Source organism: Micromonospora sp. IBHARD004, from assembly GCF_052814115.1.
Genome location: NZ_CP199934.1, coordinates 1,675,798 through 1,731,434, shown reverse-complemented (window position 1 = coordinate 1,731,434; position 55,637 = coordinate 1,675,798). Strand labels below are relative to the sequence as shown.

The window sequence follows — 55,637 nt, the reverse complement described above, 5'->3', positions numbered from 1 at the left end:
AGGTGCTCTTCGCGGCCGACCCGACCGTGCCGATGGGCACCCCGGCCGACGGCACCCAGCTCTGGCGGATCGTCGGCGACGCCCCACAGACCCATCCGGTGCACGTGGAGGGCTGCGACGTGCAGCTGGTCAACCGGGTCGGCTGGGACGGCACGGTCCGCCCGCCGGACGCCAACGAGCTGGGCTGGAAGGAGACCGTGCGGGTCAACCCGCGGGAGGACGTGATCGTGGCGCTGCGCCCGGTGCCGCCCACCCTGCCCTTCAAGATCAGCGACAGCGTGCGGCTGCTCGACCCGACCCGGCCGGCCGGCGCCCGGCTCGACGCCTCCCCGGTCAGCCCGCTCGACGGGCGGCCCGCGACGGTGGTGAACCAGCTGGTGAACCTGGGCTGGGAGTACCGCTGGCACACCCGGGCCGCGGGCCTGCGGGACCAGGGCATGAGCCGGCCGCTGGTGCTGCGGGTCTCCCCCAAGGCGCCGACCGGGCTGACCGCCACCCCGGCGCCCGGCTCGGCGACCGCGCTGCCGGCGATCGCGCTGGCCTGGACCGGCAACGGCAGCCGGCCGCCAGCCACCAGCCACCTGCTGCAACGGGCCACCGACGCCACCTTCACCGCGGGGCTGACCGGGATCACCGTGGCCGCCACCGCCACCCGGTACACCGACGCCACGGTCACCCCGGGGGTGACCTACCACTACCGGATCCGGGCGGAGAACGCGGTGAGCTGCTCGGCCTGGTCGAACAGCGTCCCGGCGTCGGTGCAGCTCACCGCACCGGCCCGGCTGACCGCGGCGGTGCCGCCGGCCGCGCCGCTGCGGGTGGCGCTGCGCTGGGCCAACCGCTCGTTCGCCACCGGGGTCGACGTGCAGCGGGCCACCAACCCGACCTTCACCAGCGGGCCGGGCACCACCGCCATCGCGGTCGGCGACAACCACGTCGACCCGGCCGTCGCCCCGGACACCACGTACTACTACCGGGTCCGCACCACCTATCTCGGCGCGTCGTCACCCTGGTCCACAGTCGCCACCGTGACCACCCCGCCCCGGCCCGGGACACCGGGTACGGTGTGCGCCACCGCCACCGCCCCCGCACCGGACACCGCGGCGGTGATCCTGAGCTGGTCGGCCAGCACGCCCGCCGGGCCGGGGTCCGGGTTCGTGGTGCAGCGGGCGCTGGACGCGGCGTTCGGCCAGGAGCTGGCCACCTTCACCGTCACCGGTCGGGGCTTCACCAACACCGGGCTGGCCCGGGGCGTCACCTACCACTACCGGATCCGGTCGTTCAACGTCGTGGGCACCTCCGCCTGGACCGGCCCGGTCCCGGTCACCACCCCGGCGTGAGCCGCCTCCGGGCACGCCTCAGGGGGTGCGCAGGGGCATGCCGGCGGTCCGCAGCTCGGCGAGCGCCGCGGCCACCCCGTGCAGCAGGTCGGTCGCCTCGGTGAGCCGGGCGGCGGCCGGGTGCTCGGTGGTCGGGCGGGCGTCCTCGGCGACGTAGCCGGCCGCCGCCACCACCAGCCGCTCGTACGCGGACACCCCGGCGTCCAACTGGGCGACCAGGGTGCCGTGCGCCTCGGCCAGCGACGCCCGGGCCTCGGCCGGGGCGAGCCGCAGCGCGCGTTCCACGCTCGCCACCCGCTCGGCCAGGTCCCGCAGCGAGCGGTCGGCGGCGGTCGCCTCCCGCACCGCCGGCTCGGCCAGCCCGGTCAACCGGCCGGCCATCCCGGCCAGGGTCAGCGCGGCCCGGTCCAGCCGGGTCCACGCCTCGGCCGCCGTGGTGCCGCGCAGCGCCAGCCGGGAGCGCACCCGGCGCACCTCGGCCAGCACGCCGGGGCCGACGGGCAGCCGCTCGACGGCGGCGACCAGCCGGGCCCGGGAGCGGGCGGCGGCCTCGGCCGGGTCGAGCGCCGGCGGCGCCGGCACGGCGGCGAGCGCCCGCAGGTCGATCCAGCGCCAGGCCGCGACCGCGATCGCGCTGCCGGCGGCGCCCGCCCAGGCCGCGTCCGGCAGGCCGAGCCCCGCGTACGGGGTCAGCACGGCGGCGGCGCCGCCGAGCCCGCCGGCCAGTACGCTCCACCGCCGGGCGGAGCGTCGCAACCGACGCAGCCGGCGGAAGTGTCGCGCTCGCTCGTCTGCCATCCCCGCCTCCTCGCCCCGCCCGGTCAGCCCGCTGCGGTGCTGTCCCCGGTGCCGCGTTCCCGGCTCATGCTGGCCCGGATCTCGTCGAGCCGGGCGGCGGCCGCCGGGTCGGTGGCCGGCGCGCTGTCGCCGCCCTGCGCCACCGCGGGCCGCTCCTGCCGGCCGGTGAGCTGCTCGCCGGCCATGCTCGACCGGATCTGCTCCAGTCTGGCCGACCCGGCCGAGTCGAGGGTCGCCTTCTGGATCTCGAGCATCCGACCCTCGACCGAGTTGCCGGCCAGCTCGGCCCGGCCCATCGCGGTGGCGTACCGGCGCTCGATCCGGTCCCGCACCTCGTTGAGCGAGGGGGTGCTGCCGGGGGCGGTCAGCGAGGACATCGACTCCAGCGAGCGGGCCACGCTCTCCTGCATCTTGGCCTGCTCGAGCTGGCTGAGCAGCTTGGTCCGCTCGGCCAGCTTCTGCTGGAGGATCATCGAGTTGTTCTCCACCGCCTTGCGGGCCTGGGCGGCCGCGCCGAGCGCCTGGTCGTGCAGCGTCTTCAGGTCCTCGGTGGCCTGCTCGGCGGAGACCAGCTGGGTGGCCAGCAGCTGGGCGGACTGCTCGTACCGGCCGGCCTCGGACTCCTCGCCCCGGGCCCGGGCCTGGTCGGCGAGGACGAGGGCCTGCCGGGCGTTGGCCTGGAGCTGCTCGACCTCGGTCATCTGCCGGGAGAGCTTCATCTCGAGCTGGCGCTGGTTGCCGATCACGGCGGCCGCCTGCTGGACCAGCGCCTGGTGCTGCCGCTGGGCCTCCTCGATGGCCTGCTGGATCTGCACCTTCGGGTCGGCGTGCTCGTCGATCTTCGCGCCGAAGAGCGCCATCAGGTACTTCCAACCCTTGGCGAACGGGTTAGCCATCTCCGCGTTGTCCCCTCAGTAGCGTCGCTCCGCCTCGACCTGCCGGACGGGGCCGACCGGCGGGCCGCGCGGCGTGTCTCCATCGTCCCAGCCCGACGCCAGCCCGGCATCCGTACGACGAGGGGGCGGTCACGCAACCCTGATCAACCCTACGCGGCGGGGGCCACCCCCGGCCACGGCGCGCGGCGCGCGGATCAGGCGGCGCAGACCACGTCCCGCTCCTTGGGGCGGACCCGGGTGCTGCGCAGCGTGGCCTTGAGCGGCGAATCCTGGCGCACCTGGACGGCGACCGCGCCGTCGGAGGTGACCTGACGGACCCCCCGGTTGGTGGCCTTGCGGACGGCGGCCGCCGGAACGGGCGTCGGCTCGGCCGGCTGCTCGACCACCGGGACCAGCACCCCCGGCATCTGCTCGGCCAGGGCGACGTGATCGCTGACCTCGCGGAGCAGCTCGGAGAGGCGGGCGCCGAGCGCGTCGCAGATGGCGGCCAGCAGCTCGCTGGAGGGCTCCTTCTGGCCGCGCTCGATCTCGGAGAGGTAGCCCAGGCTCACGTTGGCGGCGGAGGAGACCTCGCGCAGGGTGCGGTGCTGCCCCTGCCGGCGCGCTCGCAGTGCGTCACCGATCACACGGCGTAGCAGGACCATCGCACCTCCCCCTGACGGGACACCATCTCCAACCGGGCGTGCCGCGCCGGACGCGGCCGGCCGCCCCGGCGCCGACGTCGACCGTCGGAGCCTTCCCGCAACCGTACCCGTTGGCCGGCCCGGCGACATCCCACCCCGCCCCTCCAATCCCGGCGATCCGCCCGCGTCGGTCCCCGGCGGCCGGGTCGGCGGCGGGCACGCCGTCGGGCGGGTCGGGATCCGTGCCGGGGCCGGAGTCACCAGCGACCCGCGCCGGCCGGGTCGGCGTCCCGCGCCCCGTCGACCTGGTCGGCGTCGCGGATCCGCTCGGCCAGCAGCCGCAGCGCCTCGATCACCGCGGCCGAGCGGATGTGGTCCCGGCCGCCGTCCAGGTCGAGCCGCTGCACGTCCGTGCCGAGCGGGCCGGCCACGGCGACGTAGACCAGGCCGACCGGCTTGCCGTCCTGCGGCTCCGGCCCGGCCACGCCGGTGGTGGCCAGCCCCCAGTCGGCCCCGCAGCGGCGGCGTCCGCCCTCGGCGAGCGCGACCGCCACGTCCGGGTCGACCGGCCCGCGCTCGGCGAGCAGCTCGGCCGGCACGCCGGCCAGCTCGGACTTCAGCTCGGTGGCGTAGACCACCAGGCCGCCCCGGTAGACGCCGCTCACCCCGGCGATCTCCACGACCGAGGCGGAGAGCAGGCCGCCGGTGAGGGATTCGACGGTGGCCAGCGTCTCGTGCCGCTCGTGCAGGCTGTGCACCACGCCCGCCGCCGGACTACCGGCGGTGCGCTCGTGCCTCGCATCCGTCCCCATGCCCCGCTCTCCTTCCCTCACCGGCCCGCCCCCATTCATCCTCCGCCCCGATCCGTTGATCATGAAGTTGTCGCCACGACACGCCGGTCCGGCGGACAACAACTTCATGATCGCCGGCGCGACGGCGGAGGCGGGGGAAGGGGTCAGGGGGTGGGGCGGCGGAGGCGGAGAGCCTGGGCGATGTAGTCGAAGCCGGTCAGGACCGTGACGAGGACGGCGGCGCCCATGATCCACGGGCCGACGGGGACCAGGGCGTCAGGCATCGGCCACAGGTACCAGGTGATGGCCAGGATCTGCAGCGCGGTCTTGATCTTGCCGCCCCGGCTGGCCGCGATCACCCCGTGCCGGATCACCCAGAAGCGCAGCGCCGTGATCCCCACCTCGCGGGCGAGGATCACCGCGGTCACCCACCAGGGCAGCAGGTCGTACCAGGAGAGCAGCACCAGGGCCGCCCCGGTGAGCGCCTTGTCGGCGATCGGGTCGGCGACCTTGCCGACCGAGGTGACGAGCTTGAACCGGCGGGCGATCCAGCCGTCCACCAGGTCGGTCGCCGAGGCGACGACGAAGATCAGGCAGGCGGCCATCCGCCAACCGGCGTGCGTCATGGCCGAGACGACCACGGTCGCCGCGAAGACCGGGACCAGCACCAGCCGCAGGGCGGTCAACGCGTTCGCCGCGTTCAGCACCGGCACCCGGGCCACCACCGTGGACTCCGCTCCGGTCATCCCCACACCCCGCTCCGGCCGCCGTGGCGTTCCTGACACCGCACCACGTGGCTCCCCCGCTCCGTCCGGACCCGACGTCACCGTGCCGCGCCGGGCGCCGCCGAGATCATCTCATCCGGCACGGCGACCAGGTCGACACCCTCGGTCGCGGTGACCGTGGCCCGGACCAGATCACCGGGGCGCAGCGCGGCCAGGTCCACCCCGCCGCCGTCCGGCGCGACCAGGGTGGTCGAGCCGTCGACCTCGGGGGCCTGGTGGGCCGCCCGCCCCTCCACCACGCCGTCGGCGACCGAGTCGACCAGCACCTCGACCGTCGAGCCGACCCGGTCCTCGGCCCGCTGCGAGCAGAGCTCGTCGGCGAGCGCGCTGAGCTTGTCGTACCGGCGCTTGATGGTGGCGGCGGAAACCTTGCCGGGCAGCCCGGCGGCCTCGGTGCCGTCCTCGTCGCTGTAGTCGAACATGCCGATCGCGTCGAGCCGCGCCTCGGTCAGGAACCGGACCAGCTCGTCCACGTCGGCCCGGGTCTCCCCTGGGAAGCCGACGATGAAGTTGCTCCGGGCGCCCGCCTCCGGGGCCAGCGCGCGGGCGGAGGCCAGCAGCTCCAGGAACCGGTCGGTGGAGCCGAAACGGCGCATCCGGCGCAGCACCGGCTCGCTGGAGTGCTGGAACGACAGGTCGAAGTAGGGCGCGACACCGGGCGTGGTGGCGAGCACCTCGACCAGGCCGGGCCGGGTCTCGGCGGGCTGGAGGTAGCTGGCCCGCACCCGGACGATGCCGTCGATCGCGGCGAGCTGCGGGAGCAGCTTCTCGAGCGCCCGCGGGTCGCCCAGGTCCTTGCCGTACGACGTCGAGTTCTCGCTGACCAGCACCAGCTCCCGGACGCCGGTCTTGGCCAGCCACTCCGCCTCGGCGAGCAGCTCGTCCGGGGTACGCGAGACGAAGGCGCCGCGGAAGGCGGGGATGGCGCAGAACGCGCAGCGCCGGTCGCAGCCGCTGGCCAGCTTGAGCGAGGCGACCGGGCCGGTGTCCAGCCGGTGCCGCAGCACCTGCCGCAGGTGGGCCGGGGTGTGCTCGTCGGTCTCGGTGACCGCCCGGGTGGGGGTGCCGTGGCCGGGCAGCGAGACCGCCGCCCCGCGCCGCTTGACCGGGGTGAGCGGCAGCAGCTCGCGCCGGTCGCGCGGGGTGTGCGCGTCGATCGACTCGCCGGCCACCACGGCGTTCAGCCGGGCGGAGATGTCCGGGTAGTCGTCGAAGCTCAGCACCGCCTGCGCCTCGGGCAGGCTGTCGGCCAGCTCCCGGCCGTACCGCTCGGCCATGCAGCCGGCGGCGACCACCTTGGCCCCGGTGTCGGCGGCGGCGAGCAGCGTCTGGATCGAGTCCTGCTTGGCCTTCTCCACGAATCCGCAGGTGTTGACGACCACCACGTCGGCGCCCTCGCCGTCGGTGGTCACCTGCCAGCCGTCGGCGTGCAGCCGGGCGGCCAGCTCCTCCGAGTCGACCTCGTTACGGGCACAGCCCAGGGTCAGCAGGGCGACGCGGCGGCCGTCGGCGGCGGCGGAGGGGGAGGTGGCAGACACCATCCGAGGGTACCGGGCCGCGTCCGGGTCTCCACCAACGGCGGGCCGCCGGCATCGGCCGGCTCACATCCGCCCCCGGGCGCGCGCCGCGCCGACCGCCGCCGCGCCGACCCGGTCAGACCGTCGCCGCGCCGATCCGGACCAGCCGGTCGAGCAGGAAGACCTCGGTGCCGGCCAGGCCGGTCGAGCAGAAGACCGAGATCTGGTCCGCGCCGGTCCGGCCCGGGACCGCCCCCGCCAGCACCGCGCCCAGGTCGCGCAGCCGCCCGGCGTACGGCTCGACGGCGGCGAGCATCGGCGGGGCGTACGCGGCGGCCTGCGAAGGCGAGTCGGTGACCAGGACGTCGGCGACGTCGAGCAGGTCGGTGCCGAACTCGTGCCGGTTCGCCTGTTTGAAGCCGACGGTGTTGACGTGGGTGCCCGGGGCGAGGTCGGCGGCGTCGAGCACCGGGGTGGTGCTGGTGGTGGCGAGCACCACCACGTCGCGGCCGGCCACCGCCTCGCGGGCGGACCCCACGGCCCGCGCCGGGACGCCCAGCTCCGCCCGGACCCGGGCGGCGAACGCCTCCCGCCGGGCCGCCGAGCGGCTGTGCACGGTCACCTCGCGCAGCGGGCGCACCGCGGCGGCGGCCCACACCTGCGTCCACGCCTGCCGGCCGGAGCCGACCACGCCGAGGGTGGCCGCGTCCGGGCGGGCGAGGGCGTCCACGGCCACGCCGCCCAGTCCCCCGGTCCGCCGGGAGCCCAGCTCCTCGCCAACCGCGATCGCCCGCACCGCCCCGGTCCGCCCGTCCTGCAGCACGACCAGCTGCCCGCTCTCCGGGTGCCCGAACGTGTCGAACGACCGGAAGCCGTACCACTCCCCGGTCAGGTGGCCCGCGGTGAGCACCATCCGGCCGCCGCCGAGCGGCGCGCTCGCCCGGGGCGGGGCGACCAGCCGACCGTCGTACGCGGCCAGCAGGGCTTCCCGCATCGCGGCGACGGTGACCGGGGCGTCCAGGGTGGCGGCGACGTCCTCGTCGGAGAAGAGCAGCGTCATGACGCCATCCTGCAACCTGAAGTGAGGTTGAGATCCACCGGTGGTGGGGTTCGTCGCCGCACCGCCCGCCCGCGCGCCCGGCCGGTGCTAGCGTCGGCTTCGGCGGCACCCGCCGGCGCAGCAGCGGCCGGGCCGCCCCGGACGAGTCGTGGGCGTACCCGGTCAGGCCAAGACGCCCCGCACGACGACCGACTCGTCCCGGCCCCGGTGGCCGGGCCACGCGCAAAGGGTGACCGCCATGGCCTGGATCGTGCTGGTGCTCTCCGGACTCCTCGAGACGGCGTGGGCGATCGCCCTCGACCGCAGCGCCGGGTTCAGCCGCCCCCTCCCCTCCGCCGTCTTCGCGGTCACCCTGGTGCTGAGCATGGCCGGCCTGGCGTACGCGCTGCGGGACATCCCGGTCGGCACCGGCTACGCGGTCTGGGTGGGCATCGGTGCGGTGGGCACCGCGCTGGTCGGCATGCTCGCCCTGCACGAGTCGGCCAGCCTGCCCCGGATCGTCTGCCTGCTCCTGGTGGTGGCCGGCGTCGTGGGCCTGAAGTTCTTCCACTGACCGGTACCGCCCCCACCGGGCTGTATCGCACCGGATGCGTAGCGCGAGCGCCAACTGGGTAGAGACCCGTCCACCCACCGAAGGGCCTACTCACGGAGGACACCATGGCCGACATCCACGCCACCGCCCGCCCGCGCAGCAGCGCCGCGCGGATCTGCACCATCCTGGGTTTCGTCTTCGCCGTCATCGCGGTCTTCTTCCTGCCGCCGCTGTTCGGCCTGGCCGGTCTGATCCTCGGCATCGTCGGCGCGGTCCTCGGCGACAAGCCGCTCGGCTGGTACGCCGCCGGCGCCAGCGTGATCGGCGCGATCCTCGGCATGGTCATCGGCGCCGCGCTGATGAACTCCTGACCCACCGCGCCACGATCGAGGCCCGCCGGATCCCGGCGGGCCTTTGTCGCGTCGGCGTCCACCGGGCGGGCCTACTCCTCGCCGCCGCGCAGGCCGGCCAGGACCTCCTCCATCTCGTCCGGCTTGACCAGCACGTCGCGCGCCTTGGAGCCCTCGGACGGGCCGACCACGCCCCGGGTCTCCATCAGGTCCATCAGCCGGCCCGCCTTGGCGAAGCCGACCCGCAGCTTGCGCTGGAGCATCGAGGTCGAGCCGAACTGTGAGGTGACCACCAGCTCGACCGCCTGCACCAGCAGGTCCAGGTCGTCGCCGATGTCCTCGTCGATCTTCTTCTTGCTGTCCTGCGCCGGGGCGAGCACGTCCGGGCGGAACTCCGGCTCGCGCTGGTCCTTGCAGAACTTCACCACGTCGGCGATCTCGCGCTCGGTCACCCAGGCGCCCTGGATCCGGACCGGCTTCGAGGCGCCCATCGGCAGGAAGAGCCCGTCGCCGCGGCCGAGCAGCTTCTCCGCGCCGGGCTGGTCGAGGATGACCCGCGAGTCGGCCAGCGAGGAGGTGGCGAACGCCAGTCGGGACGGCACGTTCGCCTTGATCAGGCCGGTGACCACGTCGACCGAGGGGCGCTGGGTGGCGAGCACCAGGTGGATGCCGGCGGCCCGGGCGAGCTGGGTGATCCGGACGACCGAGTCCTCCACGTCGCGTGGGGCGACCATCATCAGGTCGGCCAGCTCGTCCACTATCACCAGCAGGTACGGGTACGGCCGCAGCTCCCGCTCGCTGCCCGGCGGGGCCTTGATCTCGCCGTTGCGCACCTTGCGGTTGAAATCGTCGATGTGCCGGACCCCGTTGGCGGCGAGGTCGTCGTAGCGCATGTCCATCTCGCGGACGACCCAGTCCAGCGAGTCGGCCGCCTTCTTGGCGTTGGTCACGATCGGGGTGACCAGGTGCGGGATGCCCTCGTAGCCGGTCATCTCGACCCGCTTCGGGTCGATCAGCAGCAGCCGCACCTCGTCCGGGGTGGCCCGGGTCAGGATCGAGACGAGCAAGGTATTGAGGCAGCTCGATTTCCCAGCACCCGTGGCCCCCGCAATGAGGATGTGGGGCATCTTCGCGAGGTTGGCCACCACGTAGCCGCCCTCGATGTCCTTGCCGAGCGCCACCACCATCGGGTGGTGGTCGCTCTTCGCGACCCGCGACCGGAGCACGTCGCCGAGCGCGACGTTCTCCGGGTCGGTGTTCGGGATCTCCACGCCGACCGCGCTCTTGCCCGGGATCGGGCTGAGGATCCGCACGTCCGGCGACTTCACCGCGTACGCGATGTTGCGGGAGAGCTGGGTGATCCGCTCGACCTTGACGCCGTGGCCCAGCTCGACCTCGTACCGGGTGACCGTCGGGCCCCGGGTGAAGCCGGTGACGGCGGCGTCCACGTCGAACTGTTCGAAGACGCCGGTCAGCGCCGCGATCACCTCGTCGTTGGCCTTGCTCCGGGTCTTCGGGGCGGCACCGCTGCTGAGCATGTTGGCCGGCGGCAGGGTGTAGTCGCCGGCCAGCCCGGTGAGCGCGAGCTGCTCGGCCCGGGTGGGCAGCGGCGAGTGCTCCGGCGGCTCGACCGGCTTACGGGAGCCGGGCACCTTCGCCCGGGGCTTGCGGGGCAGCACCACGGTGTCCTGGAGGTCGACGCCGTCGTAGTCGCCGTCCGGGTCGTCCGGGTCCAGCGGCGGCGGCAGCCGCTTGGCAGGCCCCTTGCGGGCCGGCTTCTCCACCACCTCGGTCTCGTCGGTGGCCGGGGGCGCGACCAGGGTGCCGGCGAGCAGCCCGAGCCGCTCCGGGATCTTGTTGATCGGGGTCGCGGTGACCACCAGCAGCCCGAAGAGCAGCAGCAGGATCAGCAGCGGCACCGCCACCCAGGCGGTGATCGCCGTCTCCAGCAGGTCACCGACGCCCGCGCCGAGCAGACCGCCCGCGTAGTCCCGCTGGACGGAGTCGACCGGGTCCTGGCCGATGTGCAGCATCGCCGCGGTGGCGATCAGCATGGAGCCCCAGCCCACCAGGCCGCGGCCCCGGTGCTCGGGGTCGGCCGGCGTGCGCATCAGCCGCCAGGCGCCGATCATCAGCAGCACCGGCACCACGATCGCGATCGCGCCGAGGAAGAGCCGCACGGTGTCGGCCAGCCGGGCGCCGACCGGCCCGGCCCCGCCGAACCAGATGGCCACCGCGGCGAGGATGGCGAAGCCGAAGAGCAGCAGCCCGCCCCCGTCGCGGCGGTGCTCCGGATCCAGGTCGCGGGCCGACGCGGCCTGCCGGCCGGCCGCCCGGACCGCCCAGCCCACCCCGTGCGCCAGCCCCATCCAGACCGCGCCGAGCCCGCGTCCGACGTAGACCGCGAGGCCGGGCCGGGCCGCGGATCGCCGCCGGGTCGCCGCCCGGGTGGTCTTCTTCGCCGGCTGGCGGGCACGACTGTTCGTGGTGCCGCGCGGCGACGCGCCGCGCCGCCGGCTCGCCTGAGAGGTACGGCCCGCCATACAGTCACCGTAACGGCGTCGCCCGGCAGATCGCCGCTTTTCCGGGTCGTGTCCGCGCGTCGCAACACGGACCGCGCCGTCCGTTGTGTTATTCGCCTCAGAAGGGATGCCCGATGGCGTCGCCGGAGATCGAGGACGGTCCGGACGGCCCCCTGGCCGGACATCCGCAGGCACTACGGCCACTGACCGGCGAACTGATCGCCGCGGTGCTGGCCAACCGGGGCTACACGGTCGCCGCGGACGCCCACGGCGGCCTGGTGGGCCGCTGGGAGGACAATCTGATCTGGTTCTTCCGCCGGGGCGCCGCGGGCGAGCTGTTCCAGGTCCGCACCGTCACCGCCCCCCGCTTCGGCATCGAGCACGTGCCGGACCTGTACGCCTTCTGCAACGCCTGGAACCACGACCGGCTCTGGCCCAAGGCGTTCGTGCACGTCGCCGACGACGGGCTGGCCCAGATCTGCGGCGAGGTGATCACCGACCTGGAACGCGGGGTCACCCCGCACCAGCTCGACCAGCTGATCGACTGCGGCATCTCCACCGGCTGCCAGCTCGCCGCCGCCGTCGGCGACCTCCCCGACGGGTCGGTCCGGTGACCATCTCCCGTGGCCGGGGGCCGGCCGAGGCGCTCGCCGTCGCCCGGGACCTGCCCGACGGCGAGGCCCGCTTCGCCGAGTTGGAGCGGATCGCCGGTCAGGCCGACGCGACCGGCGACCCGGGCACCGCGCTGGCCGCCCGGCTCGCGCTGATCGAGGGGTACCTGCACCACGGGGAGCGGTGGCGGCTGCTCGAACCGGTGCGCCGCTGCCTGGCGGCGGTCGACCGGACGCCCGGGCTGCTGGCCGGCCGCCCCGACGATGCCCAGGCGCTGCGCCGCCACCAGCGGCAGGCGGTGGAGGCGTTCCTCGGCACCCCGCGGGTCGGCCTGGACCAGGCCCGGTCCCTGCTGGACGACCTCGCCGACCGGCTCGGCCCGGACGCCGAGCCGGTCGCCGAGCTGCGCTGCCGGCTCGCCGACCACCTCGGCGACGAGCCGACCGCGCGCCGGGAGCACGACCGGTGGCGCTACGGCTCGGCGCGTCCGACGCCGGGCCGCGACCCGGAACAGTGGGCCGCCGAGCCCGACCCGGCCGGCGGCTGCCCCGGTTGCGCCCCGGCCCGGCGGGCCGAGCTGCTGGCCGGGTGGGGCGAGCACGCGGCGGCGCTCGACGCGCTGCGGGCGGTGCTCGACGGCGAGGTGCGCTGCACCGACCAGCCGGAGCGGGCGCTCGCGGTCGCGCTGCTGCCGTGGCTGCGGACCGGGGCGGCCGACCGGGCGGGGCGGGCGCACCTGCGGGCGTACCGGCGGCACCGGCGGGAACGGACCGCCTTCCCCCAGCTCGCCGCGCACCTGCGGTTCTGCGCGCTGGGCGGGCACCTGGACCGGGGGCTGGACATCCTCGCCGAGCAGCTGCCCCGGCTGGACCACCCGTACGACGATCTGTCCGCGATGGAGTTCGCCGCCGCCGGCGCGCTGCTCTGCGCGCTGGCCGCCGAGGCCGGGCGGGGCGGGCGGCGCCTCCACCGCCCCGGGCACGGCCCCCGGCCGGCGGCCGAGGTGGACGTGGCGACGCTCGGCGCGGACCTGCTCGCGGTGGCGACCGAGCTGGCCGGCAGCTTCGACGCCCGCAACGGCACCGGCCACCAGTCCGGGCGGATCGCCTCCTGGCTGGCCGAACGGCCGCTCGCCGACCCGGTGCCGCTGGCCGCCGAGGACGACCCCGACGAGTGGCCGGCCGACGACCCGGCGACGGAGCGGGCCGAACCGCCGGCGGAGGAGCCGGCCCCGCTGAGCCTGGCCCTGGTGGCCGCCGCCCTGGACCGGCGGGACGACGAGTACGCGGTGGAGCCGGACGGCGCGGTGGTGGGCCGCTGGGGCGAGGCGGTGATCCGGTACCGCCGGCTGGGGCGGCGCGGGGAGATCCTGCACGCCCGGGTGGTCGCCACCCGTCGGCTGCCGGCGGCCCGGCGCGCCGAGGCGTACGCGTTCTGCAACGCCTGGAACCACGACCGGCTGCTGCCCAAGGCGTACGTGCACGAGCTGGACTCCGGTGAGCTGCTGCTGGCCGGGGACGTCACCACCGACCTGGAGCACGGGGTGGCCCCCGTCCAGCTCGACGTGCTGATCGACGCGACGGTGGCCACCGGCGTCGGGTACGCCGCCGCGGTCGCCGCCCTGCCCTGACCGGCCGCCGGACGCGGCGCGGCCCCCGGCCACCGGGCGGTGGCGGGCGGGGGCCGCGGTCCGGTGCGCCGGGCGGAGCGCCCGGCGACGACTCAGCGGGTGGAGAAGGCCAGGGTGTACGCCCCGGCGCCGGCCAGCCCGACGACCCGGTAGCGGTAGACGCCGGCCGGGGTCCCGGCGGTCAGCCGGGCCACGCCGTCGGAGGTGTCGGCGCTGGCCACGGTCTCGAACGAGGCTCCGGTGAAGCGTTGGAGCTGCACCGCCACGAGGGTGCCCTCCGGCGCGTCCAGGCAGGCCTCCTGGCTGCCGGCGGCGGCCGGGAACCAGCGACCGTCCGGCTGGTTCTGCGCCCGGCCGGCGGCGATCTGGCCGGTGCGGCTCAGCTGGCCGGTGCACGCGGTCTGCTCCCCGGCCGGCGGCGCGCTCGGGGCGGCGGTGGCCGGCGGGGCGGTGGCGCCACCACCGGCGGGCGGCGCGGACGGCGCCGACCGGCCGGACGCGGTGACCAGGGTCAAGTTGTTGCGCTGGAGGATCTCGTCGACCGGCTGGAAGAAGGTCACCCCGCCCTGCGTGCAGTCCCCGGACCCGCCGGAGGTCACCCCCTGCGCCTGGTCGCCGGAGAGCCACGCGCCGCCGGAGTCGCCCGGTTCGGCGCAGACGTCCGTCCGGGTCAGCCCGGTGACCGTCCCCTCCGGATAGTTCACCGTGGCGTTCTTCGCCTGGATCACGCCGCAGCGGGTGCCGGTGGTCGAGCCGGAGCGGCAGACCGAGGCGCCGACCGGGGCCTCGGTGGAGCCGTTGACCGGCACCGTGCCGCCGTTGAAGTCGTTCATCACGCCCTGCGGCGTCCACTCGCCGTTGACCTCGACGACCGCCCAGTCGTCCCCGGGGAACGAGGAGGCGGTGAAGGTGCCCTGGGCGATCCGGTTCGCGCCGGTGGTCCGGTCGCCCGGCTGGCCGCAGTGTCCGGCGGTGACGAAGCCGCCCACCACCGAGAAGCCGACCGAGCAGCGGCCGGCGTTGTTGATGAAGAAGGCGTCGCCGCCGCGCACGTCGAAGAGCGGGCGGGGCGCCTCCGCGGCGGCCCGCACCCGGACCGACCCGGCGGGCACCCCGCTGGCCTCGGCGAACCGTCGGCCGGCCGCCTCCGCGCCCGGCCGGGCGAGCACCACCACCGAGTTGGTGGTGACGTCGACGTACCAGCCGGAGACGTCCGGGCTGGCCTTGCCGCCGGCCGAGTCGAGCCGGCTCTTCACCGCGTCCAGCTCGCGGACACCCCGGTCGACCTGCTTCGGCACCGCGCCGGCGGCCTTCACCCGCGCCGCCCGCGTCGGATCGGCCACCGCCACGGTGAGCGTCGCGCCGTCGGCGCTGAGCCAGCTGCCGCCGTAGTCCTCACCCAGCTCGGTGCGGAGCCGGGCGACGGTGCCCGCCGCCCAGCGCTCGGTTTCAGCCGCGTCGCGGCCTGTTCCCGGCTCAGCGAGAGGTCGCGGCTCAGCGCGTCGACCACCTCCGGCGCGACGCCGTCGGACGCCGCGGCCGCACCGCCGCGGGGCGCCGCGCCCTCCCCGGCGAACGACGGCAGGGTCACCGCCGCCGCCGCTCCCGCCGCCACCACCAGTACGCCGATGGCTGTGATCCGTCTGCGGTCCATCCGCCACGCTCCTCCCGGCCGGCGCGGGGTACGCCTGCCGGAGCGGAGTACGGAGACGGACGCCGATCGGTTGAAGTGACCGTCGACGATCGACCGAGCGTGGCCGGACGGCGTCGGGCGTACCCGGAGAGTGACGACGCCGGCCCACCGCGGACGGTGGACCGGCGTGCGGAGCGGGTGGGGTCAGACCTCGACCACGGTCGGGACGATCATCGGCCGACGCCGGTACGCGTCGTTGACCCACCGCCCGACGGTGCGCCGGACGATCTGCTGGAGCTGGTGCGGGTCGGTGATGCCGTCCGCGGCGGCCCGGTTGAGCGCCTCGGTGACCAGCGGGATCACCGGGTTGAACGCCTCCGGGTCCTCCGAGAAGCCCTTCGCCGACAGCGTCGGGCCGGCAACCACCTTGCCGGTCACCGAGTCGACCACCACAGTGGTGGCGATGAAGCCGCCGTCGCCGAGGATCCGCCGCTCGGTCAGCAGCGACTCGCTGACGTCGCCGACGGCGAGCCCGTCGACGTAGACGTACCGGCTCTTCACGTGCCCGACCAGGCTGGCGCGGCCCTCGACCAGGTCGACCACGTCGCCGTCCTCGCAGAGCACGACCCGGTCCGCGGCGACCCCGGACTCGATGCCGAGGCGGGCGTGGGCGCGCAGGTGCCGCCACTCGCCGTGCACCGGCATCAGGTTGCTCGGCCGGACCACGTTGAGCAGGTAGAGCAGCTCCCCGGCGGGGGCGTGGCCGGAGACGTGCACCTTGGCGACGTCCTTGTGCACGACCACCGCGCCGGCCCGGGCCAGCCGGTTGATCACCCGGTAGACGGAGGTCTCGTTGCCGGGCACCAGCGAGGAGGCCAGCACCACCGTGTCGCCGGGGGCGATGGTGATGTGCCGGTGGTCGCCGCTGGCCATCCGGCCGAGGGCGCTCATCGGCTCGCCCTGCGAGCCGGTGGACATCAGCACGATCTGCTCGGGCGGCAGGGTGGTGGCCTCCTCGATCCCGATCACCAGGCCCGGCGGGATGTTGAGCAGGCCGAGGTCGCGGGCGATGCCCATGTTGCGCACCATCGACCGGCCGATCAGCGCCACCTTGCGGCCGTGCTCGATCGCCGAGTCGAAGACCTGCTGCACCCGGTGCACGTGCGAGGCGAACGAGGCGACGATGATCCGCCCCTTGGCCTTCGCGAAGATCGAGTCGAGGACCGGCCCGATCTCCCGCTCGGGGGTGACGAAGCCGGGGATCTCCGCGTTCGTGGAGTCCGACAGCAGCAGGTCGACGCCCTCGGCGCCGAGCCGGGCGAAGCCGGCCAGGTCGGTGATCCGGCCGTCCAGCGGGAGCTGGTCCATCTTGAAGTCGCCGGTGTGCAGGACGAGGCCGGCCGGGGTGCGGATGGCCACCGCGAGGGCGTCCGGGATCGAGTGGTTCACCGCGAAGAACTCGCACTCGAACGGGCCGAGCCGCTCCCGGCCGCCCTCCTTGACGGTCAGCGTGTACGGCTGGATCCGCCGCTCGGCCAGCTTCGCCTCGACCAGCGCGAGAGTGAACTGGGAGCCGACCAGCGGGATGTCCGGCTTGTGGGCGAGCAGGTACGGCACCGCGCCGATGTGGTCCTCGTGGCCGTGGGTGAGCACGATCGCCTGCACGTCGGCCAGCCGGTCCAGGATCGGACCGAAGTCCGGCAGGATCAGGTCCACGCCCGGCTGCTCGACGTCGGGGAAGAGCACCCCGCAGTCGACGATCAGCAGCTTGCCGTCGAACTCGAAGACGGTCATGTTCCGGCCGATGGCGCCGAGTCCGCCGAGCGGGATGATCCGCAGGCCGCCCTCCGGCAGCGGCGGGGGCAGTTCACCCTCGAAATGCGCCTCGGTCACGCGTCCACCTCATTCTGCGACACCGTCACCCGGTGTCCGTCGTGTCGTTCGATCATTCGGGCAGTTCCAGGCCCGCCGCCGCGCAGTCCGCGCGCAGCTGGGCCAGTTCGTCGGCGGTGGCGTCCACCAGCGGCGGTCGTACCGGGCCGGCGGGCAGTCCCTTGGCCGCCAGGCCCGCCTTCACCAGGATCACGCCCTGGGTACGGAAGATGCCGGTGAACAGGGGCAGCAGTCGCCGGTGCAGGCTCAGCGCGGTCGCGGTATCCCCCGCGTCGTACGCCTCGATCAGCTGCTTGGCCAGCGCCCCGGTGAAGTGCGTCGAGGTGCCGACCAGGCCGACGCCGCCGACGGCGAGCCCGGGCAGGGTCAGCGAGTCCTCGCCGCTGTAGTAGGCCAGGTCGCAGCGGCTGAGCACCCAGGAGGTGGCGGTGAGGTCGCCCTTGGCGTCCTTGACCGCGACGATCCGGCCGTGCTCGGCCAGCCGCACCAGCGTCTCGGTGTCGATCGGCACCCCGGCGCGGTGCGGGATGTCGTAGAGCATGATCGGCAGCCCGGTGGCGTCGGCGACCGCGGTGAAGTGCCGCAGCAGGCCGCTCTGCGGCGGCTTGTTGTAGTACGGGGTGACCACCAGCAGCCCGTGCGCGCCGGCCTTCTCCGCCGACGCCGCCAGCTCGATGGTGTGCCGGGTGTCGTTGGTGCCGACCCCGGCGACGATCCTGGCCCGATCGCCGACGGCCTCCGCGACGGCGCGGATCAGGGCCTCCTTCTCCGCGTCGCTGGTGGTGGGCGACTCGCCGGTGGTGCCGTTGAGCACCAGCGCGTCGTTGCCCTGCTCGTCGACGAGGTGCTGCGCGAGGCGTACGGCGCCGTCGAGGTCGAGGGACCCGTCCGGGGTGAACGGGGTCACCATGGCCGTGAGCAGCCGCCCGAACGGGCGTGACGCGCCCCGGTCGGGGGCGGCAGGGTGGTCGTGCGTCATGTTCACAACCTAGCGGACGACCACCGGGGCCCCGGCGGGGAAGGGTTCAGGAGTCACTCGGAGTGCGGGCTGGCCGCCACCTCGGTGCCGTCCGGCAGCGTGGCGAGCACGAAGTCGGCGAAGACGTTCGGCGCGACGTCCTTGAGCTGCCGCAGGCACTCCACGGCCAGCTCGCGGATCTCCACGTCGGCGTGCTCGGTGGCGCGCATCTTGATGAAGTGCCGCCAGGCCCGGTAGTTGCCGGTGACCACGATCCGGGTCTCGGTGGCGTTGGGCAGCACCGCGCGGGCCGCCTGCCGGGCCTGCTTGCGGCGCAGCGTCGGGTTCGGCTCGTCGGCGAAGCGCTGCTCCAGGCCCTCCAGCAGCTCGGTGTACGCCCGGACGCTCGCCTCGGCGGCCTCGACGAACATCTTGTGCAGCTCCGGGTCGTCGGCGATCACCGCTGGCTCGACCATCGCGGCGTCCCGCTCCGGGACGTACCGCTGGGACAGTTGGGAGTACGAGAAGTGCCGGTGCCGGATCAGCTCGTGGGTGAACGAGCGGGACACGCCGCTGAAGTAGAAGCTCACCGAGCCGTGCTCCAGCACCGAGAGGTGCCCGACCTCCAGGATGTGCGCCAGGTAGCCGGCGTTGGTCGCGGTGGCCGGGTTCGGCTTCTTCCAGCTCTGGTAGCAGGCCCGACCGGCGAACTCGGCGAGCGCCTGCCCGCCCTCGGCGTCGGTCGACCACGGCACGTCGTCCGGGGCCTGGAACTGGGTCCACGCGATCAGTTTGACCTGGGGCTGCACCATCTCCGGCATTCCTGGGACTGTAGTGGCCGGATGCCCGGTGGCGAAACTTGGGCGCGCGGACGTGAAGGCGCCCACCATCAACGGCCCGGGGGGCCGGTCAGACGTAGAGCGCGGTGAAGGGGGCCCAGGGCAGGTTGCGCAGCACCGAGAAGGCGAGCCAGGCGGCCAGGAAGCCGCCGATCACCTTCGGGCTCAGCCGCAGCTCCGGCAGGCGCCAGCCGAACGCCTGGTTCCCCGCCCAGGAGACGAAGAGGTAGGCGAGGAAGGGCACCGAGAAGATGAAGAGGAGGTGGTGCCGGGCGGCGGCCGGGAGGTCGCCGTGCAGCGCGTACCAGAGGGCGCGGGTGCCGCCGCAGCCCGGGCAGTCCAGGCCGGTGGTGAGCTTGAGCAGGCAGGTCGGCCGGGCGTCCGGGTCGCTGTGGGTGGGGTCGCTGACCAGCGCGTACGCCATGCCCATGCCGACGCAGCCGAGCGCGGCCAGCGGCACCGCCCAGCGCGGGGCGCGCTCGTGCAGGCGGATCACCAGCCGGGTGAACCGGTCCGGCTCGACGGGCTGGTAGGCCACCGGCTGCGGCCCGCCGCCGGCCGGGACCTCGCCGGTGGGCCAGGCCGCCGGCCCGGGCTCCGCGTGCCCGGCGCCGGGGACCGCCGGGGCGGTCGGGGCGACACCGTCGGGGACCTGCTGGCCCGGCTGGGTGGCCGGCCGCTCGACGCTCGTCACGCGATCACCGTACACCGGCGACGCCCGCCAGCGCGGCGGCCAGCGGCACCGCGAGGTCCCCCGCCTCGGGCGGGGCCACCGCGTCCAGGCCGAGCCAGCCGGCCAGCCGGTAGAGCTCGGCGGCCAGGGCCACCGCGGTCTCGCCCGGGTCGGCCCCGGGCTCGACCCAGGCGGCCGGCACGAGCAGCACCCCCGCCCTCCGGTCGGCCTTCAGGTCGACCCGGGCGGTGAGCCGTTCCCCCTGCAGGAACGGCAGCACGTAGTAGCCGTGCACCCGCTGCGGGGCGGGCACGTAGATCTCGATCCGGTAGCTGAAGCCGAAGAGCCGCTCGGTGCGGGCCCGCTCCCAGACCAGTGGGTCGAAGGGGCTGACCAGCGTGTTGCCCCGCACCCACCGGGGCAGCCGGGCCTGCGCGTGCAGGTACGCCGGCTGCCGCCAGCCCTGCACCGTGACCGGCGTCAGCTCCCCCGCCTCGACCAGCTCGGCGACCGCCCGGCGGGCGCCGGCCAGCGGCAGCCGGAAGTAGTCGCGCAGCTCCGGCTCGGCGGCCACGCCCAACGACCGGGCGGCGACCGACACCAGGGCGCGCCAGGCGTCGGCGTCGCTCGGGGTGGGGGCGTCGAGCACGGCGGTCGGCAGCACCCGCTCGGGCAGGTCGTAGCGGCGGGCGAACGAGGTGGTGCGCTCGGCGGCGGTCACCTCACCGGCCCAGAACAGGAACTCCAGCGCCCGCTTCACCGCCGACCAGTTCCAGCCCCAGTTGCCGGTCTCCCGGGGCGCGTCGTGCTCGATCTCGGCGGCGGTCAGCGGCCCGCGGGCGGCCACCTCGTCGCGGACCCAGGCCACCAGCTCGGGCTGCTCCTGCGCGATCCGGCGCATGCCGCCCCAGGCGTCGTCCCGGGCCTTGGCCATCCGCCAGCGCAGCACCGGGTGCAGCCCGACCGGGACCAGCGACGCCTCGTGCCCCCAGTACTCGAAGAGGTCACGGGGGCGGCGGTAGGCGGCGGAGTCGAGCAGCGTGGTCGGGTACGGCCCGAGCCGGCTGTAGAGCGGCAGGTAGTGCGCGCGCTGCAGCACGTTGACCGAATCCATCTGGATCAGCCCGACCCGGTCGAGCACCCGGCGCAGGTGCCGGCGGGTGGGCGCGCCGCCGGGCGCCGGGTCGGCGAAGCCCTGGGCCGCGAGGGCGATGCGCCGGGCCTGGGCGAGCGAGAGCGATTCCGGTACAACCATCGTCGGGCACCCTAATCCACGGGTACGACGCCGCGCGGACGCTGGACCGATCGCCCGCGAGGGAATAGAACGGACGGATGCTCACCATTCGCCGGGAGGAGCCGGACGACGCCGAGGCGATCGCCCGGGTGCACGTGCGGAGCTGGCAGGCCGGCTACGCCGGGATCATGCCGGACGAGGTGCTGCGCCGGCTCAACCCGGCGGCCTGGGCGCAGCGCCGCCGGGACCTCGGCACCGCCGACCCGGAGCACCCGTTCACCACCCTGGTCACCGAGGTCGACGGCGCGGTCACCGGCTTCGCCACCTTCGGGCCGTACCGCAACGACCAGGACCGGGCCGACCTCGATCCGGCGTACGGGGAGATCCTGGGCATGTACGTGGAGCCGGCGCGCTGGGGCGGCGGGACCGGCCGGGAGCTGCTGGCCGCGGCCCGCGCCGGGCTGGCCGAGCGGGGCTGGACCGAGTACCGGCTCTGGGTGCTGGCGGACAACGTGCGGGCCCGACACTTCTACGAGCGGGCCGGGCTGTCACCCGACGGGGTGGAGTCCGTCTACCCGGTGCCGCTCTCCGGCGGCCGCGACCCCCACGGGCTGGTCGAGCTGCGGTACACCGCCCGGCTCGCCGACTGACCCGGCGGGCCCCGGCTCCCCGAGGGACCCGACCGGCCCCGGCGCCCGGCCCGGCCCGCCGTCGGCCGGCACGGCCCAGCGGCGGATCGGCAGGCCGAGCAGCAGCGCCAGGCTGATCCAGACGTAGGTGTTGCTGCCGAGGAAGCCGTCCACCCCGGTGAAGTCCTTCTCCCAGGCCCAGACGATCCGGCTGATCAGGAAGCCGTACCCGATGATCGCGGCGGCCAGCAGGACGCGGCGCCGGCGGCCACGCGCGGGCGCCGCCATGGCGTTGTCCACCAGCAGGATCAGTCCGGGGATCAGCCAGACCAGGTGGTGCACCCAGGTCACCGGGCTGACCAGGCACATCATCGCGCCGGTCAGCGCCAGGCCGGTGGCCTCGTCGCCCGCGGCCACCGCGGCCCGGGACCGCCAGGCCCAGACGGCGAGGGTGGCGAGCACCAGCGCCAGCCAGGCCACCGTGCTCGGCTGCTCCGGATCGAGGCGGGCGACCATCCCGCGGAGCGACTGGTTGGAGACGAACGCCAGCTCACCGACCCGGCCGGTGTTCCACAGCGCCTCGGTCCAGAACTCCCGCGAGGCGTCCGGGAAGAGCGCGGCGGCGAGCAGGGTCGCCCCGGTCGCGGCGGCCATCGCGGTGAACGCGGCCCGCCAGCGCCGGGTGACCAGCAGGTAGACGATGAAGACGCCCGGGGTCAGCTTGATCGCGGTGGCGAGACCGATGCCCACCCCGGCCCACCGGTTGCCGGCTGGCAGCAGCCGCAGCAGGTCCACCGCCACCAGGAAGAGCAGCAGCGTGTTGACCTGCCCGAAGTTGACCGTCTCGCGCATCGGCTCGAACGCGGCGGCCAGGCAGAGCGCCACCGCGAGGGCGAACCAGCGGGTCCAGCCGGCCCGGCGGGCGATCGGGTCGACCAGCCACCAGATGAGCGCCGCGCTGGTCACCGCGCTGGCGACCACGCTCACCGTGATCGCCGCCGGCCAGGGCAGGTACGCCATCGGCAGCATGACCAGCGCGGCGAACGGCGGATAGGTGAAGCCGTACTGGGTGCCGACCTTGAGGAAGTCGTAGATCTCCCCGCCGTCGTGCACCCAGAACGTCAGCGCGCCGTAGTAGACCTTCAGGTCGAAGAAGCCGTGCCGCACGGCCGCGACGGAGAGGAAGGCGGCCACCGCGGCGGCGAGCACCACCACGCCGGCGGCCTGCCCGTAGGTCCGCCTGGCACCCTGCGCCACCGTCGCCTCCCTCGCCCTGCGTAGGCTCTCGTGCCATGGCTCTCGGGTACGTCCGCCCGGCGCGTCCCGAGGACGCCGGCGAGATCGCACGCATTCAGCTCGCGACCTGGCGGGTCGCGTACCGCCGGATCCTGCCCCGGCACGTGCTCGACAACCTGGACGAGGCGTACCTCGCCCGGCGGTGGAGCGCGGCGGTGCAGGAGCCGCCCTCGGGCGCGCACCGCGTGCTGGTCGCCGTCGAACAGGCCGAGCAATCGTATCTGGTGGGTTTCGCCGCATCCGGTCCGGCCGACGCGGAGGCGCTCGCCCCCGGCGAGCCGGCCGACGCGCTCGCCGACGGCGTGGTGGCGGTGACCGACCTGCTGATCGAGCCGCGCTGGGGTCGGCGCGGGCACGGCAGCCGGCTGCTCTCCGCCGCCGTGGACCGCTGGCGGGAGGATGGCTTCACCCGGGCGGTGGCCTGGGCGTTCGACGGGGACGAGGCGACCCGGAAGTTCCTCACCTCGACCGGCTGGGAGCCGGACGGCGCGGCCCGGGCACTGGACGTCGACGACATGCTGGTCCCCCAGCTCCGCCTGCACGTCGCGGTCCCGACCGAGCCGGCCACCGAGGCCTGACCGCCCCGCCGCGCGTCGGCGGTACGCGCTGTCGGAGGGCCGGCCTACGGTGGGCTCCATGACCACGGCGACCGCGAGGACGGCCACCGACCTGGAGGGGTTCCGGGTCGAGCTGACCGGCTACGCGTACCGGATGCTCGGCTCCCCGTTCGACGCGGAGGACGCCGTACAGGAGACCCTGCTGCGGGCCTGGCGCGGCCTCGACCGCTTCGACGGCCGGTCCAGCCTGCGCACCTGGCTCTACCGGATCGTCACCAACGTCTGCCTCGACCAGCTCCGCGGCCGCGGGCGGCGAGCCCTGCCGATGGACCTCGGCGCCCCGTCGGCGCCGGTGGCGGCGTCGCTCGGCGCGCCCGGGCCGGTCGGCGACTGGTTGGAACCGATCCCGGACGCGGCGGTGCTGCCCGGGGATCCGGCGGAGCTGGCGGTGGCCCGCGAGTCGGTCCGGCTGGCGTTCGTGGCCGCGCTGCAGCACCTGCCGCCCCGGCAGCGCGCGGTGCTGATCCTGCGGGACGTGCTGCGCTGGCACGCCGACGAGGTCGCCGGGCTGCTCGACGCCAGCGTGCCGGCGGTCAACAGCGCCCTGCAGCGGGCCCGGGCGACGCTGGCCGACGTCGGCGAGGCGGGCCGACCCACCGGGGCCGACCTCGACGACGAGCACCGCGACCTGCTCGACCGGTACGTCGACACCTTCGCCCGGTACGACATCGACGCCCTGGTCGCGCTGCTGCGGGAGGACGCGGTGCACAGCATGCCGCCGTACCCGATGTGGCTGCGCGGGGCGGCCGACATCGGGCGGTGGATGGTCGGGCCGGGCGCCGGCTGCCGCGGTTCCCGGCTGGTGCCGGTGCCGGCCAACGGCGGCACCGCGCTCGCCCAGTACCGCCCCGACCCGGCCGGCGGCCACCAGGCGTTCTCGATCCAGCTGCTGGAGTTCTCCGGCGACCGGATCACGCGGCTCACCCACTTCCTCCAGCCGCGGCTCTTCCCCCGCTTCGGGCTGCCGCTCCGCCTCGATCCCTGAGCCCCCCGGCGATGAGTTCCGGCCCGCCGGGTCGTCCACCCCTGGTACGCCATGACAAGGGAGTGAGATGACCGCGGACACCACGGCGACCACGCCGCTGACCGGGGCCGGTCGACGCGAGTGGACCGGCCTGGCGGTGCTGGCCCTGCTGCTGATCGGGGCGAGCGCCTTCGCCGTGGTCTCGGTGGCCGCCGCGTACGCGCCGAACCCGCCGCTGCTGATCGTCGCGCGGGCGCTGCCCGGCGTCGCCGCACGGCTGGCGTCCGGTGCCGGCGGTCGATCCGGCCGTACGCGTCGAGGGAGCGGCCAGCCGACGGCAAGGAGCCGACTCGTTGACCCCGGGGAACACCAGGCACGACCGTAGAGGAGAGAACCATGTTCAAGGACACGAAGGCGTTCAGCAGCTTCTCGGTGGACGACGCCGACCGGGCCCGGCAGTTCTACGCCGACACGCTCGGCCTGCGCGTGTCCCGTGACGACGCGATGGGCGGCCTGCTGACGCTGCACCTGGCCGGGGACCGGGAGGTCCTGGTCTACCCGAAGGGCGATCACGTCGCGGCCACCTACACCGTCCTCAACTTCCAGGTGGACGACATCGACCGCGCGGTGGACGAGCTGACGGGGCGAGGCGTACGACTCGAGCGGTACGACGGCATGCCGCAGGACGACAAGGGGATCATGCGGGACAACGGGCCGTCGATCGCGTGGTTCACCGACCCGGCCGGCAACGTGCTGTCGGTCATCGAGCAGAAGTGAACTCCGGTGGGCGGTTTCCGGGCGACCGGGAACCGCCCACCGGTCGGGTCAGCCCTTGTCGGCGCCCTCGTTGGCGCCCCGGACGAAGTACCGCTGGAAGATCACGAAGAGCACCGCCACCGGGATGGTGGCCAGCAGCGCGGCGCCCAGCTTGAGGGGATACTGCGTGCCCTTGCCGGCGAGGCGGCCCGGGTGGACGCCACCGGTGAGCGGACCACCGCGCCCCGGCTGAGCTGGCCCGTCGACCTCGCCCCCGGCGCGACGGTGACCCTGCGCTGGCGGCTCACGGTCGAGGACCCGCACGCCGTGGTGGCCGCCCCCGCCGGCCCGCCGAGCTGGTCCGATCCCGAGGTACGCGCCGACGACCGCCGCCTCACCCGGCTCCTCGACAGGTCGCTGGCCGACCTGCGCGGGCTGCGGCTGGCCGACCCCGCCCGCCCGGCGGACGTCTTCCTCGGCGCCGGCGTGCCCTGGTTCCTCACCCTGTTCGGCCGGGACAGCCTCTGGGCCGCCCGGATGATGCTGCCGCTCGGCACCGAACTGGCCGCCGGCACGCTGCGGGTCCTCGCGCGCCGGCAGGGCACCCGGGTCGACCCGGCCACCGGCGAGGCCCCCGGCAAGATCCTGCACGAGCTGCGCCGGCACGAGTTCGCCACGTTCGACGGGGGGCTGCGGCTGCCGCCGGCCTACTACGGCACCGTCGACGCGACCATGCTCTGGATCAGCCTGCTGCACGACGCCTGGCGCTGGGGGCTCGGCACCGACCAGGTCGAGCCGCTGCTGCCGCACCTGGAGGCCGCGCTGGGCTGGCTCGCCGACCACGCCGACGCCGACGGCGACGGCCTGGTCGAGTACGTCGACACCACCGGCCACGGCCTGTCCAACCAGGGCTGGAAGGACTCCGGCGACGCGGTCCGGTTCCGCGACGGCCGGCTCGCGCAGGCGCCCATCGTGCTGGCCGAGGTGCAGGGGTACGCGTACCGGGCGGCGGTGGACGCGGCGGCCCTGCTCGACGCGTTCGACCGGCCGGGCGCCGACCGCTGGCGCGGGTACGCCGACCGGCTGGCCGAGAAGTTCCGGGCCACCTTCTGGGTGGACGGCCCGCACGGCCCCCAGCCGGCCCTCGCGCTGGACCGGGACAAGCGCCCGGTCGACTCGCTGACCAGCAACATCGGCCACCTGCTCGGTACCGGGCTGCTGTCGGCGGACGAGTCGGCGCAGGTGGCGGCGCTGCTCACCACCGACGCGCTGGCCGGCGGCTTCGGGCTGCGGACCATGTCCACCGACGACGCCGGCTTCAGCCCGCTGTCGTACCACTGCGGGTCGATCTGGACGCACGACACCGCGATCGTCCTCGCCGGGCTGGCCCGGGCCGGCTTCGCCGACGCCGCGCTCCGGCTGGCCGAGGGGCTGCTCACCGCCGCCGAGGCGTTCGACTACCGGCTGCCCGAGCTGTACGGCGGGGACGACCGCGCAATGGTCGGCCGCCCGGTGCCGTACCCGGCGGCCTGCCGGCCCCAGGCCTGGTCGGCGGCGGCCACGGTCATGCTCGTCCAGGCCGGTGTCGGGCTCTACCCCGACGTGCCCGCCGGCCGGGTGACGGTACGGCCGCTGGCCGGCCCGGAGCTGGGCGCGCTCACGGTCGACCGGTTCCGCGTCGCCGGCGCCCCGATCGACGTCCACGTCGACCGCTCCGGCCACCCGACGGTCACCGGCCTCCGGCCGGCCTCACGCTCGACACGACCCCCCGCTCAACCCCGACCATCCCCACCCCCCGCCCCGCCCCGGCCCGCACCTCCCCCACTTCCCGCTGACCACCGCCCCACGCCGTCGATGATGAAGTTGCCGCCACCCGCCCCGGCGGGTCACGGCGACAACTTCATGATCACGAGGGCTGGGAGAGTTCGGCGACGAGTTCGTCGTCCTCCATCCCGCCGGTGGGGGTGAAGCCCAGGGAGGTGTAGAGGCGGGCGGCGGGGACGTTCTCCGGGTGGTACGACAGCCGCACGACGCTGCCGCCGTCCTGGGCGGACAACCAGTCGGCGAGGGTGCGGACGGCCGCCCGCCCCACGCCCCGGTCCTGCTCCGCGGCGTCGATCACCATGCCGCCGATCCAGCGGGAGCCGTCGTCGTCCACGCCCCACATGGCGTGCCCGACCACCGTCTCGTCGGCGACCACGGCCAGCGAGGTCCAGACGTCCGAGCGCATGGTCAACACCAGGTACCGGGCGGCCAGGGCCGGCACCCAGCCGCGCTGGTCGTCGCGGGGCGCGACGTCGGCGACGGCCCGCCAGTTCCCGTCGTCCACCGGCCGCAGGGTGACGTGCCGGCCGGCCCGGTCGCGCAGCCCAGAATCGATCATCACCGGGGAAGCCTAGGCGGTGGCCCGCCCGCCGGCGACCGCTTTCGGCCGCCGCCGCCGGCCGGGTTCAGCCGGCCCGGGCGTCCAGGTACGGCCGGGGGTCGCCCGCGCCCAGGTCGGTGACGCCCGCGGTGTGCAGCGCGCCGATGGCGAGCGTACGGCGGACGGCCGCGAACGTGATCACGTGGCCGACGATGCCGCCGAGGGTGTGGGTGGTCGGCGGTGTGCAGGTGGTGTCGACGAACGTGTCGGCGAGGGTGCCGGCGGCCAGCGTCTGCGCGACGAAGGCCCGGTAGTCCCGGCCGGCCACCGCGTGCCGGGCCGCCAGGCCCCCGATCGACCGGTCGCTCTCGTCGGGCCAGGCGCCGCCACGCAGCGCCGACAGCCAGTGCTCCTCCTGGGTGACCATCGCGTTGATCAACGAGCGGAGGGTGGGCCGGTCGTCGATGGTCTCCACCGAGACGGTGACGGGCCGGTCGAGGGTCTCCTCGTCCAGCCGGGCCGCGCGGTCGATGATCGCGGTCAGGGTCTCGACGTGGTGGTCGACCAGGTGCTGCAGCACGTTCATCGGAGTCTCCTGGTGCGCTGCCGGCAGCCGCAGGCCGCCGGGGGGTTGGAAGTGGACGCCGCTCGGGCAGGGCAACTCCAGCTCGCGGAAGGTGAGCGGCGGATGCCGTCGCACGGCCGTGGGAGTCGCCCCGTACGAGCGGAGGAAGGCGCGGGTGAACGCCTCGTGCGAGCCGTACCCGGCCTCGACCGCGATGTCCAGGATGGTGCGGTCACCGGTGGTGAGCCGGTGGGCCGCCCGCTCGAGCAGCAGGCGGCGCCGCAGGGCGCCGGGGGGTTCCCCGGTCGCCGCGGCGACCAGCCGGTCGAAGTGGAAGCGGGAGAGGTGGGCACGAGCGGCGAGATCGGCCGGGCTGATCGCCGGGTCGTCGAGACCGGTCTGCACCCAGTCGAGGATGCTGGTCAGCCCGTCCGTCGTGGTCATGGCTCCAGCGTGCACCGTGGACCGGGTGTTGTGCTTGATCGCCGTTGCGCACCCGCCGGCGGTCGCGCCCGACAGGCGCCATGCCGGCCCGCCTGCCGCCGACCAGGCCGAGCGGCGGCAGGGCGGTAGCCGGGCGGCGGGCGGTCGCGGCCGGGCGGCGCGGCGTCAGTCGTCGAGCAGGGCGTCCAGGCCGACGGTCAGGCCCGGGCGGTGGCGCACCGCGCGGACTGCCAGCAGCACACCGGGCATGAAGGAGGCGCGGTCGTACGAGTCGTGCCGGATGGTCAGCGTCTCCCCGGTGGTGCCGAAGAGCACCTCCTGGTGGGCGACCAGCCCGGTGGCCCGGACCGCGTGGACGCGAATCCCGTCGATCTCGGCGCCGCGCGCGCCCGGCACCTCGTCCTTGGTGGCGTCCGGCACGGGACCGAGGCCGGCCTCGGCGCGGGCCGCCGCGATCCGCCGCGCGGTGTGCGTCGCCGTGCCGCTCGGGGCGTCCAGCTTGCGCGGGTGGTGCTGCTCGATGATCTCGACCGACTCGAAGTGCCGGGCCGCGCGGGCGGCGAACTGCATCATCAGCACCGCGCCGATGCCGAAGTTGGGGGCGATCACCACGCCCACGCCGGGCTTGCGCTCCAGCCAGCCGCGCACCCGCTCCAGTCGCTGCTCGGTGAAGCCGGTGGTGCCCACCACGACGTTGATGCCCTGGTCGATACACCAGTGCAGGTTGTCCATGACGGCGTCCGGGGTGGTGAAGTCGACGACCACCTCGGCGCCCGCGTCGGAGGCGTTGAACAGCCAGTCGCCCTGGTCGATCATCGCCACCAGGTCCATGTCGGGGGCCGCGTCGACCGCCTTGCAGACCTCCATGCCCATCCGGCCGCGGGCACCCAGCACACCGACCCGGATCGGCTCGGTCGGGCTTTTCTCCTGCTCGTCAGTCACGGGGCACAACCTATCCCAATCGGGACGGCGTCACCCGCCGGGACCAGCCACCGGCCAGGGTCCACCTCCGGTCTGCGCCACGTCGTGGCCGCTGGCGCGGCGGTGACCGCGAGCTGCCGCAACCCACGCCGGGTCACCGGCGGGGCGGGGCTCAGGCGGTGAAGTCGTTCTCGCCGAACGGGCCGACCACGGCGAGCGACATCGGCCGGGCGAGCAGCTCGGCGGCGAGGGCGTTCACGTCGTCCAGGGTGACCGCGTCGACCCGGGCGAGCAGCTCGTCCACCGGCATCAGGTCGCCGTAGAGCAGCTCCCCCTTGGCCAGCCGGCTCATCCGCGAGCCGGTGTCCTCCAGGCCCAGCACGAAGGAGCCCTTCGACATGCCCTTGCCCCGGGCCAGCTCGTCGGCGGTGATCCCGTCGGCGGCCACCCGGGCCAGCTCCGCCCGGGTCAGCTCCAGCACCTCGTCCACCTTGCCCGGCGCACAGCCGGCGTAGACCGCGAAGAGGCCGCTGTCGGCGTACTGGCTGGCGTAGGAGTAGACCGAGTAGGCCAGGCCGCGCCGCTCCCGGATCTCCTGGAACAGCCGGCTGGACATCCCGCCGCCGAGGACGTTGTTCAGCACGCCGAGGGCGAAGCGCCGCTCGTCGATGCGGTCGATGCCGGGGCAGCCGAGGATGACGTGCGCCTGCTCGGTCTCCTTCGGCTCGACCAGGGTGGCGGCCGGCCTGGTGCGTACCGACGGGGTGGCCGGGCGGTGCGGGGCCGGCTCCGCCGGGTCGCCCTCCAGCGGCGTGCCGCGCAGGGCCTGGCGGACCAGCTTGACCACGGTGGCGTGGTCGAGGTTGCCGGCGGCGGCGATGACGATCTGCGGCGGGGTGTAGCGGCGCCGGTAGAAGCTCTGGATCTGCCGGCGGGTCATCGGGGTGACCGTCTCCTCGGTGCCGGAGATCAGCCGGCCGAGGGGGTGGTCGCCGTAGACGGCCCGGGCGAACAGGTCGTGCACCTCGTCGCCGGGCTCGTCGTCGTGCATGGCGATCTCTTCGAGGATGACGCCCCGCTCGGTCTCCACGTCGGCCGGTTCCAGCAGCGAGTCGGCCACCGCGTCGCACATCACGTCGATGGCGAGCGGCAGATCCTCGTCGAGCACCCGCGCGTAGTAGCAGGTGTACTCCTTGGTGGTGAAGGCGTTGGTCTCGCCGCCCACCGCCTCGATCTCGGAGGAGATCTCCAGCGCGGTCCGCTTCTTCGTGCCCTTGAAGAGCAGGTGCTCCAGGAAGTGTGCGGCACCGCCCTGCGGCCCGGTCTCGTCGCGGGACCCGACCGCCACCCAGATGCCGAAGGAGACGCTGCGCATCGCCGGGATCGCCTCGGTCAGCACGCGCAGACCGCTGGGGAGCACGGTACGGCGTACCGTGCCACCCAGCGGGTCGTCACTCAGCGTGCGGGTGACCGCTCGGGCCGACCCACCGGCGCGCCCGGGCTGCGACACGGTGACGTGCCGGACGGCGTCGGACGGCGCCACCCCCCGTCGACCCGCAGGAAAAGACGAACGCTGGGCCCGACTCACGGAAACCTGCTCTCACTTCGACGAGGGGTGGGTGGTGCGGTGTCACGGCGACGGCTCCAGGTCGCGGCGCGGCGCCAGACGCGCCGAGCTGGAGTCGTCGAAGGCCGGGTGGGGACCACGTCCCCACCCGGCCGGTCACTGCTCAGCTGTGCCGGGTGCGGCGGCGCGGACGCTCGCCGCCCTCGCCACCCTCGCCGCCACCCTCGCCGCGCTCGCCACGCTCCGGGCCACGGCTGCCGCGCTCGCGGTCCCGGTCGCCGCGGTCGCGCGGACCCCGGTCGCCGCGGTCCCGGCCGGCCGGACGGTCGCCCTCGGCGGCCCCGCCGGCGGCCGGCGCCTCGGCGCCCTCCGGGCGGACCTTGTCCAGGTAGATCTTGCCGCGGGCGTCGATGTCCGCGATCTCCACCTCTACCCGGTCGCCGACGTTGAGGAAGTCCTCGACCTTCTCGACCCGCTTGCCGTCGCCCACCTTGGAGATGTGCAGCAGGCCGTCACGGCCCGGCAGCAGCGAGATGAAGGCGCCGAACGCGGCGGTCTTCACCACGGTGCCGAGGAACCGGTCGCCGAGCTTCGGCAGCGTCGGGTTGGCGATCGCGTTGATCCGCTCGACCGCGGCCTGGGCCGACGGGCCGTTGGTCGCGCCGACGTAGATCGTGCCGTCGTCCTCGATGGAGATCTCGGCGCCGGTCTCGTCCTGGATGGCGTTGATGGTCTGGCCCTTCGGGCCGATCACCATGCCGATCTTGTCGACCGGGATCTTGACGGTGGTGACCCGCGGCGCGTAGTCCGACATCTCGGCCGGCGCCTCGATCGCCCGCTGCATCACGTCGAGGATGGTCTGCCGGGCCTCGTGCGCCTGCTGGAGCGCGGCGGCCAGCACGTCCGACGGGATGCCGTCGAGCTTGGTGTCGAGCTGCAGCGCGGTGACGAAGTCCCGGGTGCCGGCGACCTTGAAGTCCATGTCGCCGAACGCGTCCTCGGCGCCGAGAATGTCGGTCAGCGTCACGTACTGGGTCTTGCCCTCGACCTCGTCGGAGATGAGGCCCATGGCGATGCCGGCGACCGGCGCCTTCAGCGGCACACCGGCCGACAGCAGGCCCAGCGTCGAGGCGCAGACCGAACCCATCGAGGTGGAGCCGTTGGAGCCGAGCGCCTCGGAGACCTGCCGGATGGCGTACGGGAACTCCTCGCGCGACGGCAGCACCGGGATCAGCGCCCGCTCGGCGAGGGCGCCGTGGCCGATCTCGCGCCGCTTCGGCGAACCGACCCGACCGGTCTCACCGGTCGAGTACGGCGGGAAGTTGTAGTTGTGCATGTAGCGCTTGGACTTCTCCGGGGAGAGGGTGTCCAGCGTCTGCTCCATGCGCAGCATGTTCAGCGTGGTGACGCCCAGGATCTGGGTCTCGCCCCGCTCGAACAGCGCCGAGCCGTGCACCCGCGGCAGCACGCCGACCTCGGCGGTCAGCGGACGGATGTCGCGCGGGCCGCGGCCGTCGATGCGGACCTGCTCGCGCAGCACCCGGCTGCGGACCTCGGACTTGGTCAGCGACCGGAAGGCGGCGTTGAGCTCCTTCTCCCGACCCTCGAAGCGCGGGCCGAGCTCCTCCTGCACGCGGGCCTTGATGGTGTCCAGGGCCTCCTCGCGGACCGCCTTGCCGGCGATCTGAAGGGCCTCGGCGACGTCGGCGCGGGCCAGGTCGGCCACCGCCTGGTACGCGTCGTCCTGGTAGTCCAGGAAGACCGGGAACTCGGCGACCGGCTTGGCGGAAACCTCGGCCAGCTCGCTCTGCGCCCGGCACAGCTCACGGATGGCCGGCTTGGCGGCCTCCAGGCCGCTGGCGACGACCTCCTCGGTCGGGGCGGGGGCGCCGCCGGCGACCAGCGCCACGGTGTGGTCGGTGGCCTCGGCCTCGACCATCATGATCGCGACGTCGCCGTCCGGCAGGGTGCGGCCGGCCACCACCATGTCGAAGGTGGCCCGGGCCAGCTCCTCGTGGGTCGGGAAGGCGACCCACTGGCCGTCGATGTGCGCCATCCGGGTGGCCCCGATCGGGCCGGAGAACGGCAGGCCGGAGAGCTTGGTCGACATCGAGGCGGCGTTGATCGCCACGACGTCGTACGGGTGCTGCGGGTCGAGCGCGAGGATGGTCTCGACGACCTGGACCTCGTTGCGCAGGCCCTTGACGAACGACGGGCGCAGCGGCCGGTCGATCAGCCGGCAGGTGAGGATCGCGTCCTCGCTGGGACGGCCCTCGCGGCGGAAGAACGAACCGGGGATCCGGCCCGCGGCGTACATCCGCTCCTCGACGTCGACGGTCAGCGGGAAGAAGTCGAACTGCTCCTTCGGCTGCTTGCCGGCGGTGGTGGCGGAGAGGACCACCGTCTCGCCCAGCTGGGCGACGACGGACCCGGCGGCCTGGCGGGCCAGCCGGCCGGTGGAGAAGGTGATCTCACGGGTGCCGAAGGACCCGTTGTCGATCACGGCGGTGCGGGATTCGGTGCCGAGGTTGGTCTCGGTCATGTGCTGTAGTGCTCCTTCGCTTCGTGGGTCCCACGACACTGAGGAGCTGCTCAGACGGCCGGTCTTCGATCGAAGCGCCCGGGTGGCCGGCACGATGCCGGGATTCCCGGGGGCCACTACCGGAGACCGGTACGCTGACCGGCTCCCTGTCGGGTGGTCGCGCGGGCCCTGTTCTTCTGTTGGTACCGGAACGGGGGAGCGGCCGAGTGGCCACTCCCCCGTCACGTCATCGGCGCAGGCCGAGCCGCTCGATGAGCGACCGGTAGCGGTTGATGTCCTTCTTCTGGACGTAGTTGAGCAGCCGACGGCGACGGCCGACCAGCAGCAGCAGCCCACGGCGGCTGTGGTGGTCGTGCTTGTGCACCTTCAGGTGCTCGGTGAGCTCGGCGATCCGCTTGGTGAGGACCGCGACCTGCACCTCCGGCGAACCGGTGTCGCCCTCGGCGGTCGCGTACTCCGAGCGGATCTTGGCCCTGGCTTCCTGGTCGAGCGCCATGTTCTCCCTGTTTCGATGGGTTGATCACTGATGTCCGTCGTCGGGGTCCGGAGCACCGGAGACGGACGAACCTCGCACCCGCGGCGTCGTGCAGGCACGCGAGGCCCCACGTCGGTCAGCCGACGTCCCCGCCAGCCTACCAGCCCGAGGCGGTGCCGCCCGGCGAAGGGCTGCGCGGCGGGGTGGCGGGACGCTCAGCCGAGGGCGCGGCGGGTCCGCTCCACGTCCTCGGCGATCTGGGCGACCAGCGGCCCGATCGCGGCGTACGTCCGCTGTTCGCGCAGGTGCGCGACGAAGTCCAGGGCCAGCCGCTCGCCGTACAGGTCGCCGCTGAAGTCCAGCGCGTACGCCTCCACCCGGCGCTCCCGGCCGGAGAAGGTCGGGTTGGTGCCGATCGAGACCGCCGCCGCGAGCGGCTCGCGCTGCCCCCGGCGCACCAGCCGGGCGGCGTACACCCCGTCGGCGGGGATGGCGGCGTACCGGTGGCAGAGCAGGTTGGCGGTGGGGTAACCCAGCTCACGCCCGCGCTGGTCGCCGCGGACCACCACGCCCTCCACCCGGTGCGGGCGGCCCAGCGCGCCGGCCGCCGCCACCACGTCGCCCGCGTCGACGCAGGAGCGGATGTACGTGGAGGAGAAGACGGTGCCCGCCTCGGCGATCAGCGGGGCGTCCTCCACCCCGAAGCCGAAGGTCCGGCCGAGCCGCTCCAGCAGGGCCACGTCACCGGCGGCCCGGTGCCCGAACCGGAAGTTGGCGCCGACCACGACCAGCGCGGCGTGCAGGTGCTCGACCAGGATGTCGTGCACGAACTCCTCGGCCGACAGCCGGGAGAAGTCCGGGGTGAACGGCACCACGCAGAGCACGTCGACGCCGAGCGCCTCGATCAGCTCCGCCTTGCGGGCCGGCTCGGTCAGCACGGCGGGGTGCGAGCCGGGGCGGACCACCTCCGCCGGGTGCGGGTCGAAAGTCACCACCACCGACTTGACGCCCAGCTCGCGGGCGCGCGCCACGGCGTGGCCGATGGTCGCCTGGTGCCCCTTGTGCACGCCGTCGAAGACGCCGATGGTGACGACCGACCGCCCCCAACCACCGGGCGCCGCCTCGTACCCCCGCCACCGCTGCATGCCGCTCCTCCCGTTGCAAGTCATGATGCGTATGTGAGCCCCGTGAGGTCCACTTCGCCGATACCGTAAGACCGTTCGGCGGTCCGCTGGTCCATGACCGTCTTCACCCGGGCCAACGACCAGTTGTAGGCCACCCGCGCCGCCCCCGCATGTGCGAGCACAGCTCGCTCCTGCACCGCAGTCAGGTCCAGGGCGTACCGGTACGCCTGCATGGTCTTCATCACGCCGGATTGGCTTCCGCGGCCCGGCAGGCCCGTTCAGCCGCCCCCCACCATGCGGCCAGAGCGGAGAACTGCTGCCCCTTGGGATTGAATCGCTTCCCGGCATCAGGGCGGTCCGCCCTAGGGCGGGTTCGGTGAGCCGGATCGGCCAGGAAGAGTCGCCCCACCCGGCGGGCCGGGACCGGGGCAGCGGGCTCTCCCGAGGCCACCGGTACGCGCTCACGTGATGCACACCTTCCCGCTCAACTCACCGCTCAAGTTCAATGAGGCATTCATAACGCACCACCCCCCCCGACCCGCACCGGTCGTCAGGCGGGGGCGAGCACGATCTCCGCGCGGGCCCGCCCGTCCCGCTCGCTGACGATAGCGATCAGGCCGCCGTCCGGACCGAAGACGGCGTACGGCCCGGTGATGCCGGCCGGGTCCAGCGGCCCGCCGTGGGACAGGATCCTCGCCTCGTCCGGGGTGGCGTCCCGGCGTGGGAAGTACCGGTCCGCCGCCGCGTCGAGCGGCAGGTTGACCACCTCCGGCGCGCGCTGCTCCAACTCGTCGAGGGTGGCCGCCTCGGCCAGGGTGAAGTCGCCCACCGCGGTCCGCCGCAGCGCCGTCAGGTGGCCACCGACCCCCAGCGCCAGGCCCGCGTCCCGGGCGATGGCCCGGATGTACGTCCCGGACGAGCAGGTCACGTCCACGTCCACGTCCACCACGTCAGTCTGGTCCCGGCCGATCGAGCGGACGTCCAGCCGGGAGATGGTGACCCGGCGGGCCGGCAGCTCGACACTCTCCCCCTCGCGGACCCGCTTGTACGCCCGCTGGCCGTTGATCTTGATAGCGCTGACCGCGCTCGGCACCTGGTCGATCTCCCCGGTCAGCGCGGCGAGTGCGGCGCGCACCGCCTCGTCGGTCACCGTGCCGGCCGGCGTCGTGGCGATCACGTCGCCCTCGGCGTCGTCGGTGATCGTGGACTGGCCGAGCCGGATCGTCGCGGTGTAGCTCTTGCCGGCGCCGATCACGTAGGTGAGCAGCCGGGTGGCCCGACCGACCCCGATCACCAGCACGCCGGTGGCCATCGGGTCGAGCGTGCCCCCGTGCCCCACCCGGCGGGTCCGCGCCAGCCGCCGGATCCGCGCCACCACGTCGTGCGACGTCATGCCGCCGGGCTTGTCGACCACGATCAGTCCGTCTGTGCTCACGACCGTCAAGCCTGCCAGAGCAGGATCCCGACGCCCGCGGGGGATACCACTCCGGCCGATCGGGTGTAAAGATCATCCGCCCCCCGCCCCGCCTGCCCCGGGATCCCGCCGATGACCAGTGACGACCCCACCCACGAACCCCCGTCCCGCCCCGACCGACCCCGCGCCGACCCGGCGGGGTTCCCCGACTGGCTGCACCAGCTCGAGAAGGAGCTCCGGGTCAGCCGGTCGGTGCGGCTGCGGATCTGGTGTCGCCGACGCGCCGGCCGGCTGCTCGCCGGGGTCGGCGCGCTGCTGGCGCTCGCCCTCCTCACCACCGTCGGCACCGTCGGCTACGGGTACGCCCGGCGGCCGGCCCCGAAGGCGTACCCCACGATCAGCCAGCCGCCCGGGGTCTCCGCCACCAGCACGGCGTCCCCGCCACCGGCGGCCGGGCCGTTCGACGGCACCCCGGCCGCGGCGTTCCCGGCGGGGGCGGCCGGGATCACGCTGCCCCCGGCGAAGCGGACCGGCGACTTCACCGCCAAGCAGGTGTCGGACGGGCTGGCGAAGGTCCGCGCCGCCCTGGTCACCGCCCGGCTGGACCGGACGTTCATGACGGCGAAGGACCCGGACCGACTGGTCCGGCAGCTCGCCCCGGACGTCCAGGCCCGCGTCCGCAAGGATTTCGCCTCCGGCGCGTTCGCCAACTACGCGACCCGGCTCGCGCCGGGCGCCCGGCTGGCCCCCGAGCAGCCCCGGGTCAAGGGGCGGATCACCTACCGGGCGACCAGGAGCCCGCACGGCGTCCGGGTGCTGGAGGTGACCACCAACTTCGTCTGGGCGTACGCCTTCCGCCCCGCCCGGGTCGTCCCCGGCGACGGGGTGGTCGTGGTGCACGACACCCTGGTGTGGGAGCTGCCGTACCCCGGCGACGTCCGGTCCCGGGCCGACGGTCTCTGGCTCGCCGACATGCGGTCCTACGGCGCGAACGTGGACTGCGCCGCGTTCGACAAGGGACTGCTGAACATCGGCGAGGCGAGCGACCCGGAGCCGGTCGTCACCACCACCGCTGACCCCGACTCCCTGTACGACCCGGACCGCTCTCTGGACATTCCGGACAGCTGCGGGCTGCCCGACTGACCCGGGCCCGGTGTCGAGCCCTCCGGGACGCACCGCGCCAAAGGGGCAGCACGGCGGGCGGGGTCCATGCGAAGATCACCCGCCCCGTCCCCGCGCCCCTGGAACAGACATGACCGACGACCCGTCCACCCCCGAGCCGAAGCGCCGCCTCGACCAGCTCTTCGCCGCCGCCGACGAGCCGGTCCGCATCCCCGACTGGATGCGCCAGCCGGAGCAGGAGCACGACCTGACCCGCGCCGAACGGCTCCGCCTCAGCTGGGAGCGGCACAGCGGCAAGCTGCTCGGTGCCGTGGCCGCCGTGGTGGCCCTCGGTCTCGTCGTGTTCCTCGGGACCGCCGGGTACGGCTTCGTGCAGAAGGTCCACCACGGCGAGCGGGTGCTGCCCGTGCGGACCCGACCGGGGGTCCAGCCCCGTCCGACCGACGCCAGCGGCAACACGCTGGGAGTATTCGTCGACACCCCGGCGGAGCGGTTCGCCGAGGGCGAGGCAGGGATCACCCTGCCGGCCGCCCGGAAGACCGGGCCGTTCAGCCAGAAGCAGGTCGCCGACGCGCTGGCGAAGGCACGAATGGCGCTGGTCGAGGGCCGGCTCCGGCGCCCCATGCTCCTGGACGACCCGGAGCCGTTCCTCGCCCTGCTCGCCCCGGACGCCCGGACGACGGTCCGCGACGACCTGGCCGAGGGGGCCAACCTCGGTTACGCCACCCGGATCGCGCCCCGGACCGACCCGGCGTGGGTACCCGAGGACGGCATCCGGGTCCAGGGCACGATCGAATACGCCGCCACCACCGACCGGGACGGCATCCGGGTGCTGGCCATCACCACCCGGTTCTTCTGGGTCTACTCGTTCGACCTGTTCCAGGCGCAGAAGTACCCGCCGGGCGCCGAGCTGATCACCCTGCGCGACCAGGTGGTCTGGCACCTGCCCCACCCCGACGACGTCCGGGCCGGCTCGCGGGGGCTGTGGATCGACGCGGCCGACGTCACGGTGCTCAACTCCACCTGCGAGGCGATGCAGCAGGGCTTCCTCGCGCTGGAGCACGACCAGCCGCTGGAGCGGCGGACGGCGCCCGCGCCGACCGGCGACATCTACGACGACAGCTGGCGCGCCGGCGACGGCGAGGACTGCTGACCGTCCGGCTGGGCGGCGGTCGGTCAGCGGACCGCGCCGACCACCGCCCAGCCGCCGGAGCGCAGCCGCAGCAGCAGCGCGGCCAGCCGGAGCACCACGAAGAGCGTCAGTCCGGCCCAGATCCCGCCGAGGCCGAGGCCGAGCCCGTAGGCGAGCCAGATCGCCGGCAGGAACCCGCCCAGCGCCGCCACGATGGTGAGGTTGCGCAGGTAGCGGACGTCTCCCGCGCCGATCAGCACGCCGTCGAGGGCGAAGACCACCCCGCCGATCGGCTGCAACGCCACGAACCACGGCCAGGCCACCATGGCCTGCTCGCGTACCTGCGGATCGGAGCTGAACCAGGACGGCACGACGCCGGCCCCGGCGGCGATCAGCACCGCGAAGGCGACGCCGCAGGCGCCGCCGAGCAGCGCGATCCGGCGCGCGAGGGCGCGGGCGCCGGCCGCGTCGCCGGCGCCGAGCGCGGCGCCGATCAGCGCCTGGGCGGCGATGGCGAGCGCGTCCAGCACCAGGGCGGTGAAGAACCAGAGCTGGAGGGCGATCTGGTGGGCGCCGACGGCGGCGGCGCCGAACCGGGCGGCGACGGCGGTGGCGGAGAGGAAGCTCGCCTGGAAGGCGACGCCCCGGATCAGCAGGTCCCGGCTGAGCACGAGCTGCTGCCGGATCAGTCGCGGCCGGGGCCGCAGGGAGACGCGCTCGCGCATCAGCGCCGCCGCGAAGAGGCCGCCGGAGACGGTCTGCGCGGCGGCGTTCGCCATCGCCGAGCCGGCCAGGCCGAGCCCGGCGGGGTAGACCAGCAGCGGGCAGAGCAGCGCGGAGAGCAGGTTGGGGGCGAGCACGAAGAGCAGCGGTCGCCGGGTGTCCTGGATGCCGCGCAGCCAGCCGTTGCCGGCGGCGGCGAGCAGCAGTCCGGGCGCGCCCAGGGCCGCGATCCGCAGCCACTGCGCGGCCGCGTCGGCCACGGCGCCCGCGTCGCCGACGAGGGCACGCGCCAACGCCCCGCCGCCGACCTGCATGGCGAGCGCCACCAGCACCCCGACGGCGAGGGCGAGCCAGGACGACTGCACGCCCTCGGCCACCGCGGCGGCCCGGTCGCCCGACCCGAACCGCCGGGCCGACCGTCCGGTGGTGCCGTACGCGACGACGGTGCCCAGCCAGGCGGTCAGGGTCATCACCGTGCCGCCGACGGCGAGCGCGGCGAGCGGAACCCGGCCCAGGTGCCCGACCACCGCCGTGTCGACCAGGACGTAGAGCGGCTCGGCGGCGAGCACCACGAGCGCCGGCAGGGCGAGCGCCGCGATCCGCCGCGGCGAGGCGGCACGGGACGCGGCGGCGTTGGCAACGGTCTGACTCATCGCCGCCGATCCTGGCACGCCTCCCGTAACGGCCACAACCCCCCAGCACCACTTACCCAGCCCCCCTCCCCACAGCCCCCCGGTGATCATGAGGTTGTTGTCACGACACGGCGGTGCGGACGACGACAACTTCATGATCAGCACCCGATGGGGGCGCGAGGGGTGGGTGGGGTCAGGGTTGGGGGAGGGTGGTGAGCCAGTGGTGGAGGTCGGCGCGGGTGCGGAGGCGGACCACCGGCAGGGCGGGGGCGGTCGACGCGACCGCGGCGAGGACCCGTGGCCGGGAGCGACAGGGGTAGCGCCAGACGTGGCGGAGGAACTCCAGGTCGATCCGCTCGGGGCAGCCGTCGGGGAGGTCGGGGCGGGGTGCGGTGCGGTGGGCCCAGCGGCGGCGGAGCACCCGGGCGAGGCAGCGCAGCCGGGGCGGATCGCAGAGCACCAGCAGGTCGGCGCGGGGCAGGCGGAGGTCGAGCGTGCCGCCGTAGTTGCCGTCCATCACCCAGGCCGGGCGGGCGGCGAGCGCGGCGACCTCGGCCCGGAAGCGGGCGTCGTCGGAGGCGACCCAGCCGGGTCGCCAGTAGTGCCGGTCGAGGTGGATCAGCGGGAGGTCGAGCCGGCGGGCGACCTCGCGGGCGAGGGTGCTCTTGCCGGCGCCCGCGCTGCCGACGATGAGGATGCGGCGCACCGGGCGACGGTAGCGCCGGGGGGCCCGCGGTGGGCCCCGGGGCGGCGGTGACGCTGGCGACGCAGTGACGTCGGCGGCGTCACCGCCCGACGGCGGACGTCACTGACGGGTGTCCATCGAGGTCTGCAGCGCGCGGCGCATCTGCTCGCGGGCCTCGTCGGTGGTCTCGGGCTGCGGCTTGCGGGTGGGCTTGGTGGCCATCGGGAGATCCCTTCCAGGGTGCGGACCACCACGGCACGGTGGCCCTACGGGCGGTCGTGCTGAGCGCCCGGCAGCGGTCCGGGATCACCGGAGCGGCTCGCCTGGCAGCGTGAGCCCGGGTCGGTCTGACCCTGGAGGGAGGCGGCACCTGGTGTGGCGCCACCGCCCACGACCTGCGTCGCGGCGCGGCGCCGGTCCTTACCCAAGCTATCGTTCAGGTCCACATGCTGCCCAGTGTTCCCGACATTTGGACAGGCGGCGGGTTCACCGGGCCAGGAAGTGCCAACCCAGCCACCACCAGAAGCCGAAGAGGCCGATCCGCCCGACCGGCACCGGGCCGACCTCGTACCGCATCACGAACGCGCAGACGTCGCCGAGCGACGGGACGCGGGAACCCTCCCGCCGGGACGCCCACTCCACCGCCACGAAGAGCAGCACCGCGGTCAGGAAGCCACCGATCGCCAGCGCGCGCATCATCGCCGCACCAGTCCCCAGAACGCGGCCAGCCAGGCGAACCAGGCCGTGGAGCGGACCAGATGGTCCTCCAGCAGCGGATCCGCCAGCCGGGAGAAGGTGGGGAACTCGTCGCCCACCGAGAGCACGAACGTGGCCCCCTCCAGGACCCCGAAGACGGTCACCGGCAGCAGCCACCAGACCGCGCCCGGGGCCAGCCGGCGGGGGGCGGGCCGCCGGGGCACCCGGTTGTTCAGCCCGAGCCAGATCAGCGCCCCGCCGGTGCCCAGGGTGTAGAGGTTGGCCTGCGCGGAGAAGGACGGCAGCTGCCCACCGACCAGGGAGAGGCAGATCAGCATCGGTACGGAGACGACGGGACGGTCCCAGGCTCGGGGTGCCTCGGCGGTGAGCTCTCGGGGGTGATCCATCACCCGATTGTCCCCACCGTCACGGAACGCGGGAAGACCGCCACACCCCGGAGTCGACCCTGATCTCAGCCCGCGAGCAGCGCCCCGTCGAGCTCGGCCCGGATCCGGTCGACCACCTCGTCGGCGCTGCCCCGACCGGTGAACCCGGCGGCGAACCGGTGCCCGCCGCCGCCCAGCGCCACCGCCACCCGGCTCACGTCGACCGCGCCCTTGCTCCGCAGCGACACCGCCCACTCCCCGGCCGCCACCTGCTTGACCACGCAGCTCACGTCCGCCTCGGCCGTGCAGCGCACCGAGTCGATCAGCGCCTCCAGCACGTACGGCGGCTGGTCGTGCCGGGCCAGGTCGTCCAGGGTCGCGTACGTCCAGACCAGGCCGCGCCCGCCGGCCGCGCCCGGCTCCAGGCGGGCCCGGCCGATCGCCTCGCCGAAGAGCCGGACGGCGCCGAACGGCCGGGTGTCGAAGATCCGTTGGGAGATCTCCCCCGGTCGGATGCCGGTGGCCAGCAGCCGGGCCGCCATCTCGTGCACCGCCGGGGTGGTCGCCTCGAAGCGGAACGAGCCGGTGTCCGTGCTCAGCGCGACGTAGAGACAGGCGGCGATCTCCGCGTCCAGCGGCACGCCGAGCCGGTCGAGCAGCCCCTCGGCGACCACCGAGGTCGCCGCCGCGTGCGGGTCGACCAGGTTGATTCCGCCGAAGCGGGTGTTGGAGGCGTGGTGGTCGAGCACCAGCGCAGCGCCCGCCGACCCGAGCCGGTCCACCAGGTCACCCAGCCGCGACTCGCTCGCCACGTCGAAGCAGATGACCAGTTCCGGATCCGGGTACGCGGCGTCCTGCGGCACCAGCAGGTCGAGCCCGGGCAGCCAGCGGAACGGCTCCGGCACCTCCGGAGGCCCGGGGAAAGTCGCCTGGAGCTGTCGTACGCCAAGCCGGCGCAGTCCCAGACCGAAGCCGAGCATGCTGCCCAGCGCGTCCCCGTCCGGGTTGACGTGGCAGATCAGCAGCACCCGCGCGTCGGCGGGGAGTTGGCGTACCGCGGCGACCGCGGCCGCCCACTCGCCCCCGGTGGGCGCCTCGGGGGCGCCCGCGGCGGCGTCGGTCACGGGCGGTCGCCGCCGCGCGGCTCGCCCTCGGTCCCGGCAACCCCGGTCTCGGCGGCGGCGTCCTCGACCTCGTCCTCGAGGCGGTACGGCTGGGCCTCGCCGGCGTACTTCGCGCTCGCGGCCAGTCGCTGCACCTCGGCGTCGGCGTTGCGGGCCGCGGCGAGCAGGTCGTCGATGTGCTTGACCTGGTCCTGCACGTCGTCCAGGACGAAGGTCAGGGTCGGCGAGTGCCGCAGCCCGAGGGCCTTGCCGACGGTGCTGCGCAGCATGCCCTTGGCGCTCTCCAGCGCGGCGGCGGTGCTGGACTGGGCCGCCGCGTCGCCGAGCACCGTGTAGAACACCGTGGCGTCGCGCAGGTCGGCGGTGATCCGGGCGTCGGTGATGGTGATCATCCCGAGCCGGGGGTCCTTGATCTGGCTCCGCACCACCGACGCGACCAGTTCGCGGATACGCTCCGCGTGCCGGCGTACCTTGGCCGGATCCGTCATCTCCCCCACCTCCAGGGCATCCTGCTTCCGGCCGGGAACGGCAGCGCGGGGCGCCGCCGGGCCCGACCGCCCGACATCTCGAACACTACCCGCGCGATCGTGACCGTCGTGCGGGGCTGCCGGTGGCGACGGCCACCCCGGATCCGGCCCGCGTCGGGGCCGACGGCCGTCCCGGCGTCAGTCCTCCTCGCCGTACAGCCGGCGGCGCACCGACAGCAGCTCGGCCTCGGGGCGCTCGGCCACCAGGCGCTCGCACGAGTCGAGCACCTCGCGGACGTGTGCCGCCTCGGCGGCCACCACGGCCACCCCGATCTGGGCCCGACCGTGCAGGTCGAGCGCCCCCACCTCGGCGGCCGACACCTCGAAGCGGCGCAGCGCCGCCACGATCGGCCGTACATATGATCTTTTCGCCTTGAGCGACCGGGAGTCGCCCGGCAGCAGCAGGTCGAAGACCGCGGTTCCCGTGAACATCGCCCCGGACATTACGGTCACCCCCAGACATGATCAAGGGGTTTACGCCTTTCGGCGTAAACCCCTTGATCACTGTGTCACCGTCGGATCAGGCGCGCGGCTTCTCCCGCATCTCGAAGGTCTCGATGATGTCGCCGACCTGGACGTTGTTGAAACCGGCCAGGGTCAGACCACACTCGAAGCCCTCGCGGACCTCCGTCGCGTCGTCCTTGAACCGCTTGAGCGAACTCACCGTGAGGTTGTCCGCCACGACCGCCCCGTCCCGCAGCAGCCGCGCCTTGGCGTTGCGGCGGATGACGCCGGACCGGACGATACAGCCGGAGATGTTGCCGACCTTGGACGAGCGGAAGACGTCGCGGATCTCCGCGGAGCCCAGCTCGACCTCCTCGTACTCCGGCTTGAGCAGCCCCTTGAGCGCGGCGTCGATCTCCTCGATGGCCTGGTAGATCACGGTGTAGTACCGGATCTCCACGCCCTCGCGGTCGGCGATCTCGCGAACCTTGTTGGCGGCCCGCACGTTGAAGCCGATGATCGTGACCGCCTCGGACGAGGCACTCGCGAGCATGACGTCGCTCTCGGTGATCGCACCCACGCCCCGGTGGATGATCCTGAGCTGGACCTCCTCCGGGATGTCGAGGTTGAACAGCGCGTCCTCGAGCGCCTCCACGGAACCGGAGACGTCGCCCTTGAGCACCAGGTTGAGCGAGGTCTTCTCGCCCTCCTTGAGCTGCTCCATGAGCGTCTCGAGAGTCGCCCGGCCACGGGAGTTGGCGAATGACGCCGCCCGCCGCCGCGCCTGCCGCTGCTCGGCGATCTGGCGCACCGTCCGGTCGTCCTCGGCCGCCAGGAAGGTGTCACCCGCACCCGGCACCGCGGTCAGACCGAGCACCAGGACCGGACGGGCGGGACCCGCCTCGGCGACCTGGTTGCCGTTCTCGTCGAGCATCGCCCGAACCCGGCCGTGCGCCCCACCGGCGACGATCGAGTCGCCGGCCCGCAGGGTGCCCTTCTGCACCAGCACCGTCGCCACCGCACCGCGGCCCTTGTCCAGGTGCGCCTCGATCGCCACACCCTGCGCCGGCCCGTCGATCGGAGCGGTCAGCTCCAGCGACGCGTCGGCGGTCAGCAGGACCGCCTCGAGCAGCTCGTCGATGCCGATGCCCGGCTTCGCCGCCACGTTGACGAACATGGTCTCGCCGCCGTACTCCTCGGCGACCAGCCCGTACTCGGTCAGCTGCTGGCGGACCTTGTCCGGGTTGGCCTCCGGCTTGTCGACCTTGTTGACCGCGACCACGATCGGCACGTCCGCCGCCTTGGCGTGGTTGAGCGCCTCGATGGTCTGCGGCATCACGCCGTCGTCGGCCGCCACCACCAGCACCACGATGTCCGTCACCTGGGCACCACGGGCACGCATGGCGGTGAACGCCTCGTGACCCGGGGTGTCGATGAAGGTCACCGCGCGGTCCTCGCCCTCGTGCGGGACGTGGACCTGGTACGCGCCGATGTGCTGGGTGATGCCACCCGCCTCGCCGGCCACGACGTTCGCCTTGCGGATCGCGTCGAGCAGCTTGGTCTTACCGTGGTCGACGTGACCCATGACGGTCACGACCGGCGCACGGCTGACCAGGCGCTCCTCGGCGACCACGGCGTCGAGGTCGATGTTGAACTGCGCGAGCAGCTCGCGGTCCTCGTCCTCCGGGCTGACGATCTGCACGTCGAAACCGAGGTGCTCACCCAGCAGCAGCAGGGTCTCGTCAGAGCAGGACTGGGTCGCGGTGACCATCTCGCCCAGGTTGAACATCTCCTGGACCAGCGAACCCGGGTTGGCGTTGATCTTGTCGGCGAAGTCCGACAGCGAGGCGCCACGGGAGAGCCTGACGACCTGACCCTGACCCCGGGGAGCACCCGAGCTCATGGTCGGAGCCGACAGGTTGTCGAACTCCTGTCTGCGCTGCTTCTTGGACTTGCGACCACGGGTCGGCCGACCACCCGGACGCCCGAAGGCACCCGCGGCGCCACCGCCACGACCACGACCGCCGCCACCGGGGCGACCGCCGCCACCAGCCGGGGCACCCGGACGGAAACCGCCGCCGGGAGCACCGCCGCCGGCACCGGGGCCACCGCGGTAGCCACCGCCACCGCCGCCGCCACCGGGACCGCCACGGAAGCCACCGCCGGCGCCGCCGCCACCGGGACCGCCACGGAAGCCACCGCCGGCGCCGCCGCCACCGGGACGACCTGCGCCGCCACCGGGACCGCCACGACCGCCACCGGGGCCGCCGGGGCGACCCGTGGTGGGCCGCTGGGTCGGCATGGACGCCGGGCTGGGCCGCGGCGGCATGGACGCCGGGCTGGGCCGCGGCGGCATGCCGGCCGGGCTCGGCCGGGGACCGCCGGCAGCCGGGGGCCGCTGCTGCTGGCCACCCTGGATACCGAACGGGTTGTTACCGGCGCCGCGCGCCGGCGGACGACCGCCCGGCCGGGCACCCGGGCCCGGGGTCGGGCCACCGGGACGACCGGCGGCCGGACGCGGCGGCACCGCGTTCGGACCCGGACGCGGAGCCGGACCCGGACGGGGACCGCCCTCGGCCGGAGGCTCCCGGCGGACGTTCTCCCGCTGCTGCTGGCGGGCGGCCTGCGCGGCCTTGACCGCGGCCTCCTGCTCAGCCTTGAGGGCAGAGGCGCGCGCCTCGGCGGCCGCCACCTCGATGTCGTGCGCGCTCGCCGGCTTGGCGACCGGGGTCGCCGGCTGCGGCGGGCTGGGGACCGGGCCCTTGGGCTTCGGTCCAGGGGTCGGCGCGGCCGGCCGCCGGGGCGGCATCGGCTTGGCCGAGACCCGGGGGGCACCCGGGGTCGGGGACGGCGTCGGGGTCGCCGCCGGAGCGGACGCGGCCGCCGCGGGGGCGGCCGGCGCCGAAGGGCCACCGGCGGACGCGACGAATGCGCCACGCAGCCGTCGGGCGACGGGCGCCTCGACGGTGCTGGACGCGGACTTGACGAACTCGCCCATTTCCTTCAGCTTGGCGAGAACGGTCTTGCTCTCGACCCCGAGCTCTTTTGCCAGCTCGTGTACGCGGGCCTTACCTGCCACTGCACTCCTCACTCCGAGGTCGTGCGGGCAGTACCCGCAGCGACCTCACTCGTGCACTTGAAGCCTGGTCATTTCAGGGACTTCATCGTGTGCTCATGTCGGTCGTCCTACCTTGCTAGCGACCCTCGCCCGGTCGGGCTGACCGGACGTAGTGGTTGGCGCGTCAACATGCTCCGCCAGCTCACCGTGATCGACGACCCCGGTGATGCGCAGTGCCCGCCCGAAGGCGCGGCGGCGCACCGCCTGCGCGAAGCAGGCCGGATCCGGGTGCATGTTCGCTCCCCGACCCGGCAGTCTGCGGGCCGGATCGGGCCGGAGGCTGTAACCAGCCTCGTCGCCGATCGCGACGATCCGCAGCAGTTCGCTGGCCGGCGCACGTCTCCGGCAACCCACACAGGTGCGCTCCGGTAGCGCGCGTCGTACCACTGGAGAAAGTCTACCCCTAGCTGCTCGAGATCGCGCCGCCCGGCTCCGGCACGTGATCAGCTCCGCCCCGGCCGGCCGTCTCGGTCTGCTCCGCGTCGGAGCGGATGTCGATCCGCCAACCGGTCAGTCGGGCGGCAAGCCGGGCATTCTGCCCCTCCCGGCCGATCGCCAGGGAGAGCTGGAAGTCCGGCACGGTCACCCGGGCCGTCCGGCTGGCCAGGTCGACCACCTCGACCCGCAGCGCCTTGGCCGGGGAGAGCGCGTTCCCGACGAAGGTCGCCGGGTCGTCCGACCAGTCGATGATGTCGATCTTCTCACCGTGCAGCTCGCTCATCACCGCCCGGACCCGCTGCCCCATCGGGCCGATGCAGGCGCCCTTGGGGTTCACGCCCGGGGTGGTGGAGCGCACCGCGATCTTCGTACGGTGACCCGCCTCACGGGCGATCGCGCCGATCTCGACGGTGCCGTCAGCGATCTCCGGCACCTCCAGCGCGAAGAGCTTCTTCACCAGTGCCGGGTGCGAACGGGACAACGTGATCTGCGGACCGCGCATTCCCTTCGCCACGTGCACCACGACGCAGCGGATCCGCTCGCCGTGCGTGTACCGCTCGCCGGGGACCTGCTCGGACTGGGGCAGGACGCCCTCCAGCTTGCCCAGGTCGACGCTGACGATGCCCTTCTCGGTGCGCGCCTCGTGCGCCTGCACCACGCCGGTGACCAGGTCACCGTCGCGGCCGACGTACTCGCCGAAGTGCACCTCGTCGGTGGCCTCCCGCAGCCGCTGGAGGATCACCTGCTTGGCCGTCATGGCGGCGATCCGGCCGAAGTCGTGCGGGGTGTCGTCCCACTCCCGCACCACGGTGCCGTCGTCGTCCAACTCCTGGGCGTAGACCAGGGCGGCCCCGGTCTTCCGGTCGATCTCCACCCGGGCGTGCGCCTCGGCGCCCTCGGTGTGCCGGTAGGCGGTCAGCAACGCGGTCTCGATCGCCGCGAGGATCGTGTCGAACGGGATCTCCCGCTCGCGCTCGAGTGCGCGCAGCGCCGCGAGGTCGATGTTCACCTCTCCTCGTCCTCCACATCATCTTCGTCGTTGTCGTCAGTTTCGCTGGTTTCGCCGGTTTCGTCCGCTTCGTCGAACTCGTCCGCCTCGTCGATCTCGTCGAGGCGGGTGAACTCGACCTGGACCCGACCGGGTCCGAGGTCGGCGTAGCGGTGCTCCGCGCGGCCGGCGTCCGTCTCCAGCACCACGCGCTCGTCGTCGGCCTCGACCACCCGGCCGGTGACCTGCCGGTCCCCGGCGGCCCGCTGCTCGGGCAGCGCCGTCGCGCCACGCACGGTCACCTTGACCAGCCGGCCGACGTTGCGCCGCCAGTGCCGGGGCAGGGTGAGCGGGCGGTCCACGCCCGGCGAGCTGACCTCGAGCTGGTACTCCCCCGCCACGATGTCGCCACCGGCCTCCTCCGCGGCGTCCAACGCCGCGGAGACCGCCCGGGAGATGTCCGCGACGGCGTCCAGGTTGATCCCGCCGTCGGCATCCACGATCACGCGTACGACGTGCCGTCGGCCGGCCCGGGAGACCGAGAGGTCCTCCAGGTCGTAGCCGGCGCCGTCGACCACGGGCTCGATCACCTCGCGCAGCCGCGCGCGCCGGGCGCCGAGGTCACCGCCGCGCGGTGCGCCGGCCCGGTCCCCACCACGGGGCCCGTCGGCCCGCCGGGGTCGCCCGGTCGGCCTGGTGGCACGGCCACGCTGCGTCATCTGGCGCCCCTTCTCCTGATCTGGCTCCGGGCCGGGTCGGCCCGCCATGCCGGCACGCCACCGGGGCGATCGCGCCCGGTGGCTGCGCAGAGCGTAACGCGCGCGGCGGGTGACGGACCCGGCGGCGCACCGACGCCGGTGGCCCACGGCCGGCCACGGATGGTGTTGACTTGTCTGGTGGCAACGGGCAGAACAACACAGCGCGACGGTGCACCGGGATATTCCCGGCGAAACGTGCTGCGCGCCGGGGCGCTGGTGGTGGTCGGCGGTGCGGCCGTACCACTGACCGGCTGTGATCTTTTCGACCGCGACGACGACAAGCCGTCGCCGCCCGATCCGCTCGAGCCGCTGGCGGCCGAGGCCGCCGCGCTGGCCGCCCGGCACCGGGCCGCCGCCGCCGCGGACCCGGCCCTGGCCGACCGGCTCACCCCGATCGCCGACGCCCACCAGGCCCACGCCGACGAGTTGCGCCGGGTGATCGGCCGCCCGGCGCCGTCCGGCGCGCCGACCGGCACGCCGGAGGCGTCCGGCGCCGCGGAGCCCGCCGACCCGCTGGCCGGGCTGCGCGAGGCCGAGCGGGTGGGCCGGGACAACGCGGCTAAGGCGTGCGCGGCGGCGCCGGTCGAGCGGGCCGCGCTGCTCGGCTCCATCGCCGCCGCCCGGGCGACCCACGTGGAGGCGCTGAAGTGATCCCGCGTACCGCACCCGCCGGGCCCGCCGAGGCCCTCGCCGCCGCCCTCACCGCCGAGTACGCGGCGATCTGGGCGTACGGCGTGATCGGCGTCCGCCTCGCCGACGCCGCCCGTACCGCCGCCCGCGCCGCCGAGGCGGCCCACCGGGCCCGCCGCGACGCCCTGATCCTCCAGCTCAGCTCCGGCGGCGGCCAGGTCCCCGCCGACCGGGCCGGGTACGCCCTGCCGTACCCGGTGACCGACCGGGCGAGCGCGCTCAAGCTGGCGGTCGAAATCGAGGAGCGGACCGCCGGGTTCTGGCGGGCGGCCCTGCCGCACACCACGGGGGCCGACCGGAACCGCGCCCTGGCCGCGCTGACCGACTGCGCGCTGCGCGCCACCCGGTGGCGGCGGACCGCCGGGGTGACCCCGCTCACCGTGCCCTTCCCCGGCCGCCCGGTCTGAGCGACGTCGCAGCTCAGGGCGCGGGTGTTCCGGTTGCGAGTCGCATACCAGGTATGCATACTCCGTTGCCATGTCCATCCGTCACGGGCTGCTCGCCCTGCTCGAACGCGGCCAGATGTACGGCTACCAGCTGCGCGCCGCGTTCGAGGAGTCGACCGGCTCGACCTGGCCGCTGAACATCGGGCAGGTCTACACCACCCTCTCCCGGCTGGAGCGGGACGGCCTGGTCCGTCCGCTGCCGGAGCACGAGGGCGGGCAGCGGCCGTACGAGATCACCGACGCCGGGCGGGCGGACCTGGCGCTCTGGTTCGCCACCCCGATCAGCCGCACCGACCGGCCCCGGGACGAGTTGGCGATCAAGCTGGCCCTGGCGCTGACCACCCCGGGGGTGGACGTCCGCGCGGTGGTGCAGACCCAGCGCAGCGCGACCATGCGGGCGCTGCAGGAGCTGACCCGGCTGAAGTACGCCAGCGACAAGCCGGAGGACCTGCCGTGGCGGCTGGTGCTGGACGCGATGGTCTTCCAGGCCGAGGCGGAGATCCGCTGGCTCGACCACTGCGAGACGAGCCTGGTCCGCTACCGCCCCGCGCCGTCCCGGCCGGCCACGCCCGACGCCGGGGCGGTGGACCACCCCGACCAGGCGGTCCACCGGTGAGCGCGAGGAGCGAGCCGGGCCTGCGAGCCCCGCAGTCGCGAACGAAGACCAGCACCGCGAGCGCGAGGAGCGAGCCGGGCCTGCGAGCCCCGCAGTCGCGAACGAAGACCAGCACCGCGAGCGCGAGGAGCGAGCCGGGCCTGCGAGCCCCGGGACCGCGGGCGGGGGCGGTCCGGTGAGCGACGGGGGCGACGCCGTGCTGGAGCTGCGGGACGTGCACCGGACCCACGGCGCCGGGGAGGCCGCGGTGCACGCGCTGCGCGGGGTCAGCCTCACGGTCCGCCCCGGCGAGCTGGTCGCCGTGATGGGCCCGTCCGGCTCCGGTAAGTCGACCCTGCTGTCGCTCGCCGGCGGGCTGGACCGCCCGACCGCCGGTGAGGTGCGGGTCGAGGGGGCAGCGCTCGGCGCGCTGGGCCGCCGGGAGCTGGCCGGGCTGCGGCGGCGCCGGATCGGCTACGTCTTCCAGAATCTCAACCTGCTCGGCAGCCTCACCGCGGCGGAGAACGTCGCGCTGCCGCTGGAGCTCGACGGGACGGGCGTCCGGCAGGCCCGGCGGCTGGCCCTGGCCGCCCTGGCCGAGGTGGACCTGACCGGGCTGGGCGGCCGCTTCCCGGACCAGATGTCCGGTGGCCAGCAGCAGCGGGTGGCGATCGCCCGCGCCCTGGTGGGCGAGCGCCGGCTGGTGCTCGCCGACGAGCCGACCGGGGCGCTCGACTCGCAGGCCGGGGAGGCGGTGCTGCACCTGCTGCGCCGCCGGGTGGACGCCGGCGCGGCGGGAGTGCTGGTCACGCACGAGGCGCGGCACGCCGGCTGGGCGGACCGGGTGGTCTTCCTCCGGGACGGGGTACTGGTCGACTCGACGGCACCGCTGGCCGGCGTCGAGCAGCTGCTGACCGGCAGCGGACGGTGAGTCGGGGCCGGTTCGCCGGTGCGGTCGGCTCGTGGCTGGTCGCGCTGCGCATCGCGCGGCGGGAGGCGCGGCGGGCCCGCGGTCGTACGGCGCTGGTGCTGGCGATGATCACGCTGCCCGTGCTGGCGCTCAGCTTCAGCGCGGTGAGCTGGGACATGGCGGAGCTGACCCGGGCGGAGCAGCTGGACCGGCGGCTCGGGGGCGCCGACGCGGAGCTGCGCTGGTCGGCCGAGAACGCGCTGGTCCAGGACGCCTGGGGGGAGAACTCCTGGCCGGCCGAGGGCGAGACGGTGCCGCGTACCCGCCCGGTGACCGCCGCCGAGGTCACCGCGCTGCTGCCGTCGGGCAGCCGGGTCAGCCGGGTCCGCTGGTGGGTCCCGTTCGAGGTCCGGCTCGACGGCCGGAACGTGTCGTTCGACGCGCGGAGCCTGGACCTGACCGATCCCGTCGCCCGGCCGCTGGCCAGGCTGCGCGCCGGCCGGCCGCCGACCGCGCCCACCGAGATCGCGGTCAGCCGGCCGGCCCTGCGCCGCCTGGGCGTACCGCTCGGGGGCGCGGTCCGCACCGCGGACGGCGGGGGGCCGTACCGGGTGGTCGGGGTGGTGGAGTTCCCGGACAACCTGCGCGAGGTGGTCGCGATGCGGCCGGAGGCACCGGCCGGGCCGGTCGCCCCGCCCGACGAGAGCTGGCTGGTGGACGTGCCCGGGCGGCTGGACCCGGCGCTGGTGGACCGGCTGAACGCGCGCGGGGTGACGGTGGCCGCCCGCACCGCCGTCCCCGGCCGGGACGACGCCGCCGGCGACGTCACGTCGCTGCCGGACGCGGCGGAGGCGGGCGACGCGGTGCTGGTCGGCGGCCTCGGTCTGCTGGAGGTGGTGCTGCTGGTCGGGCCGGCATTCGCGGTCGGCGTGCGGCGGCGGCGCCGGGACCTCGCGCTGGTCGCGGTGGCCGGCGGGGACCACGTGCACCTGCGCCGGGTGGTGCTGGCCGACGGGGTGGTGCTCGGCGCGGGCGGGGCGGCGCTCGGGCTGCTGCTCGGCACCGCCGCGGCGTTCGCCGGCCGGCCGCTGGTCGAGCAGTACCTCACCTCGGCCCGGTCCGGCGGGTACCGCGTCTTCCCGGCCGCGCTGGCCGCGATCGGCGCGGTCGCGGTGCTCGCCGGGCTGCTCGCGGCGCTGGCCCCGGCCTGGGCCGCCGCCCGCGAGGACGTGGTGGCCGGGTTGGCGGGGCGGCGCAGCCCACCCCGGCACCGCCGGCGTTGGCTGGTCATCGGGGTGCTGCTCACCGTCGGCGGCGCCGCCGTCGCCGCGCTCGGCGCCGCCCGGACCACCCCGACGGTGATCCTGGCCGGGCTGATCCTCGGCGAGCTGGGGCTGGTCTTCGGCACTCCGACGCTGATCGGGCTGCTCGCCGGGGCCGGCCGGCTGCTCCCGCTGGCGCCGCGGCTCGCGCTGCGCGACGCGAGCCGCAACCGCGCCTCCGCGGCGCCGGCCATCTCCGCGGTGATGGCCGCGGTGGCCGGCAGCGTCGCCCTCGGCGTCTACGTGGCCAGCGACGACGCCCGCTCCCGGGCGGACTGGCAGCCCGGCATCCCACCCGGCAACGTGCTGCTCCTGCGGTCGGACGCGGCCGGCGCCGAGCTGCCCCCGCTGGCGCACGTGACCGAGGAGGTCCGGGCCGTCCTACCCGACGGCACGGTGGCCCGGGTCGACGTGCCCGCCTGCGCCGCGCCGACGTCCCCGGACGACTACTGCAACGCGGCGGCGATGATCCCGCCGGACCGGGAGTGCCCGTACGAGCTGACCGGGTACCTGACCGCCGACGGCCGCCGGCAGGCCCTCGCCGACCCGCGCTGCGCGCGGCCGTCGCGCAGCCCGGACGGCCTCTACCTGCCGGCGTACGTGGACGACGGCTCGGCCCTGCCGGCGCTCACCGGCGCCCCGGCCGCCGAGGTGGCCGCCGCGACGCGCGTGCTGCGGGCCGGCGGGGTGGTGGTGACCGACCCGCGGCAGGTGGTCGACGGGTGGGTGACCGTCACCGCCAGCCGGACCGCCGACGGTCAGGACCCGCCGTCCATCGCCACCGTCACCCTGCCCGGGTACGCGCTGCGCGGCGGCCTGCCCGTCGACCGGCTCTTCCTCTCCGCCACCGCGGCGGCCCGCGTCGGCCTGGTGGGCCAGCAGCTCGGCTACGCGGTCGACACCACCGGGCCGCCGACGGTGGCTCAGCAGCAACGACTCGCCGCCGACCTGCCGCGGCTCGGCCCGCTGCAGGTGCAGGTGGAGCAGGACCAGCCGCACTCGGACCGGCGGCCGCTGCTGCTCCTGCTGGCGATCGGCTCCGGCGTGATCACCCTGGGCGCCGCCGGAGCGGCCACCGGGCTCGCCGCCGCCGAGGGCCGCCGGGATCTGTCCACCCTGGCCGCGGTGGGGGCCAGCCCCCGGGTACGCCGGGTGCTCTCGCTCTGCCAGGCCGGCGTGATCGCGGTGCTCGGCTCGGCGTTGGGCATCGTCGCCGGTCTCGGCTCCGCGCTGATCATCCTCGCCTCGGTGAACCGCCGGTACGCCACGGCCTGGCCGGTCGAGACGCCGTACCCGGTGGTGGTGCCCTGGCTGACCCTCGGCGTGCTGGTGGTGGTCCCGCTGCTCGCGATGCTCGGGGCGGGGCTGATGACCCGGTCCCGGCTGCCCGTGGAGCGCCCGCTGGAGTGACGGGCTCCGATGTGGACGGGTCCGCTCGCGGGGATGCCGCCGCGGTGGCCGAGCCGGCAGACTGGGGCCCGTGTCCGTCCTGGGAACCCTCACGCGCCGACTCGGCCACCAGAAGTGGTTCGGCGCCACGCTGCGCCTGCTCGTCCCCGCCGACCGGCTGGTCGGCCGGCTCACGAAGGGCCGGGTGGTCGCGCTCGGCCTGGTGCCCTCCCTGGTCATCACCACCACCGGCCGCCGCTCCGGTCAGCCCCGCAGCAACCCGCTGCTGTACGTGCCCGACGGCGACGGGTACGTGGTGATCGGGTCGAACTGGGGGCAGCGGCACCAGCCGGGCTGGGCGATGAACCTGCTGGCCCAGCCGGCCGCCGAGGTGGACGTCAAGGGGCGCCGCATCCCGGTGCGCGCCGAGGTGGCCACCGGCGCCGAGCGGGACCGGCTGTGGCGGCTGCTGGTCACCGAGTGGCCCGCGTACCGGACCTACGCCGAGCGGGCCGGCGGCCGGGAGATCCACATCTTCCGGCTGGTCCCGGTCGGCGCGGAACGGACCGACGCCGACCCGTCCTGACTTCCGGGCGCGCCACTCCGGCACGCCGGACGGGCGTGGCTAGGGTGGTGGACGGCGGACGGCCGGCGCGGGGGGAGCGCGGCCGGACGGCGACGCCCCGGGCCGGTGGTCCCGGCGTGGACGGAGGTGACCGGTGGACACCAGCGGCATGGAGCTGGGGACCGACCCGCACCTGGACGATCCACGGTGGCGGGTCGCCGAGCGGGTCAGCGCCGCGGTGCTGCGCCGGTTCCCGGCCGACATCCTCGCCGTCGCGGTGCACGGCCCGCTGGCCCACGGCGACGACGACGGCGGCGGGGACGGCGAGGTCGGGCTGCTGCTGGCCACCTACCGGCCGGGCAACGGGCCGGCCCCGGCCACCCGACGGGTGGACGGGGTGCTGGTCGACCTGACCGTCGCCGGAGCCGACGACTACCTGCGGCAGGCCCGCACGATCACCGCCCTCTGGCCGCTGACCGCCGACCGGTACGTCACCACCCGGGCGCTGCACGACCCGACCGGGTGGCTGCCCGCCCTGCGCGACGAACACCTGGCCCGGCTGGCCCGGGCCCGACCGGCGGA

The 55,637-nt window shown here is 74.7% G+C and carries 56 protein-coding genes and 1 riboswitch (2 of these 57 only partly in view); of the genes, 20 read left to right on the top strand and 36 right to left on the bottom strand.

Annotated features, from left to right (window positions below; genetic code table 11):
* On the top strand, positions 1-1,340 hold the final stretch of the coding sequence (locus tag ACTWO6_RS08600) for a multicopper oxidase domain-containing protein (RefSeq protein WP_446219124.1). 2,269 nt of this gene lie to the left of the window's left edge; only the last 1,340 of its 3,609 coding nucleotides appear in the window; its start codon lies beyond the left edge, outside the window; the stop codon is at positions 1,338-1,340.
* A gap of 18 nt (positions 1,341-1,358) precedes the next feature.
* On the opposite strand, the gene pspM is transcribed toward ACTWO6_RS08600, so the two are convergent.
* The 7 genes from pspM to ACTWO6_RS08565 form a co-directional block, all read right to left on the bottom strand.
* A complete protein-coding gene (gene pspM / locus ACTWO6_RS08595) occupies positions 1,359-2,138 on the bottom strand; it encodes a phage shock envelope stress response protein PspM (protein WP_446219123.1) in 780 nt (259 codons plus the stop codon).
* Between the two features lie 23 nt (positions 2,139-2,161).
* Complete coding sequence (locus ACTWO6_RS08590; protein ID WP_446219122.1) at positions 2,162-3,034, bottom strand: PspA/IM30 family protein; 873 nt, start codon at positions 3,032-3,034, stop codon at positions 2,162-2,164.
* A gap of 194 nt (positions 3,035-3,228) precedes the next feature.
* Positions 3,229-3,678, bottom strand: coding sequence for a helix-turn-helix domain-containing protein (locus tag ACTWO6_RS08585; protein ID WP_446219121.1), 450 nt, complete (start codon positions 3,676-3,678; stop codon positions 3,229-3,231).
* Positions 3,679-3,914: 236 nt separating this feature from the next.
* On the bottom strand, positions 3,915-4,469 hold the full coding sequence (locus ACTWO6_RS08580; protein ID WP_446219120.1) for a CinA family protein: 555 nt from the start codon (positions 4,467-4,469) through the stop codon (positions 3,915-3,917).
* A 143-nt stretch (positions 4,470-4,612) separates the two neighbouring features.
* Positions 4,613-5,194, bottom strand: coding sequence for a CDP-diacylglycerol--glycerol-3-phosphate 3-phosphatidyltransferase (pgsA, locus tag ACTWO6_RS08575; RefSeq protein WP_446219119.1), 582 nt, complete (start codon positions 5,192-5,194; stop codon positions 4,613-4,615).
* Between the two features lie 77 nt (positions 5,195-5,271).
* A complete protein-coding gene (rimO, locus tag ACTWO6_RS08570) occupies positions 5,272-6,774 on the bottom strand; it encodes a 30S ribosomal protein S12 methylthiotransferase RimO (RefSeq protein WP_446219118.1) in 1,503 nt (500 codons plus the stop codon).
* 112 nt (positions 6,775-6,886) lie between these two features.
* The gene (locus ACTWO6_RS08565) at positions 6,887-7,810 is read right to left on the bottom strand and encodes an ornithine cyclodeaminase family protein (RefSeq protein WP_446219117.1); all 924 of its coding nucleotides are present in this window, start codon (positions 7,808-7,810) and stop codon (positions 6,887-6,889) included.
* Positions 7,811-7,929: 119 nt separating this feature from the next.
* Positions 7,930-7,992: riboswitch (guanidine-III (ykkC-III) riboswitch) on the top strand.
* Between the two features lie 56 nt (positions 7,993-8,048).
* On the opposite strand from ACTWO6_RS08565, the gene ACTWO6_RS08560 reads away from it, so the two are divergent.
* Positions 8,049-8,363, top strand: a complete 315-nt coding sequence (locus ACTWO6_RS08560) for a DMT family transporter (protein WP_446219116.1) — start codon at positions 8,049-8,051, stop codon at positions 8,361-8,363.
* Positions 8,364-8,467: 104 nt separating this feature from the next.
* On the top strand, positions 8,468-8,713 hold the full coding sequence (locus ACTWO6_RS08555) for a hypothetical protein (RefSeq protein ID WP_446219115.1): 246 nt from the start codon (positions 8,468-8,470) through the stop codon (positions 8,711-8,713).
* A 71-nt stretch (positions 8,714-8,784) separates the two neighbouring features.
* Here ACTWO6_RS08555 and ACTWO6_RS08550 read toward each other — a convergent pair whose 3' ends face one another.
* Positions 8,785-11,235: a DNA translocase FtsK 4TM domain-containing protein gene (locus tag ACTWO6_RS08550; RefSeq protein ID WP_446219114.1), complete on the bottom strand. Its 2,451-nt coding sequence runs from the start codon at positions 11,233-11,235 to the stop codon at positions 8,785-8,787.
* 113 nt (positions 11,236-11,348) lie between these two features.
* Here ACTWO6_RS08550 and ACTWO6_RS08545 point away from each other — a divergent pair, with 113 nt between their 5' ends.
* Together ACTWO6_RS08545 and ACTWO6_RS08540 are read left to right on the top strand one after the other, a co-directional pair.
* Complete coding sequence (locus ACTWO6_RS08545; RefSeq protein WP_446219113.1) at positions 11,349-11,828, top strand: YbjN domain-containing protein; 480 nt, start codon at positions 11,349-11,351, stop codon at positions 11,826-11,828.
* On the top strand, positions 11,825-13,456 hold the full coding sequence (locus ACTWO6_RS08540; RefSeq protein ID WP_446219112.1) for a YbjN domain-containing protein: 1,632 nt from the start codon (positions 11,825-11,827) through the stop codon (positions 13,454-13,456). The genes ACTWO6_RS08545 and ACTWO6_RS08540 overlap by 4 nt, the downstream gene beginning before the upstream one ends.
* Before the next feature lie 92 nt (positions 13,457-13,548).
* On the opposite strand, the gene ACTWO6_RS08535 is transcribed toward ACTWO6_RS08540, so the two are convergent.
* The 7 genes from ACTWO6_RS08535 to ACTWO6_RS08505 all read right to left on the bottom strand — a co-directional run bounded on the left by ACTWO6_RS08535 (position 13,549) and on the right by ACTWO6_RS08505 (position 20,707).
* Complete coding sequence (locus ACTWO6_RS08535; protein ID WP_446219111.1) at positions 13,549-14,799, bottom strand: S1 family peptidase; 1,251 nt, start codon at positions 14,797-14,799, stop codon at positions 13,549-13,551.
* Entirely contained in the window at positions 14,769-15,110 is a 342-nt protein-coding gene (locus tag ACTWO6_RS08530) for a hypothetical protein (RefSeq protein ID WP_446219110.1), read from the bottom strand. The genes ACTWO6_RS08535 and ACTWO6_RS08530 overlap by 31 nt, the downstream gene beginning before the upstream one ends.
* A gap of 183 nt (positions 15,111-15,293) precedes the next feature.
* The gene (locus ACTWO6_RS08525; protein WP_446219109.1) at positions 15,294-16,982 is read right to left on the bottom strand and encodes a ribonuclease J; all 1,689 of its coding nucleotides are present in this window, start codon (positions 16,980-16,982) and stop codon (positions 15,294-15,296) included.
* 52 nt (positions 16,983-17,034) lie between these two features.
* On the bottom strand, positions 17,035-17,961 hold the full coding sequence (gene dapA, locus ACTWO6_RS08520; protein WP_446219108.1) for a 4-hydroxy-tetrahydrodipicolinate synthase: 927 nt from the start codon (positions 17,959-17,961) through the stop codon (positions 17,035-17,037).
* 53 nt (positions 17,962-18,014) lie between these two features.
* Entirely contained in the window at positions 18,015-18,752 is a 738-nt protein-coding gene (gene thyX, locus ACTWO6_RS08515; protein ID WP_446220592.1) for an FAD-dependent thymidylate synthase, read from the bottom strand.
* Positions 18,753-18,849: 97 nt separating this feature from the next.
* Positions 18,850-19,488, bottom strand: coding sequence for a DUF2752 domain-containing protein (locus ACTWO6_RS08510; protein ID WP_446219107.1), 639 nt, complete (start codon positions 19,486-19,488; stop codon positions 18,850-18,852).
* Positions 19,478-20,707 carry a winged helix-turn-helix domain-containing protein gene (locus ACTWO6_RS08505; RefSeq protein WP_446219106.1) on the bottom strand — a complete coding sequence of 410 codons (1,230 nt, stop codon included), beginning with the start codon at positions 20,705-20,707 and terminating at the stop codon, positions 19,478-19,480. The genes ACTWO6_RS08510 and ACTWO6_RS08505 overlap by 11 nt, the downstream gene beginning before the upstream one ends.
* A gap of 77 nt (positions 20,708-20,784) precedes the next feature.
* Between ACTWO6_RS08505 and ACTWO6_RS08500 the strand changes: the two genes are divergently transcribed.
* On the top strand, positions 20,785-21,336 hold the full coding sequence (locus ACTWO6_RS08500) for an N-acetyltransferase family protein (RefSeq protein WP_446219105.1): 552 nt from the start codon (positions 20,785-20,787) through the stop codon (positions 21,334-21,336).
* Here the strand turns inward: ACTWO6_RS08500 and ACTWO6_RS08495 are convergent.
* Positions 21,235-22,572: a glycosyltransferase 87 family protein gene (locus ACTWO6_RS08495; protein ID WP_446219104.1), complete on the bottom strand. Its 1,338-nt coding sequence runs from the start codon at positions 22,570-22,572 to the stop codon at positions 21,235-21,237. The genes ACTWO6_RS08500 and ACTWO6_RS08495 overlap by 102 nt on opposite strands.
* A gap of 35 nt (positions 22,573-22,607) precedes the next feature.
* Here ACTWO6_RS08495 and ACTWO6_RS08490 point away from each other — a divergent pair, with 35 nt between their 5' ends.
* The 5 genes from ACTWO6_RS08490 (at position 22,608) to ACTWO6_RS08470 (ending at position 26,916) form a co-directional block, all read left to right on the top strand.
* Positions 22,608-23,189 carry an N-acetyltransferase family protein gene (locus ACTWO6_RS08490; protein WP_446219103.1) on the top strand — a complete coding sequence of 194 codons (582 nt, stop codon included), beginning with the start codon at positions 22,608-22,610 and terminating at the stop codon, positions 23,187-23,189.
* 58 nt (positions 23,190-23,247) lie between these two features.
* Positions 23,248-24,213 (top strand): sigma-70 family RNA polymerase sigma factor, encoded by a 966-nt coding sequence (locus tag ACTWO6_RS08485; RefSeq protein WP_446219102.1) that lies wholly within the window; start codon positions 23,248-23,250, stop codon positions 24,211-24,213.
* 67 nt (positions 24,214-24,280) lie between these two features.
* Positions 24,281-24,577, top strand: a complete 297-nt coding sequence (locus ACTWO6_RS08480; RefSeq protein WP_446219101.1) for a hypothetical protein — start codon at positions 24,281-24,283, stop codon at positions 24,575-24,577.
* An 11-nt stretch (positions 24,578-24,588) separates the two neighbouring features.
* Complete coding sequence (locus ACTWO6_RS08475) at positions 24,589-24,969, top strand: VOC family protein (RefSeq protein WP_446219100.1); 381 nt, start codon at positions 24,589-24,591, stop codon at positions 24,967-24,969.
* A 192-nt stretch (positions 24,970-25,161) separates the two neighbouring features.
* Complete coding sequence (locus ACTWO6_RS08470; protein ID WP_446219099.1) at positions 25,162-26,916, top strand: amylo-alpha-1,6-glucosidase; 1,755 nt, start codon at positions 25,162-25,164, stop codon at positions 26,914-26,916.
* Here ACTWO6_RS08470 and ACTWO6_RS08465 read toward each other — a convergent pair.
* The 9 genes from ACTWO6_RS08465 to truB all read right to left on the bottom strand — a co-directional run bounded on the left by ACTWO6_RS08465 (position 26,855) and on the right by truB (position 36,386).
* Positions 26,855-27,331: a GNAT family N-acetyltransferase gene (locus ACTWO6_RS08465; protein WP_446220591.1), complete on the bottom strand. Its 477-nt coding sequence runs from the start codon at positions 27,329-27,331 to the stop codon at positions 26,855-26,857. The two genes, ACTWO6_RS08470 and ACTWO6_RS08465, sit on opposite strands and share 62 nt — an antisense overlap.
* Positions 27,332-27,398: 67 nt before the next feature.
* Positions 27,399-28,322, bottom strand: coding sequence for a helix-turn-helix domain-containing protein (locus tag ACTWO6_RS08460; protein WP_446219098.1), 924 nt, complete (start codon positions 28,320-28,322; stop codon positions 27,399-27,401).
* Positions 28,323-28,487: 165 nt separating this feature from the next.
* Complete coding sequence (gene dapB / locus ACTWO6_RS08455; RefSeq protein ID WP_446219097.1) at positions 28,488-29,264, bottom strand: 4-hydroxy-tetrahydrodipicolinate reductase; 777 nt, start codon at positions 29,262-29,264, stop codon at positions 28,488-28,490.
* Positions 29,265-29,415: 151 nt separating this feature from the next.
* Positions 29,416-30,786, bottom strand: coding sequence for a M16 family metallopeptidase (locus tag ACTWO6_RS08450; RefSeq protein ID WP_446219096.1), 1,371 nt, complete (start codon positions 30,784-30,786; stop codon positions 29,416-29,418).
* A 187-nt stretch (positions 30,787-30,973) separates the two neighbouring features.
* Entirely contained in the window at positions 30,974-33,352 is a 2,379-nt protein-coding gene (locus ACTWO6_RS08445; RefSeq protein ID WP_446219095.1) for a polyribonucleotide nucleotidyltransferase, read from the bottom strand.
* Positions 33,353-33,578: 226 nt separating this feature from the next.
* The gene (gene rpsO, locus ACTWO6_RS08440) at positions 33,579-33,848 is read right to left on the bottom strand and encodes a 30S ribosomal protein S15 (RefSeq protein WP_319458938.1); all 270 of its coding nucleotides are present in this window, start codon (positions 33,846-33,848) and stop codon (positions 33,579-33,581) included.
* Between the two features lie 194 nt (positions 33,849-34,042).
* Entirely contained in the window at positions 34,043-34,972 is a 930-nt protein-coding gene (locus ACTWO6_RS08435; RefSeq protein WP_446219094.1) for a bifunctional riboflavin kinase/FAD synthetase, read from the bottom strand.
* Between the two features lie 20 nt (positions 34,973-34,992).
* Positions 34,993-35,193, bottom strand: a complete 201-nt coding sequence (locus ACTWO6_RS08430; RefSeq protein ID WP_446219093.1) for a helix-turn-helix domain-containing protein — start codon at positions 35,191-35,193, stop codon at positions 34,993-34,995.
* A 308-nt stretch (positions 35,194-35,501) separates the two neighbouring features.
* Entirely contained in the window at positions 35,502-36,386 is an 885-nt protein-coding gene (gene truB / locus ACTWO6_RS08425; protein WP_446219092.1) for a tRNA pseudouridine(55) synthase TruB, read from the bottom strand.
* A 111-nt stretch (positions 36,387-36,497) separates the two neighbouring features.
* On the opposite strand from truB, the gene ACTWO6_RS08420 reads away from it, so the two are divergent.
* Both ACTWO6_RS08420 and ACTWO6_RS08415 read left to right on the top strand, forming a co-directional pair.
* Positions 36,498-37,508 (top strand): hypothetical protein, encoded by a 1,011-nt coding sequence (locus ACTWO6_RS08420; protein WP_446219091.1) that lies wholly within the window; start codon positions 36,498-36,500, stop codon positions 37,506-37,508.
* A 109-nt stretch (positions 37,509-37,617) separates the two neighbouring features.
* Positions 37,618-38,640, top strand: a complete 1,023-nt coding sequence (locus tag ACTWO6_RS08415; protein WP_446219090.1) for a hypothetical protein — start codon at positions 37,618-37,620, stop codon at positions 38,638-38,640.
* A gap of 23 nt (positions 38,641-38,663) precedes the next feature.
* On the opposite strand, the gene ACTWO6_RS08410 is transcribed toward ACTWO6_RS08415, so the two are convergent.
* The 11 genes from ACTWO6_RS08410 to rimP all read right to left on the bottom strand — a co-directional run bounded on the left by ACTWO6_RS08410 (position 38,664) and on the right by rimP (position 49,099).
* Positions 38,664-39,995 (bottom strand): MATE family efflux transporter, encoded by a 1,332-nt coding sequence (locus ACTWO6_RS08410; RefSeq protein WP_446219089.1) that lies wholly within the window; start codon positions 39,993-39,995, stop codon positions 38,664-38,666.
* 172 nt (positions 39,996-40,167) lie between these two features.
* Positions 40,168-40,680 (bottom strand): AAA family ATPase, encoded by a 513-nt coding sequence (locus ACTWO6_RS08405; protein ID WP_446219088.1) that lies wholly within the window; start codon positions 40,678-40,680, stop codon positions 40,168-40,170.
* Positions 40,681-41,145: 465 nt separating this feature from the next.
* A complete protein-coding gene (locus tag ACTWO6_RS08400; RefSeq protein ID WP_446220590.1) occupies positions 41,146-41,355 on the bottom strand; it encodes a DUF6186 family protein in 210 nt (69 codons plus the stop codon).
* The gene (locus ACTWO6_RS08395; RefSeq protein WP_130333041.1) at positions 41,355-41,762 is read right to left on the bottom strand and encodes a hypothetical protein; all 408 of its coding nucleotides are present in this window, start codon (positions 41,760-41,762) and stop codon (positions 41,355-41,357) included. Before ACTWO6_RS08395 ends, ACTWO6_RS08400 begins: the two co-directional genes overlap by 1 nt.
* A gap of 65 nt (positions 41,763-41,827) precedes the next feature.
* Positions 41,828-42,865 carry a DHH family phosphoesterase gene (locus ACTWO6_RS08390; RefSeq protein ID WP_446219087.1) on the bottom strand — a complete coding sequence of 346 codons (1,038 nt, stop codon included), beginning with the start codon at positions 42,863-42,865 and terminating at the stop codon, positions 41,828-41,830.
* Positions 42,862-43,353 (bottom strand): 30S ribosome-binding factor RbfA, encoded by a 492-nt coding sequence (gene rbfA / locus ACTWO6_RS08385; RefSeq protein WP_089010602.1) that lies wholly within the window; start codon positions 43,351-43,353, stop codon positions 42,862-42,864. Before rbfA ends, ACTWO6_RS08390 begins: the two co-directional genes overlap by 4 nt.
* Positions 43,354-43,530: 177 nt before the next feature.
* Positions 43,531-43,824 carry a DUF503 domain-containing protein gene (locus ACTWO6_RS08380; protein ID WP_446219086.1) on the bottom strand — a complete coding sequence of 98 codons (294 nt, stop codon included), beginning with the start codon at positions 43,822-43,824 and terminating at the stop codon, positions 43,531-43,533.
* Positions 43,825-43,912: 88 nt separating this feature from the next.
* The gene (gene infB, locus ACTWO6_RS08375; protein ID WP_446219085.1) at positions 43,913-46,915 is read right to left on the bottom strand and encodes a translation initiation factor IF-2; all 3,003 of its coding nucleotides are present in this window, start codon (positions 46,913-46,915) and stop codon (positions 43,913-43,915) included.
* 93 nt (positions 46,916-47,008) lie between these two features.
* A complete protein-coding gene (locus ACTWO6_RS08370; RefSeq protein WP_446219084.1) occupies positions 47,009-47,341 on the bottom strand; it encodes a YlxR family protein in 333 nt (110 codons plus the stop codon).
* Between the two features lie 16 nt (positions 47,342-47,357).
* Positions 47,358-48,401 carry a transcription termination factor NusA gene (gene nusA, locus ACTWO6_RS08365; RefSeq protein ID WP_446219083.1) on the bottom strand — a complete coding sequence of 348 codons (1,044 nt, stop codon included), beginning with the start codon at positions 48,399-48,401 and terminating at the stop codon, positions 47,358-47,360.
* Positions 48,398-49,099, bottom strand: a complete 702-nt coding sequence (gene rimP / locus ACTWO6_RS08360) for a ribosome maturation factor RimP (RefSeq protein ID WP_446219082.1) — start codon at positions 49,097-49,099, stop codon at positions 48,398-48,400. Before rimP ends, nusA begins: the two co-directional genes overlap by 4 nt.
* Positions 49,100-49,333: 234 nt before the next feature.
* On the opposite strand from rimP, the gene ACTWO6_RS08355 reads away from it, so the two are divergent.
* From ACTWO6_RS08355 to ACTWO6_RS08325, 7 genes are all read left to right on the top strand, one after another.
* On the top strand, positions 49,334-49,789 hold the full coding sequence (locus tag ACTWO6_RS08355) for a hypothetical protein (protein ID WP_446219081.1): 456 nt from the start codon (positions 49,334-49,336) through the stop codon (positions 49,787-49,789).
* Complete coding sequence (locus ACTWO6_RS08350) at positions 49,786-50,235, top strand: ferritin-like domain-containing protein (RefSeq protein ID WP_446219079.1); 450 nt, start codon at positions 49,786-49,788, stop codon at positions 50,233-50,235. Before ACTWO6_RS08355 ends, ACTWO6_RS08350 begins: the two co-directional genes overlap by 4 nt.
* A gap of 70 nt (positions 50,236-50,305) precedes the next feature.
* On the top strand, positions 50,306-50,890 hold the full coding sequence (locus ACTWO6_RS08345; RefSeq protein WP_446219078.1) for a PadR family transcriptional regulator: 585 nt from the start codon (positions 50,306-50,308) through the stop codon (positions 50,888-50,890).
* Between the two features lie 175 nt (positions 50,891-51,065).
* The gene (locus tag ACTWO6_RS08340; protein WP_446219077.1) at positions 51,066-51,800 is read left to right on the top strand and encodes an ABC transporter ATP-binding protein; all 735 of its coding nucleotides are present in this window, start codon (positions 51,066-51,068) and stop codon (positions 51,798-51,800) included.
* Positions 51,797-54,511: an FtsX-like permease family protein gene (locus ACTWO6_RS08335; protein ID WP_446219076.1), complete on the top strand. Its 2,715-nt coding sequence runs from the start codon at positions 51,797-51,799 to the stop codon at positions 54,509-54,511. Before ACTWO6_RS08340 ends, ACTWO6_RS08335 begins: the two co-directional genes overlap by 4 nt.
* Positions 54,512-54,581: 70 nt before the next feature.
* Positions 54,582-55,076: a nitroreductase family deazaflavin-dependent oxidoreductase gene (locus ACTWO6_RS08330; RefSeq protein WP_446219075.1), complete on the top strand. Its 495-nt coding sequence runs from the start codon at positions 54,582-54,584 to the stop codon at positions 55,074-55,076.
* 148 nt (positions 55,077-55,224) lie between these two features.
* Positions 55,225-55,637: the 5' portion of a nucleotidyltransferase domain-containing protein gene (locus ACTWO6_RS08325; RefSeq protein WP_446220589.1), read on the top strand. It continues 310 nt past the right edge of the window; 413 of the gene's 723 nt are visible here — the first part of the coding sequence; the start codon lies at positions 55,225-55,227; its stop codon lies beyond the right edge, outside the window.

Bases quoted from the DNA above. Each gene is read 5' to 3' on its own strand.
- ACTWO6_RS08485 (WP_446219102.1), top strand. From the start codon at position 23,248: ATGACCACGGCGACCGCGAGGACGGCCACCGACCTGGAGGGGTTCCGG.
- ACTWO6_RS08590 (WP_446219122.1), bottom strand. From the start codon at position 3,034: ATGGCTAACCCGTTCGCCAAGGGTTGGAAGTACCTGATGGCGCTCTTC.
- ACTWO6_RS08475 (WP_446219100.1), top strand. From the start codon at position 24,589: ATGTTCAAGGACACGAAGGCGTTCAGCAGCTTCTCGGTGGACGACGCC.
- rpsO (WP_319458938.1), bottom strand. From the start codon at position 33,848: ATGGCGCTCGACCAGGAAGCCAGGGCCAAGATCCGCTCGGAGTACGCG.
- ACTWO6_RS08580 (WP_446219120.1), bottom strand. From the start codon at position 4,469: ATGGGGACGGATGCGAGGCACGAGCGCACCGCCGGTAGTCCGGCGGCG.
- pspM (WP_446219123.1), bottom strand. From the start codon at position 2,138: ATGGCAGACGAGCGAGCGCGACACTTCCGCCGGCTGCGTCGGTTGCGA.
- ACTWO6_RS08415 (WP_446219090.1), top strand. From the start codon at position 37,618: ATGACCGACGACCCGTCCACCCCCGAGCCGAAGCGCCGCCTCGACCAG.
- ACTWO6_RS08460 (WP_446219098.1), bottom strand. From the start codon at position 28,322: ATGACCACGACGGACGGGCTGACCAGCATCCTCGACTGGGTGCAGACC.
- ACTWO6_RS08500 (WP_446219105.1), top strand. From the start codon at position 20,785: ATGCTCACCATTCGCCGGGAGGAGCCGGACGACGCCGAGGCGATCGCC.
- ACTWO6_RS08505 (WP_446219106.1), bottom strand. From the start codon at position 20,707: ATGGTTGTACCGGAATCGCTCTCGCTCGCCCAGGCCCGGCGCATCGCC.
- ACTWO6_RS08585 (WP_446219121.1), bottom strand. From the start codon at position 3,678: ATGGTCCTGCTACGCCGTGTGATCGGTGACGCACTGCGAGCGCGCCGG.
- ACTWO6_RS08480 (WP_446219101.1), top strand. From the start codon at position 24,281: ATGACCGCGGACACCACGGCGACCACGCCGCTGACCGGGGCCGGTCGA.
- ACTWO6_RS08400 (WP_446220590.1), bottom strand. From the start codon at position 41,355: ATGCGCGCGCTGGCGATCGGTGGCTTCCTGACCGCGGTGCTGCTCTTC.
- ACTWO6_RS08395 (WP_130333041.1), bottom strand. From the start codon at position 41,762: ATGGATCACCCCCGAGAGCTCACCGCCGAGGCACCCCGAGCCTGGGAC.
- ACTWO6_RS08430 (WP_446219093.1), bottom strand. From the start codon at position 35,193: ATGAAGACCATGCAGGCGTACCGGTACGCCCTGGACCTGACTGCGGTG.
- ACTWO6_RS08465 (WP_446220591.1), bottom strand. From the start codon at position 27,331: ATGATCGATTCTGGGCTGCGCGACCGGGCCGGCCGGCACGTCACCCTG.
- thyX (WP_446220592.1), bottom strand. From the start codon at position 18,752: ATGGTGCAGCCCCAGGTCAAACTGATCGCGTGGACCCAGTTCCAGGCC.
- ACTWO6_RS08435 (WP_446219094.1), bottom strand. From the start codon at position 34,972: ATGCAGCGGTGGCGGGGGTACGAGGCGGCGCCCGGTGGTTGGGGGCGG.
- ACTWO6_RS08380 (WP_446219086.1), bottom strand. From the start codon at position 43,824: ATGTTCACGGGAACCGCGGTCTTCGACCTGCTGCTGCCGGGCGACTCC.
- ACTWO6_RS08490 (WP_446219103.1), top strand. From the start codon at position 22,608: ATGGCTCTCGGGTACGTCCGCCCGGCGCGTCCCGAGGACGCCGGCGAG.
- ACTWO6_RS08555 (WP_446219115.1), top strand. From the start codon at position 8,468: ATGGCCGACATCCACGCCACCGCCCGCCCGCGCAGCAGCGCCGCGCGG.
- ACTWO6_RS08545 (WP_446219113.1), top strand. From the start codon at position 11,349: ATGGCGTCGCCGGAGATCGAGGACGGTCCGGACGGCCCCCTGGCCGGA.
- rimP (WP_446219082.1), bottom strand. From the start codon at position 49,099: ATGACGCAGCGTGGCCGTGCCACCAGGCCGACCGGGCGACCCCGGCGG.
- ACTWO6_RS08565 (WP_446219117.1), bottom strand. From the start codon at position 7,810: ATGACGCTGCTCTTCTCCGACGAGGACGTCGCCGCCACCCTGGACGCC.
- ACTWO6_RS08560 (WP_446219116.1), top strand. From the start codon at position 8,049: ATGGCCTGGATCGTGCTGGTGCTCTCCGGACTCCTCGAGACGGCGTGG.
- dapA (WP_446219108.1), bottom strand. From the start codon at position 17,961: ATGACGCACGACCACCCTGCCGCCCCCGACCGGGGCGCGTCACGCCCG.
- rbfA (WP_089010602.1), bottom strand. From the start codon at position 43,353: ATGACGGATCCGGCCAAGGTACGCCGGCACGCGGAGCGTATCCGCGAA.
- rimO (WP_446219118.1), bottom strand. From the start codon at position 6,774: ATGGTGTCTGCCACCTCCCCCTCCGCCGCCGCCGACGGCCGCCGCGTC.
- ACTWO6_RS08420 (WP_446219091.1), top strand. From the start codon at position 36,498: ATGACCAGTGACGACCCCACCCACGAACCCCCGTCCCGCCCCGACCGA.
- ACTWO6_RS08410 (WP_446219089.1), bottom strand. From the start codon at position 39,995: ATGAGTCAGACCGTTGCCAACGCCGCCGCGTCCCGTGCCGCCTCGCCG.
- ACTWO6_RS08530 (WP_446219110.1), bottom strand. From the start codon at position 15,110: ATGGACCGCAGACGGATCACAGCCATCGGCGTACTGGTGGTGGCGGCG.
- ACTWO6_RS08550 (WP_446219114.1), bottom strand. From the start codon at position 11,235: ATGGCGGGCCGTACCTCTCAGGCGAGCCGGCGGCGCGGCGCGTCGCCG.
- ACTWO6_RS08445 (WP_446219095.1), bottom strand. From the start codon at position 33,352: ATGACCGAGACCAACCTCGGCACCGAATCCCGCACCGCCGTGATCGAC.
- ACTWO6_RS08345 (WP_446219078.1), top strand. From the start codon at position 50,306: ATGTCCATCCGTCACGGGCTGCTCGCCCTGCTCGAACGCGGCCAGATG.
- pgsA (WP_446219119.1), bottom strand. From the start codon at position 5,194: ATGACCGGAGCGGAGTCCACGGTGGTGGCCCGGGTGCCGGTGCTGAAC.